At 64.8% G+C, this 50,052-nt stretch carries 41 protein-coding genes (1 of these 41 only partly in view); 23 read left to right on the forward strand and 18 right to left on the reverse strand.

Annotated features, from left to right (window positions below; all coding sequences use genetic code 11):
• From PSELUDRAFT_RS14865 to PSELUDRAFT_RS14885, 5 genes are all read right to left on the reverse strand, one after another.
• Window positions 1-1,053, reverse strand: partial view of a phosphatidylserine/phosphatidylglycerophosphate/cardiolipin synthase family protein gene (locus PSELUDRAFT_RS14865; protein WP_157725146.1) — the 5' portion only. 888 nt of this gene lie to the left of the window's left edge; only the first 1,053 of its 1,941 coding nucleotides appear in the window; it begins with the start codon at window positions 1,051-1,053; the stop codon falls past the left edge of the window.
• The gene (locus tag PSELUDRAFT_RS14870; protein WP_088967576.1) at window positions 1,050-4,013 is read right to left on the reverse strand and encodes a type VI secretion system Vgr family protein; all 2,964 of its coding nucleotides are present in this window, start codon (window positions 4,011-4,013) and stop codon (window positions 1,050-1,052) included. The genes PSELUDRAFT_RS14865 and PSELUDRAFT_RS14870 overlap by 4 nt, the downstream gene beginning before the upstream one ends.
• Before the next feature lie 424 nt (window positions 4,014-4,437).
• Window positions 4,438-7,035: a response regulator gene (locus PSELUDRAFT_RS14875; protein ID WP_088967577.1), complete on the reverse strand. Its 2,598-nt coding sequence runs from the start codon at window positions 7,033-7,035 to the stop codon at window positions 4,438-4,440.
• Between the two features lie 15 nt (window positions 7,036-7,050).
• The gene (locus PSELUDRAFT_RS14880; protein ID WP_088967578.1) at window positions 7,051-7,548 is read right to left on the reverse strand and encodes a molybdopterin-dependent oxidoreductase; all 498 of its coding nucleotides are present in this window, start codon (window positions 7,546-7,548) and stop codon (window positions 7,051-7,053) included.
• A 79-nt stretch (window positions 7,549-7,627) separates the two neighbouring features.
• The gene (locus PSELUDRAFT_RS14885) at window positions 7,628-8,500 is read right to left on the reverse strand and encodes a LysR family transcriptional regulator (RefSeq protein WP_231895231.1); all 873 of its coding nucleotides are present in this window, start codon (window positions 8,498-8,500) and stop codon (window positions 7,628-7,630) included.
• Window positions 8,501-8,637: 137 nt separating this feature from the next.
• On the opposite strand from PSELUDRAFT_RS14885, the gene PSELUDRAFT_RS14890 reads away from it, so the two are divergent.
• Both PSELUDRAFT_RS14890 and fghA read left to right on the forward strand, forming a co-directional pair.
• On the forward strand, window positions 8,638-9,762 hold the full coding sequence (locus PSELUDRAFT_RS14890; protein ID WP_088967580.1) for an S-(hydroxymethyl)glutathione dehydrogenase/class III alcohol dehydrogenase: 1,125 nt from the start codon (window positions 8,638-8,640) through the stop codon (window positions 9,760-9,762).
• A 7-nt stretch (window positions 9,763-9,769) separates the two neighbouring features.
• The gene (fghA, locus tag PSELUDRAFT_RS14895; protein ID WP_088967581.1) at window positions 9,770-10,618 is read left to right on the forward strand and encodes an S-formylglutathione hydrolase; all 849 of its coding nucleotides are present in this window, start codon (window positions 9,770-9,772) and stop codon (window positions 10,616-10,618) included.
• A gap of 525 nt (window positions 10,619-11,143) precedes the next feature.
• Here the strand turns inward: fghA and PSELUDRAFT_RS14900 are convergent.
• The 4 genes from PSELUDRAFT_RS14900 to PSELUDRAFT_RS14915 form a co-directional block, all read right to left on the reverse strand.
• Entirely contained in the window at window positions 11,144-12,010 is an 867-nt protein-coding gene (locus PSELUDRAFT_RS14900; protein ID WP_197693882.1) for a hypothetical protein, read from the reverse strand.
• A 1,088-nt stretch (window positions 12,011-13,098) separates the two neighbouring features.
• Entirely contained in the window at window positions 13,099-14,310 is a 1,212-nt protein-coding gene (locus PSELUDRAFT_RS14905) for a branched-chain amino acid ABC transporter substrate-binding protein (protein ID WP_088967582.1), read from the reverse strand.
• A 141-nt stretch (window positions 14,311-14,451) separates the two neighbouring features.
• Window positions 14,452-15,888, reverse strand: coding sequence for a pyridoxal-dependent decarboxylase (locus PSELUDRAFT_RS14910; RefSeq protein WP_088967583.1), 1,437 nt, complete (start codon window positions 15,886-15,888; stop codon window positions 14,452-14,454).
• Between the two features lie 114 nt (window positions 15,889-16,002).
• Window positions 16,003-16,938 carry a LysR family transcriptional regulator gene (locus PSELUDRAFT_RS14915; protein WP_088967584.1) on the reverse strand — a complete coding sequence of 312 codons (936 nt, stop codon included), beginning with the start codon at window positions 16,936-16,938 and terminating at the stop codon, window positions 16,003-16,005.
• A 289-nt stretch (window positions 16,939-17,227) separates the two neighbouring features.
• On the opposite strand from PSELUDRAFT_RS14915, the gene PSELUDRAFT_RS14920 reads away from it, so the two are divergent.
• A complete protein-coding gene (locus PSELUDRAFT_RS14920; protein WP_088967585.1) occupies window positions 17,228-17,383 on the forward strand; it encodes a DUF3330 domain-containing protein in 156 nt (51 codons plus the stop codon).
• Between the two features lie 63 nt (window positions 17,384-17,446).
• On the opposite strand, the gene PSELUDRAFT_RS14925 is transcribed toward PSELUDRAFT_RS14920, so the two are convergent.
• Both PSELUDRAFT_RS14925 and PSELUDRAFT_RS14930 read right to left on the reverse strand, forming a co-directional pair.
• On the reverse strand, window positions 17,447-18,121 hold the full coding sequence (locus PSELUDRAFT_RS14925; protein ID WP_088967586.1) for a hypothetical protein: 675 nt from the start codon (window positions 18,119-18,121) through the stop codon (window positions 17,447-17,449).
• Window positions 18,122-18,297: 176 nt separating this feature from the next.
• Entirely contained in the window at window positions 18,298-18,771 is a 474-nt protein-coding gene (locus PSELUDRAFT_RS14930) for a MarR family winged helix-turn-helix transcriptional regulator (protein ID WP_088967587.1), read from the reverse strand.
• Between the two features lie 121 nt (window positions 18,772-18,892).
• On the opposite strand from PSELUDRAFT_RS14930, the gene PSELUDRAFT_RS14935 reads away from it, so the two are divergent.
• Both PSELUDRAFT_RS14935 and PSELUDRAFT_RS14940 read left to right on the forward strand, forming a co-directional pair.
• Window positions 18,893-20,236 carry a ferric reductase-like transmembrane domain-containing protein gene (locus PSELUDRAFT_RS14935; protein WP_088967588.1) on the forward strand — a complete coding sequence of 448 codons (1,344 nt, stop codon included), beginning with the start codon at window positions 18,893-18,895 and terminating at the stop codon, window positions 20,234-20,236.
• A 36-nt stretch (window positions 20,237-20,272) separates the two neighbouring features.
• A complete protein-coding gene (locus tag PSELUDRAFT_RS14940) occupies window positions 20,273-20,572 on the forward strand; it encodes a DUF3861 domain-containing protein (protein ID WP_088967589.1) in 300 nt (99 codons plus the stop codon).
• 54 nt (window positions 20,573-20,626) lie between these two features.
• On the opposite strand, the gene nfsB is transcribed toward PSELUDRAFT_RS14940, so the two are convergent.
• Window positions 20,627-21,280: an oxygen-insensitive NAD(P)H nitroreductase gene (nfsB, locus tag PSELUDRAFT_RS14945; protein WP_088967590.1), complete on the reverse strand. Its 654-nt coding sequence runs from the start codon at window positions 21,278-21,280 to the stop codon at window positions 20,627-20,629.
• A 118-nt stretch (window positions 21,281-21,398) separates the two neighbouring features.
• Between nfsB and PSELUDRAFT_RS14950 the strand changes: the two genes are divergently transcribed.
• The 8 genes from PSELUDRAFT_RS14950 to PSELUDRAFT_RS14985 all read left to right on the forward strand — a co-directional run bounded on the left by PSELUDRAFT_RS14950 (window position 21,399) and on the right by PSELUDRAFT_RS14985 (window position 33,338).
• Window positions 21,399-22,298, forward strand: a complete 900-nt coding sequence (locus tag PSELUDRAFT_RS14950) for a LysR family transcriptional regulator (protein ID WP_179947550.1) — start codon at window positions 21,399-21,401, stop codon at window positions 22,296-22,298.
• Window positions 22,299-22,364: 66 nt separating this feature from the next.
• On the forward strand, window positions 22,365-23,594 hold the full coding sequence (gene sbcD, locus PSELUDRAFT_RS14955; protein WP_088967592.1) for an exonuclease subunit SbcD: 1,230 nt from the start codon (window positions 22,365-22,367) through the stop codon (window positions 23,592-23,594).
• A complete protein-coding gene (locus PSELUDRAFT_RS14960; RefSeq protein ID WP_088967593.1) occupies window positions 23,591-27,025 on the forward strand; it encodes an AAA family ATPase in 3,435 nt (1,144 codons plus the stop codon). Before sbcD ends, PSELUDRAFT_RS14960 begins: the two co-directional genes overlap by 4 nt.
• Window positions 27,026-27,223: 198 nt before the next feature.
• Entirely contained in the window at window positions 27,224-27,940 is a 717-nt protein-coding gene (locus PSELUDRAFT_RS14965; RefSeq protein ID WP_231895232.1) for a DUF5602 domain-containing protein, read from the forward strand.
• A gap of 197 nt (window positions 27,941-28,137) precedes the next feature.
• Window positions 28,138-28,410, forward strand: coding sequence for a DUF4242 domain-containing protein (locus PSELUDRAFT_RS14970; protein ID WP_088967595.1), 273 nt, complete (start codon window positions 28,138-28,140; stop codon window positions 28,408-28,410).
• 24 nt (window positions 28,411-28,434) lie between these two features.
• Window positions 28,435-29,148, forward strand: coding sequence for a gamma-glutamylcyclotransferase (locus PSELUDRAFT_RS14975; protein WP_088967596.1), 714 nt, complete (start codon window positions 28,435-28,437; stop codon window positions 29,146-29,148).
• A 120-nt stretch (window positions 29,149-29,268) separates the two neighbouring features.
• On the forward strand, window positions 29,269-32,304 hold the full coding sequence (locus PSELUDRAFT_RS14980) for a PAS domain S-box protein (protein WP_162291267.1): 3,036 nt from the start codon (window positions 29,269-29,271) through the stop codon (window positions 32,302-32,304).
• Window positions 32,301-33,338, forward strand: a complete 1,038-nt coding sequence (locus PSELUDRAFT_RS14985) for an HD domain-containing phosphohydrolase (RefSeq protein WP_088967598.1) — start codon at window positions 32,301-32,303, stop codon at window positions 33,336-33,338. The genes PSELUDRAFT_RS14980 and PSELUDRAFT_RS14985 overlap by 4 nt, the downstream gene beginning before the upstream one ends.
• A 29-nt stretch (window positions 33,339-33,367) precedes the next feature.
• On the opposite strand, the gene PSELUDRAFT_RS14990 is transcribed toward PSELUDRAFT_RS14985, so the two are convergent.
• Entirely contained in the window at window positions 33,368-34,231 is an 864-nt protein-coding gene (locus PSELUDRAFT_RS14990) for a LysR family transcriptional regulator (protein WP_088967599.1), read from the reverse strand.
• 248 nt (window positions 34,232-34,479) lie between these two features.
• On the opposite strand from PSELUDRAFT_RS14990, the gene PSELUDRAFT_RS14995 reads away from it, so the two are divergent.
• From PSELUDRAFT_RS14995 to PSELUDRAFT_RS15010, 4 genes are all read left to right on the forward strand, one after another.
• Entirely contained in the window at window positions 34,480-35,721 is a 1,242-nt protein-coding gene (locus PSELUDRAFT_RS14995; RefSeq protein WP_088967600.1) for a cyanate transporter, read from the forward strand.
• A 91-nt stretch (window positions 35,722-35,812) separates the two neighbouring features.
• On the forward strand, window positions 35,813-36,580 hold the full coding sequence (locus PSELUDRAFT_RS15000) for an ABC transporter substrate-binding protein (protein ID WP_088967601.1): 768 nt from the start codon (window positions 35,813-35,815) through the stop codon (window positions 36,578-36,580).
• A gap of 67 nt (window positions 36,581-36,647) precedes the next feature.
• Window positions 36,648-37,856: an amidohydrolase family protein gene (locus PSELUDRAFT_RS15005; protein ID WP_088967602.1), complete on the forward strand. Its 1,209-nt coding sequence runs from the start codon at window positions 36,648-36,650 to the stop codon at window positions 37,854-37,856.
• Between the two features lie 78 nt (window positions 37,857-37,934).
• Window positions 37,935-39,050 (forward strand): extracellular solute-binding protein, encoded by a 1,116-nt coding sequence (locus tag PSELUDRAFT_RS15010; protein WP_197693883.1) that lies wholly within the window; start codon window positions 37,935-37,937, stop codon window positions 39,048-39,050.
• A 78-nt stretch (window positions 39,051-39,128) separates the two neighbouring features.
• On the opposite strand, the gene PSELUDRAFT_RS15015 is transcribed toward PSELUDRAFT_RS15010, so the two are convergent.
• The gene (locus PSELUDRAFT_RS15015) at window positions 39,129-40,067 is read right to left on the reverse strand and encodes a LysR family transcriptional regulator (RefSeq protein ID WP_088967604.1); all 939 of its coding nucleotides are present in this window, start codon (window positions 40,065-40,067) and stop codon (window positions 39,129-39,131) included.
• Between the two features lie 221 nt (window positions 40,068-40,288).
• Between PSELUDRAFT_RS15015 and PSELUDRAFT_RS15020 the strand changes: the two genes are divergently transcribed.
• The 5 genes from PSELUDRAFT_RS15020 (at window position 40,289) to PSELUDRAFT_RS15040 (ending at window position 46,097) form a co-directional block, all read left to right on the forward strand.
• Window positions 40,289-41,368 (forward strand): C45 family peptidase, encoded by a 1,080-nt coding sequence (locus tag PSELUDRAFT_RS15020; protein ID WP_088967605.1) that lies wholly within the window; start codon window positions 40,289-40,291, stop codon window positions 41,366-41,368.
• A 149-nt stretch (window positions 41,369-41,517) separates the two neighbouring features.
• Entirely contained in the window at window positions 41,518-42,855 is a 1,338-nt protein-coding gene (locus tag PSELUDRAFT_RS15025; RefSeq protein ID WP_197693884.1) for an MFS transporter, read from the forward strand.
• 20 nt (window positions 42,856-42,875) lie between these two features.
• On the forward strand, window positions 42,876-43,982 hold the full coding sequence (locus PSELUDRAFT_RS15030; RefSeq protein WP_088967606.1) for a polyamine ABC transporter substrate-binding protein: 1,107 nt from the start codon (window positions 42,876-42,878) through the stop codon (window positions 43,980-43,982).
• Between the two features lie 53 nt (window positions 43,983-44,035).
• A complete protein-coding gene (locus tag PSELUDRAFT_RS15035; protein WP_088967607.1) occupies window positions 44,036-45,664 on the forward strand; it encodes an amidohydrolase in 1,629 nt (542 codons plus the stop codon).
• 235 nt (window positions 45,665-45,899) lie between these two features.
• On the forward strand, window positions 45,900-46,097 hold the full coding sequence (locus PSELUDRAFT_RS15040) for a hypothetical protein (RefSeq protein WP_157725147.1): 198 nt from the start codon (window positions 45,900-45,902) through the stop codon (window positions 46,095-46,097).
• A 143-nt stretch (window positions 46,098-46,240) separates the two neighbouring features.
• On the opposite strand, the gene PSELUDRAFT_RS15045 is transcribed toward PSELUDRAFT_RS15040, so the two are convergent.
• Window positions 46,241-46,702, reverse strand: a complete 462-nt coding sequence (locus tag PSELUDRAFT_RS15045) for an MEKHLA domain-containing protein (protein ID WP_088967609.1) — start codon at window positions 46,700-46,702, stop codon at window positions 46,241-46,243.
• Entirely contained in the window at window positions 46,699-47,754 is a 1,056-nt protein-coding gene (locus PSELUDRAFT_RS15050) for an RNA methyltransferase (RefSeq protein WP_088967610.1), read from the reverse strand. The genes PSELUDRAFT_RS15045 and PSELUDRAFT_RS15050 overlap by 4 nt, the downstream gene beginning before the upstream one ends.
• Window positions 47,755-48,011: 257 nt before the next feature.
• On the opposite strand from PSELUDRAFT_RS15050, the gene PSELUDRAFT_RS15055 reads away from it, so the two are divergent.
• Window positions 48,012-48,452, forward strand: a complete 441-nt coding sequence (locus tag PSELUDRAFT_RS15055; protein ID WP_088967611.1) for a DUF2846 domain-containing protein — start codon at window positions 48,012-48,014, stop codon at window positions 48,450-48,452.
• Between the two features lie 79 nt (window positions 48,453-48,531).
• Here PSELUDRAFT_RS15055 and PSELUDRAFT_RS15060 read toward each other — a convergent pair whose 3' ends face one another.
• Window positions 48,532-48,867: a hypothetical protein gene (locus PSELUDRAFT_RS15060; protein ID WP_088967612.1), complete on the reverse strand. Its 336-nt coding sequence runs from the start codon at window positions 48,865-48,867 to the stop codon at window positions 48,532-48,534.
• Window positions 48,868-49,003: 136 nt separating this feature from the next.
• Window positions 49,004-50,052 (reverse strand): sel1 repeat family protein (locus tag PSELUDRAFT_RS15065; RefSeq protein ID WP_162291268.1); only part of this gene is annotated, 1,049 nt, incomplete at its 5' end.

The raw sequence follows: 50,052 nt of genomic DNA on the forward strand, positions 1-50,052 counted from the left end.
CTGTTTCTGGTATTCCGGTTGCGTGCGCAGCAGCTGCACCATCGCGGCCTTGTTGGCCTTGCCATCTGTTCGTGGTTGGTAGGACGTAAAACCACAGGCAGGCAGTGGCAGATCTTCCTTGGTCTCATCACGCCAGGCACGGCGGAAGTTATGGAACATGTCGCCAACCATCGGGCCGGTCAGCAAGCTGGAGAAGTCCTCACGTGGGCCGACAGTGCCGTTTCGCCCCAGGTTGGGGGCTTTGCGCTTGGCGCTATGTTTGTTGGTATCCCAGTATTCGTCCAGCATGTTGTGGCCCATGACAAAGCCGACATGGCCCGCCGGGTCGTCATAGTCCACCAACACCATTTTCTGGTGGTGGCTGGGGCCTGCGGCCAACGTGGCTTTGGTCGTTGTGGCCAATCCTTTGTCTGTGTAGTCCTGGTTCAGGATCTGGCTGCGCGTGCGCGGACCAAAGCCACGGCTGCGGAAGTGCAAATTCTTACTGGGTATCTCGGGGTGTAACTGGTCACGGGTGGACTTCTCCGCCGAGCCGGCGGCAGGCTGATCCTCGTCAAAGTGCGCGTACCACTGTTTGTCGTAGCCGTATTGGGCATCGGTTTCGAAGTCCGGCCTATCCTTGACACCCACGCTCCAGCGTCCGGGGGTTTGCGATTCTTCCACCGTCGCGCCGGTGGAGTTGACATAGAGGTTGCCTGGCTTGGACGCGAAGCTCAGTACGCGCACCTGTACCCCCTGTTTTGCCTTGTACTCCAGTAGTTTGCCGATCTGCGCCGGTACTGCTTCGGCAATCTCGGCATACTTCACCTTGTCTGCGCCTTTTCGGACAAAGTACATGGAGGGCTGGAATCCCCAGCAGATGATGCAGACATTTTTTTTGGCTTTGGCAATAGCCAAGTGAACGGCGGCAAACGCATCCTCGCCATTGACCAGCACCTGGAAACTGGCGGGATGCGGATAGTATTCGCTTTTCTGCAGGAACCATGGCAGGGTCAGATGAGCCTTCATGCGATCCTGTGTAGAAACCGGGGAGACAATCGCTTTATCACTCATGATGGTGTTCCAGTGCCGGCTCCAGTAAACAGATTGTTGTAACGTGCTCGCGCATGATCGTCCGTCTCTACTCGGCCGTCTGCGGGTGCACCTCCCACATCCACTTTATGGAAGCCGGTATTGGCCAATTGCCCTTTTTCAGGGTCATGCATTTCACTGGCAACCGGGACATCGAATTTGATGCCATTAGCCAGCCGTACGGTGTACTTTTGTGTGGTTATCGCATGGTCGACATGTAGCGTCCCTGACTCGTCAATGATGCCCTTTGCCACCTCGCCACCATCGGCCAGCAAGGTGTAAGGCATGCCGGTCCAGCTATGGCTGCTACCTTTGGGTGCTTGATCCAGATGCAGCACCAACGGTACTTTGGGAATGCTTTGCGGGAAGGCCGGATGTGTCACGGCCATCTTGTCCGGCCCGCTCAACGCATGCTCCGCCCCCTTCACGCTCACCGTGGCGGGGCAGTGGATGTCGATATTGCCGCCGGACAGCTTGATGTAGCCGCCGCCGCTGGTGAGCAGAATGTCCTGTTTGGCGCTGATCACCACCTTGCCTTTGCAGGAGGTGATGGTGAGGTCCTTATCCGCCGTCAGCTCCATCGCATCGCTCTGCGCCTGCATTTGTACCTTGCCCTTGGCGGCGATCAGCTTGAGGCTCACCGCATCCTTTACCCCGGCCACGAACAGGCTGATGTGCTGACCGACGTTATGCAGCCAGCGCCGGCCGCTGGTCTGGTTGTGGTCACGCTGCGCCACCTGGTCGATATTGCTGCCTGCGGCCAACGTCAGGGCGTTGTCAGTCGTCGCGGCGAGGCCGGCCGGGGCGCTGAGGATCAGCAGCGGCTGCTGGCCGGCTTGTTCCTTTGCGCTCTTGCCGTCCTTATCAGTGTTGCTGCCGGCTTCCCAGGCCTTGAGGGCGGCGGCGTGGTGCTGCAGGTGGCCGTCGGTTTTCTTCGCCCCTTTGGCGTTGTCCGGCTTGACTTCCTCCGGCCCGGTTTCTAGGGTGTCGGCCAGTTGCGCCGTGGCGGTGTCGGCGAGGGATTGCGCCAGGCTGAGCGCGGCGTCGAGTTGCTGCTGGGCGCCGTCGCGCGCCAGTTGTTTGCCGCCGGCGCCGGCTTGCGCTTCGGTGCTGAGCAGCAGGCCGTGCGCGGCGCGGATCGCGCCGTGGCGGTCGGTGCGCAGCTCGAAGCCGTCGCCGCGCGATTGCGCTTTGCCATCACTACGCGGGTGGGTGAGGTAGCCTTGGTTGAGCTGGGTCGTGCCGTGTTCGGAGGACAACTTGGCCCGCACCTCGCCCGGGCTGTCATCGAACAGCAGCTCGTTGTACTGGCCGCCGTGGTGTTCCTTGGATTTGATGCCGGACAGCGTTTTGTTGCCCGGCAGGTTGCCGGCGCTACTGAACGCCGGTGGTGGGTGGCTGCCGTTGTACAGCACGCCGGTGATCACCGGCCGGTCGATATCGCCTTCGATGAAGTCGACCAGCACTTCCTGGCCGATGCGCGGGATGAACTGGTGGCCCCAGGCGGCGCCGGCACTGGGCATGGCGACGCGCAGCCAGCAGCTGGAACGGTCATCGAGGTTGGCGCCAATCTCCGGATGCTCGTCCGGGCGCTGCCAGTGGAACTGCACCTTGATGCGACCGTGGGCGTCGGTGTGCACTTCTTCATTGGCGGGGCCGACCACGGTGGGGGTCTGTGCGCCGCGGGCAGTGGGTTTGGCGTGGGCGCTGTCGGCGTAGGGCGGGGTGAGCGGCAGGCCGCGGCGCTGGGCGTCGAACTCGCTGCGGAACGGCGCGTCCTCGCCATCGCCGCTTGCGGCCAACGTTGGCCGCAAGGCGGTGGGTAGGCTGCGCGCCAGTTCGGCCGGCAGGTTGTTGCGTACGGTCAGCGTCTGGCGGGTGAGCACGAATTCGCGCTGCTCGGCACCATCACCGTCGTGTGCCGGGTGGCCATCGAGGCGGAACCACTGTCCGGCGCCGAGGCCGCGCACCGCGCCGCTGCCGCTGAAAGTCTTGGCCTGCGCATCGTGCGCCTGCTGCCGCAGCCGCGCGTAGTGACTGAGTTGCTCGGCATCGCTGGCGTAGTAGGCGCCGGGGGCGTCGTAATGGCTGAGGCTACTCTGCAAACGGCTGCCATCCAGGCCCTGATCCAGCGCCGATTCGTCGCCGCTGTGGCCGGTGGCCACCGGCTGGTAGTCGAACGTCGCCAGCGCCACGCTGCCGGGCACGATCTGCCGGGCGCTATCCCAGCGAGTCAAACCATCTTCTTCTTCCGTCGCATCGCTGCGGTGGAAGCGCACACGTTCGAGGTTGGCCGCCGGCAGCGAATACGGGTCGTCGAAGGCCACCAGCTTGACCTGCGGCGTGTCGCCGTCCAGATGCTCGTAGCGCCAGCTCAAGCCCTCTTCGCGCAGCAGGCGGTAGATGAAGTCGTGATCGGATTCGCGGTACTGCAGGCAGTAGCTGCGTGCCGGCAGCGCACCGGCCAACACGAACTCCAGCGCCTGGCCGGCGGCGAACACCGGGTTGGCCGCAGCGTGTTCGGCAAAGATCTGCCGCACGATGGCCTCCACCGACAAGTCCTGGAACACCCGCGAGGTCTGGCGCAGGCGCAGCAGCGCGAACGGCGGTTCGACGGTCAGCGCGTACCTGGCAAAGCCGCCATCGCTGCCCAGCGCCTCGGCGCTGCTGACCACGCCGCAGCGCAGCGTTTCGCTGCCGTCGGCACCGGCAATGCCCAAGCGCACCGGCAGGCCCAGCAGCGTCTTCAGTTCGATGCCGTCGTCCGGCGACAGACACTCGACGCGGAAGCGGTAGTCACCGGCCAACGCCTCCTCGCCGCTGAGTGTCAGCGGCAGCAGCGCCTGGCCCCAGCGCTGACCGTCGCCCAGCTGCAGGGTGAGCAGGCGCTGGTCCTGGTTGAAGGCGGACGCGAAGCTGGCGAGCAGGTCGGGGAGGTTCATGGCAACGGCGCAGTGGGGTAAATCGCGGAATTATGCCAAAGAGTTATCCATTTGTCCTTCGTGGTTGGAACAAAAACCTGAAGTATTCGTAATGAATCGCCCCTTGTTCATTAGATACATTTATGGCCGCTTCCAAATGGAAAGCGGCCATTTTTCATCTCATGCCCGGCCGTCCGCTTTGACCGAGGACTTGTCAATGAGCATTCCGACAGTACAGTTTCTGTACTTTGTTAACTGTTATTCAAGCTGCTCGGGTGCGAAGGCCTGCAACGGGTCGAGAGTGAGTATTCTTAAGCCAGAAAGCCGACCTTCGGCTTCAGTGCAGGTGCCTGCCCCAGCTCATACAAACGCGTCGTAAGAAGCTCGGGCCAAACCTATGCTAGACAAGGGTTTGATGCTGTTTACGACTTTAATAGGCAGGGCACTACTGGCTGGTTGCCGCCTGGTAAGGCTGGATGGCATCCAGCAGCGGCGGCAGGCCATTGCTGATGCGCACCAGTGCCATGTTGGCGCCGGCCATATCGCCGCTCTTGCCGGCGCGTTCCAGTTGTTGGCAGGCATTGACCAGTGCCGGCGCGGCAATGGATAGCGCCGAGCCGCGCAGGCTGTGCGCGGCGATGGTAGCGCGTGCCAGCTCGCCCTGTTGCAGCGCTTCGCGGACTTCCGCCAGCAGCTTGGGCGCGTCCTCGGCAAACGCCTGCAGCAGGCTGGGAACGAACACCAGGTCACCATCGCAGTTGCGCAGCAGCTGGTCGTAGTCGAACACCGCCTCGCCGCCGCTGCCGGCTGCCACGGGGGGCGCCGGCAGCCGGCCGCCCTGCACGCGGGCGATTTCCTCCAGCACCTTGGCTGCGCTGATCGGTTTGCTGATATAGCCGTCCATGCCGGCTTCCAGGCAGCGTTCGCGGTCGCCGTTCATTACATTGGCGGTCATGGCGACGATGGGCACGTGGCCGCCGCCCAGCGCTTCCTGCTCGCGGATATGGCGGGTGGCCTCCAGCCCGTCCATCACCGGCATCTGCATGTCCATCAGTACCAGGTCGAAATGCTGTGCGGCCAACATCTGCACGGCTTCCAGCCCGTTGATCGCCACCGTGACCTGGTAGCCGTGGCGCTCCAGCAGGGTGACGCCCAGTTTCTGGTTGGTGGGGTTGTCCTCCACCAGCAGCACGTGGTGGATGCTGGGCGGCATGCTGACCGTGTCCTGGGTGAGCAGCGGCAGGCTGTCATCGCTGACGCTGCGGCCCAGCAGCTGGCGCATCAGCTGCAGCAGGTATTCCTGGCGTATCGGCTTGGTGAGGTAGCCGCGGATGCCCAGTTCCTGGCAGCGGCGGGTATCGCCGCGCTCGTGCGAGGAAGTCAGCATGATTACCGTGGCGGAGCGGCGGCTGAGCTGCAGGTGTTCGGCAACGTCGAAACCGGACATGCCGGGCATGTGTGCATCCAGCAGCAGCAGCGGGTAGTCGCTGTGCTCCAGCGCCTGCAGGGCGGCAAAGCCGTCTTCCACCAGGGTTGGCCGCATGCCCCAGCCGTGCAGCAGCGAATTCAGCCAGCTGCGGTTGGTGGCGTTGTCGTCGGCCACCAGCACCGCGAGGCCGGACAGGTCGGTGGTGGCCGCCAGCGCCGGCGGCGGGTTGTCGGTAAAGCGTACCGGCAGGGTGAAGTAGAACACGCTGCCCTTGCTGGTGCTGCTCTGCACCCACAGCTTGCCGCCCAGCAGCTCCACCAGCTGGCGGGTGATGGCCAGCCCCAGCCCGGTGCCGCCGTAGCGGCGGGTGGTGGAGCTGTCGGCCTGCGAGAAGGGGGCAAAGATCATCTGCTGCTTGTCGGCGGCAATGCCGATGCCGGTGTCGCGTATCGCGAACTGCAGGATGGCGCCTTCCGTGGTGGCGGACAGCTGCGTGACGCTGATCTCGACCTCTCCGCGCTCGGTGAACTTTACCGCGTTGCCCACCAGGTTGTTGAGGATCTGCCGCAGCCGCGACGGGTCCGATACCAGGTGGTCGGGCAGGTCGGAGTCGACACGGTTGACCAGCTCCAGCCCCTTGGCGCCGGCGCTCAGCGCGAACGGGTGCAGGGTGTGTGCCAGCAGGTTGTGCAGCGAGAACGGCAGGTGCTCCATCTCCAGCTTGCCGGCCTCGATCTTGGAGAAATCCAGGATGTCGTTGATGATCACCAGCAGCGATTCGGCCGACGATTTGACCATGTCCAGGTAGTGGCGCTGCTCGGTGTCCAGCCGGGTGTCCAGCGCCAGGTCGGTCATGCCGATGATGCCGTTCATCGGCGTGCGGATTTCGTGGCTCATATTGGCCAGGAACACGCTCTTGGCGCGGCTGGCGTCCTCGGCCTCCACCCGCGCGCGCTCCAGCTTTTCGCTCAGTTGCTCGGCCTCACGGCGGCGGCGGTCGCTGGCGGCCAGGTTGCGGTAGGCAAGAAAGGCAATCGCCGCGGTAATCACGATCAGCAGCGTGGCCAGTGCCGCCACCAGGGTGTTGAGCCCCTGCAGCGCCTGGTTGCTCTCCCGTGTTACCTGGTTGAGGCGGGTGTTGGCGCCCAGCGTCAGCTCGCGCACCGGGTCGGTGACCTGTTCCAGCGCGGCGCTGAAGTCGCGCGCGCCGGCCTGGTCGAAGCCGCCGTTATGTGCGGCCAACCCTGCATCGACATGGCTGATCATGGCTTTGAGCGCATTCAGCTGTTTGACGTGCCATTGCGGGTCGTGAAAGTAGGGGGCGAAGCGGTATTCCGACAGTACCGTGATGCGCGATACCAGAATCTCGTAGCGCAGCTGCAGCTCGTCCAGGTCTGAGGTGGCGCCGGTGGCGGCGGCCAGGCGCGCGGCGCCCAGCGCACGGTGGTAGTCGATGCCGAGCTGGGTGTAGACCCAGACCACATTGTCCTCGCCCAGCACGGTAACGCGCTGCATCACGGTGCGCTGCTTGTAATACAGGCCGCCCACCGTCAGCAGGGCCACGGCCATCAGCAAGGCCAGCCACCACAACTGTTTTCTGGAACTGCTCAGCATCAATGGTGCCGCCCGTTATTCGACGCGAATGCGGTTGACCTGCCAGACGCAGCGGGAATAGATGTCCTTGGTCTGCAGCTCGGGGTGCTTGTCGAACGGATACATCACGAATAGCGGCCCCTTGTCGCGCACGTTCAGCACCTTGCCGTTCACTTTGCGCGCCAGGATCACGTCGTATTTGTTGAGGTCGCTGAGCGGGATTTCGGCGGCGTAGTCGTTCAGCGCCACCACGTACAGCCTCTTGCCGCTGGCGCCGGCGGCCTTGAGCACGTCACGGAACAGCGGGCCTTCGAAAGTCTGCGCCGTCTTGTACCACGGGGTGGCCACCGTCATCTTCACCTGCGGCAGGGCGTCGATCATCTGGCTGTCGAACTGTGTGTCGCTACCGGTATTTTTGGCCACCAGGCCGGACAGGGTAAGGATGGGGCGGCCCTGCGGCTTGTCCAGTGCCTGCACGCTGGCAGCGGCGGTAAACAGGATGGCAAGCAGCGATGCCTTCAGCAGTGTGTTCATGCGGATCTCCCGAGAATTCAAGTTCCATTTACGACAATTGTAATCGATGTCATCGGGATTGCTGCAGCATATCGTGCCTTCAGTGCTTGCTGCCCAGTGCCTGCGACAGATGCTCCAGCAGCGCGCTGAGCTTGGGCGGCAGGAAACGGCTGCGCGGATAGGCTGCCCAGATGCCGTCCTGCAGCGTGTAGGCATCCAGCACCGGCACCAGCCGGCCGCTGGCCAGATAGGGCGCCACGTAGTAATCCGGCAGCTGCACCAGGCCCAGGCCATGCAGCGCGGCGTCCAGCAAGGCGCCGCCGCTGTTGCAGCGCAGCCTGCCGCTTACCCGCACTTCGCGCAGTTTTGCGCCGTCGTTGAAGCGCCAGAAATCGATGGTGCCCACCAGGCACTGGTGCTGCGCCAGCTCCGCCAGCGTGTGCGGGCTGCCGTGGCGCGCCAGGTAGTCCGGCGCGGCGCAGACATGGTGCTGGCGCTGGCCCAGCTGGCGCAGCAGCAGCGACGATTCATCCATCGGCCCCAGGCGGATGCCCAGGTCGTAACCCTGCGCCACCAGGTCGATCTTGCGGTTGTCCAGGTTCAGCTCCGCGCTCACCTGCGGGTGCAGTTGCAAAAAGCGGCTGAGCAGCGGGGCGATGACGGTTTCACCGTAGTAGGTGGGAGCGGTGATACGCAGATGTCCTGACGGGGTGCCCAGCACCTGCGACAGCGCCTGCTCCGCCTGTTGCAGGCCGTCCAGCAGCGGGCGGCAGTGCTGGTAATACAGCTGGCCGGCCTCGGTCACGCTTACCCGCCGCGTGGTGCGGTACAGCAGGCGGGTGGCCAGCCTGGCTTCCAGCGCACCCACCTGGCGGCTGACCTGCGCCACCGACAGCCCCAGCCGCTGGGCGGCCTCGGTGAAACTTTGCGCTTCCACCACGGTGACGAATTCCACAACGCCTTGCCACTGCATGATTGTTACCTATTGGCAAAAATATGTTTCCATTTAACCGGATTATTTCTGCATTGCCTATTCCTACAATGACGTGGTCCGTGGCCCGGCACTTGCCGTTGGCCGCATTCATGCTTTGCCATTGAGAGGAGTACGTGATGCAGACCATCAAGACCCGTGCCGCCGTAGCCTGGGGCCCAAACCAGCCGCTGACCATCGAGGAAGTGGACCTGATGCCGCCGCAGAAGGGCGAGGTGCTGGTGCGCATCGTGGCCAGCGGCGTATGCCACACCGACGCCTATACCTTGTCCGGCAAGGATTCCGAAGGCGTGTTCCCGTGCATCCTGGGCCATGAGGGCGCCGGCATTGTGGAAGCGGTGGGCGAGGGCGTGACCAGCGTGGCGGTGGGCGACCACGTGATTCCGCTGTACACCCCGGAATGCGGCGAGTGCAAGTTCTGCAAGTCCGGCAAGACCAACCTGTGCCAGGCGATCCGCGCCACCCAGGGCAAGGGCCTGATGCCGGACGGCACCACCCGTTTCTCCAAGGACGGTCAGCCGATCTACCACTACATGGGCTGCTCCACCTTCTCCGAATACACCGTGCTGCCGGAAATCTCGCTGGCCAAGATCAGCAAGGAAGCGCCGCTGGAAGAAGTCTGCCTGCTGGGTTGTGGCGTCACCACCGGCATGGGCGCGGTGATGAACACCGCCAAGGTGAAGGCTGGCGATACCGTGGCCATCTTCGGCCTGGGCGGCATCGGCCTGTCGGCGGTGATCGGCGCGCGCATGGCCGGTGCCAGCCGCATCATCGGCATCGACATCAACACCGGCAAGTTCGAGCTGGCACGCAAGCTGGGTGCCACCGACCTGGTGAACCCGGCCGACTTCGACAAGCCTATCCAGGACGTGATCGTGGAAATGACCGACGGCGGCGTGGACTTCTCCTTCGAATGCATCGGCAACGTGAAAGTGATGCGCTCGGCACTGGAGTGCTGCCACAAGGGCTGGGGCGAGTCGGTGATCATTGGCGTGGCCGGTGCCGGCGAAGAAATCAGTACCCGTCCGTTCCAGCTGGTAACCGGCCGCGTGTGGCGCGGTTCGGCGTTTGGCGGCGTACGCGGCCGTTCCGAGCTGCCGGGTTACGTGGAGCGCTACATGAAGGGCGAGTTCCGTCTCGACGACTTCATCACCCACACCATGCCGCTGGACGACATCAACACTGCCTTCGACCTGATGCACGAGGGCAAGTCGATTCGCAGCGTGGTGCACTTTGACAAGTGAGGCCGGCATGAGCGCAACGCTAGAGCTGCTGTCCAGCCAGCGCGCCTTCGGCGGCTGGCACAAGCGCTACCGCCACCAGTCGGCCAGCACCGGCACGGCGATGACCTTTGCCATCTACCTGCCGCCGCAGACGGCGCAGGGCGAGCGGGTGCCGGTGCTGTACTGGCTGTCCGGGCTGACCTGCAACGACGAGAACTTCGCCACCAAGGCCGGCGCGCAGCGCGTGGCCGCCGAGCTGGGGCTGGCACTGGTAATGCCGGACACCAGCCCGCGCGGCGAAGGCGTGGCCGATGCCGAGCGCTACGACCTGGGGCAGGGCGCCGGCTTCTATGTCAACGCCACCCAGGCGCCATGGGCCGCGCACTACCGCATGTACGACTACGTGGTGGACGAGCTGCCGGCGCTGGTGGAAGCGAGCTTTCCGGTAAGCGGCCAGCGGGCGATCAGCGGTCATTCCATGGGCGGCCATGGCGCGCTGATGGTGGCGCTGCGCAACCCGGGGCGCTATGCCTCGGTGTCGGCGTTCTCGCCTATCGTCAACCCGGCTTCGGTGCCGTGGGGGCAGCTGGCGTTCAGCAGCTACCTGGGCGAGGACCGTGCGGCATGGGCGGCCTACGACAGCTGCCAGCTGCTGGCTGAAGCGCAGCCGCTGCCCACGCTGGTGGACCAGGGCGAACAGGACAGCTTCAAGCCGGAGCAGCTGCAACCGGAGGCGCTACAGTTGGCCGCAAGCAAGCGCGACTGGCCGCTGACGCTGCGGCTGCAGCCGGGCTATGACCACAGCTATTACTTCGTGGCCAGCTTCATCGAGGACCATCTGCGTTTTCATGCGGCCAACCTGGCGGCTGCCGGCTGACCCTGATCGGTGCAATACAAGGCCGGCACGGGGATTTTCTTTATGGAATAAAAGCTCACATATTTTCGTGTGAGCTGGTATCCGTAAGCCTTCATGATCGGTTAACAGTAATATTCATGCCTCGGCTTCGGCCGAGGCATTTTTATGTGGGCCATCGCAGGGCATTTGATCGGGAGCTCCCTGGCCGGACCTCGGCCGAAGCGGCCGGCCACCCACCTGCCCTGAGTGTCCGGTTAGGGCCACATACCGGCCACTTTCTAAATGGTGGGTTTTCTGACTTGGAAAACACTCACTTTCTACCCACTCCGACTCTTCAAGGTAGCGTTGGCTCTCCGGCAGGTATGCGAGTGGAGCGGTCGCCTGGTGTGGCTGCTCTTGGGGAGCAGTTCTCCTTTGACGTGATAGATGCCGGAGCACAGCTTGATCCATACGATCGTGCCGTTTGGGGCTTGCTGCCGGGCTTGTGCTTCAGCGGAGTAGGAGATGGGCTAAGACGTGCTGAGCGAGCAAGTGCCCGCTAGGTTCCTATGGCTTGGCCGCAGCCTTATGCTCACCAAAGCGGCCCTGCACTGCGGCAAGCTGATCGACGCTGGTGGCCACTAGCCAAGCGTGCGCCTGCTCGACCTGCAAGCGGTTATGCTCCTTCAACGGCCCCAGAGCGGTTGCCGCCTGCCACACCACCGGTGCCGTCTTGCTGGTGCGACCCGAGGTGGCGCCGACCAACAGGCAGTAGGGCCCGAGCGGAAGCGTGACATACGGTGTAGAAGGGCTGACGCGCACACTCCAGTCTATAAACGGCGTCTCGCAGATCATCAACGGGTGGGGCAGACCGTACAGCACCGAATAGTCGTAGAGGTGTAGTTGCTCACGCCGCTCCACGTACAGTGTGCGGATATCCGTGATCACTGCGGCCCGGATTTCGTCATCGAACATCGGCTCTTCGGAATAGCGGGCAAAAGCCCGCCGTGCTTCGAGCTGATAAGCACTGAATAGACCCAACTCGATGCAATCGTGTACCGCGCGCAGTACCTCGGCAGCAGAACCTGCTTCCGTCGGTTTGCCCATCTGCGCCGCGTGCAAAAAGCGGGCAAGCCCGGCCTCTTGCACCATCGGTCCCTCGCCCGCTGGCGGCGACATCTCTCTGGCAAGCGGCACGTAGAAATAGTCTTCATTGGCGAAGCGCGATTTCTTGCCTTCGTCAAACTTGATCTCGCCATCCTGGCAGTCGAGATAACGCGTGCCTACGCGGCCGTGCTCCCATACCCAGTTTTTGAGGAAGGGGCGCAATGGATGCAGCTTGTCTTGGCCAGTCATAAAAAACCCGCCTTCAAAATGGCAATATAGCATGCAGGCCGGATGCAGCTTGGCGAGCCAAGGGCGGGTTTGGTTCATCGACCCGTGCGGGTAGCCCAGCATGTATCGGATTGGATACGGTCGTAAAAATGGCAGTTCAGCGGGAGCGCCAGTTCGTGTATGGGGCAGATAGCCGACGTTGGTAGGGGGAGTGAAAAATCGCATGACCGCTGTTGGCGACATCGATCAAAGTGTGCTCCCGGCCAGGAGTAGTCGGCCACCATCTTCATAGACAGCCATTCGAGCGGCTACTTCACTCCGAAACTTGCCCGATACCCAATGCAAACAATTCGGCCAAAGCTGCCTGTCAGCAGTGCAGTGAGCAATGGCGGGTTTGCACAGAACTTCCTCCCTGATAATGCATCGATTTCGGCATGGTATGGTGCAGTAGCTGGTTCAATAGGCGCTGTTTTTGGCATGAATATCCTGCGTTGGATAGGGTAAAAGTTTAGTGGCAGCAGTGCAAATGCAACTATTTCAAATTTCCATATTTTATTTTAAAATAATCAAAACAGGACGAGAAAGGGCTGATGTGCAATGAGGATATTTTTAGTAGCAGCCATCCGAATGGGAGTGTTTTTTGCGCTTTGGCCAGTTGCTTGGTATGTGTCTCGGGCTATTGAGCCAAAAAGATTTCGCCATTTATTGATGGGGTTGTGTATTCCGCTATTTGGATACTTGTTAAACAATTTTAGCTATGAAATGGATGTTTATCTGTGTGTAAAGGTGGGTTGGTTGTTTTGCAACGACAACCCGCCTACTCGGCCAGAATTAATCGCATGGCGAAACATGTATGGGGTGCCGCTTTTTGTGGGGTTTTCGTTTATTATTGCCAATAAATTTATGTTATATTTAATAAAGGCAAATCGGCGCCTGAGGCCTGCTCTGCGAGCGACCGGGCCATCCATGGTGAAATCATGGAAACGTCGACTTTGGTGGCTTTGAAAGGCGGTGGTAATGAATTTATTTGCGTTGAATTTAATGTCGTGCAAAGTGTTTGAACTGCTCATTATTTACTAGTTATTTTTACGGCTGCTTTTAACATGAAAGCAATGACCATTCCACCCGCAATAAAAAAGCCAGCGCAATGCTGGCTCAAGTCACGAACAACAGCGGAAACACTTACATCACGGCGATACACCAGGCTGGTCACCACCAATAGTAGAAACCACGGTCCATTTCCCGTTCTTGACTTGATAGACGGTTACCGCGCCATTTCGGATGTCGCCTTTGGCATCAAAGGCAATCTTGCCCGTGACACCGGTGTAGCTTGTCTTGCCAACTTCGGGCAGGTATTTCTTCGGGTCAGCGGAGCCTGCGCGCTTCATCGCGTCAACCAGGACACGCACGGCATCGTATTCATACGGGGCATAGACCTGAACCTCGGCGTTGAACCTGGCTTTGAACTTCTTATCGAACGCGGCAAAGCCTGGCATCTTGTCGCGCGACACGCCGCAGCTGGATGCGTACTGCCCTTCAGAGGCATCGCCTGCCAATTTGATGAACTCCGGCGACTGCCAGCCATCACCACCCATCAGCTTTGCCTTTAGCCCCAGACGCTTCATCTGTTTGGCCAGCGGGCCGGCCTGGGCATCCATGCCGCCATAGAACACTACATCAGGCTGCGTGGCCTTGATGGAAGTGAGAATGGCATTGAAATCAGTGGCGGTATTGGTGGTGAACTCGCGCTTTACTACGCTGGCGCCTTTACCTTTAACCGCCTTTTCAAACTCATCGGCCAGGCCTTGGCCATAAGCCGTACGGTCGTCGATGATGGCAACCTTCCTCGCCTTCAGGCCATCCACCGCAAACTGTCCCAGCGCCGTACCTTGCTGCACATCATTGGCGATTACCCGGAACGTGGTCTTGAAACCCTGCTTGGTGTAGTCGGCATTGGTAGCCGATGGCGAAATCTGCGGCAAACCTGCATCCGCATAAATCTTGGATGCCGGAATCGTGGTGCCGGAGTTCAAGTGGCCAACAACACCGACCACGCCGGCATCGACCAGGCGTTGCGCAACTTGCGTACCGATTTTCGGGTCGCCCTGGTCATCTTCGGAAACCAGTTCGAACGTCACCTTCTTGCCCGCTATTTCAATGCTTTCCGCATTCAGGTCATCAATCGCCAGCTTGGCACCATATTCGTTGTCCTTGCCCAGGTGGGCGATCGGCCCCGTCATCGGCGAGACCTGGCCGATCTTGACCACGGTGCTTGCGGCGGCGGGGGCCGCAGCAGACATGTCGGCAGCTTTATCACCCTCCGCAGCCGGTTTAGCGCTACAGGCAACCAGTGCCAATGCCACCGCGGTGCAGGCGCTCAGCTTTACAAAGTTTTCCATCACTTTCTCCTCAGTAGAGTGGCTGTTTTTTGTGCTGTTACGGATTACTTGCGGCAAAGCTCTCCCTGCTGCTGGCCTGGTGGATCAAGCAGTTCAAGGAGCAAAACGTGGGAATCAGGCGGGGCAGCGCCCGCCTGCAGATCAGGATGCGAGCTGTGCCGGCAGGCACTCGGCAGAAACCTTTTGCATGTGTTGCCACAGCGCAGCCACATGTTCACGCTCGGTAGGGAGCGCACCGACCGATATCCGCACCATCCAGCGGCCGTCCAGTGTTGCGGGAGTCACATATGCCTGGCCGGATTGGTTGAGTGCATCTGCCCAGGCCAGGGTGTGGCGGTCCAGTGCTTCGCCAGACAAACCCGCCGGCGCATGCCGCAGGCACACCGTCTGCAGGTTGACCGGGGCCAGTACCTGCCAATCCGGCGCATCGTGCACCTGCTGTTCCAGCCACTTGGCATTGGCCAGGTCGCGACGCAGGCGCTGCTGCAAGCCTTTAACACCCTCGGCGCGGATCAGGCACCACAGCTTGAGTGCACGGAAGCGGCGCCCAAGCGGAATACCCCAGTCGCGCAGGTTTTTTACTTCGCTGTCGACCTTGGATTGCAAATAGCTAGGGTTGGTACTCATCACCCGGATCAGGTGTTCCTGGTCGCGCACGTAGTAGAGCGAACAATCGAATGCGACCCCAAGCCACTTGTGTGCGTTCAGTACCAGCGAATCAGCCTTCTCGATGCCATCCCACATCCAGCGACACTCCGGCAGAATCATTGCCGAGCCGGCCATGGCCGAATCGACATGGAACCAGAGGCCATACTGTTCGGCGATATCGCCGATTGCCGCCAGCGGGTCTGTGGCCGTGGTGGTAGTGGTGCCGGTGGTGGCGACAACGGCACATGGCTGCAAGCCATTAGCCAGGTCGGCCTGGATGGCTTGCGCCAGGGCCGACGGAATCAGTGCAAAGTCGGCATCGGTATCAACGTAGCGGATATTGTCCTTGCCGAAGCCGGCCAGTAGTGCCGCCTTGTCCACCGAGCTGTGCGCATGGCGCGACACATAGATGATCAGCGGCTTGTCCAGTGCCTGCATGCCGCCTTTTACCAACGCGTAGTCGGAGGTGCGTTCGCGTGCGCAAATCAGTGCCAGCAAGGTGGAGGTGGAGGCGGTGTCCTGAATCACGCCGCTCCATTGAGCTGACAAACCCACCATCTGGCGTACCCAGTCGGTAGTGGTTTCTTCCAGTTCGGTCAATGCCGGGCTGGACTGCCACGACAGACCAAGCACCCCCAGGCCGGTGCTCAGGTAATCCCCCAGCACCGAGGAGAGCGTGCCGTTGGAAGGGAAGTAGCCGAAGAAGTTCGGATGCTGCCAGTGCGACAGCCCAGGCATGATCAGCTGGTCGACATCCTCGAACAGCGATTCGAAGGGCTCGGGCTGTTGCGGTGGCACCTTGGGCAAGGTCGCCTTGATCTGGCCAGGTTCAACCTGTGCCATCACCGGCAAGTTGGCCACATTGCTGCGATAGTCGGCAATGCGATCAATCAGTTGATGGCCGTAGCGACGAAACTCGTCTGGGGTCATTGCATGCACTCCTTGAATTGACACATCCGTCTAGATGCTGGGGCAAGTCTAGGGGGCATGTGTGCAAGTCAAGAACACCGGGCGCCGCATAGTAGGCATGCAAAAACCGGATAGTTAATTGCCGCTGTGGTAGTTGCTGACACCAAAGCGTGAGTCTTGCCATAGCTCATGCACCTGGTTGCGGAACCATTGGTGAGCCGGGTCGTGATGGGTGCGGGTATGCCACAGTACCCAGTAACGGTGCGTGTGGGTAATGAAGCCCAGCGGCCGCCAGGTGATGGGGTAAACCTGTGCCAGGCTCGCGGCGATATGCTCCGGCAGGGTGACCAGCAGCCTGCTATCGCTTACCACGCGCAAGGCAGCGGTATAAAACGGCACTTCCAGTTGCAGGGTACGCCGCTGCCGCCGCTGGCTCAGGTAGTGGTCGATGAAGCTGTCCTTGTCGCCACCACCGGAAATCCGTACATGCGGCCAGGCCAGATAATCGGCTTCACTCAGGCTGCGACAGGCACTCAGCGGATGCTGCGCTTGCATCACGCACACCGGGCGGTCCTCGCCAAGCAATTTGCCATGCAACTCGTCCGGCACATCGTCCAGCATGGTGGTGATCAGGTCGAGGCCACCACTGGCCAGCAGATCAAACTGTCTGGCTTGCCAGGTGTGGTAGCGGATGGAGGCATGCGGAGCGCTGCTCGCCAGCCGCTGCATCAGCAAGGGCAGCATGTGGTCGGCGATGTAATCGGATGCGGCCAACTCGAAGCGACGATCACAGCGCTCGGGAGAAAACGAGGCAGGGCTAAGCAGCGCCTCCATCTCGGCCAGCAGGTGCTTGAGCGGCCCGATCAGCGCCTCAGCCCGCGGCGTGAGCACATACTCACGGCCATGCCGCACCAGCAACGGGTCGTCAAAGTCCTGTCGCAGCTGTGCCAGTTGGCGACTCAACACCGGCTGGCTGCTGTTGAGGCGCAGGGCTGCGTGGCTGAGGTTGCGTGTTTCCAGCAGCACATCAAGGGTGTGTAGCAGGGCAAAGCTGAGGTTTGAAAGCTGCATGGTTGGCTCGGGTAGTGCTTTCAAGATTCAGAAACTTAACATGTAAACTTAATGCTGCATATGCTCGAACTGCCTGGCTGGCCCGCTCCAACTTGAGTGCACGATGGGATAGGTCCGCTGAATTGCTGGTAGCTGCCAACGTGGCACTGTGAACTTGTCTGCCAGTTGCACGCAGATCACCCCTGCCGGCTTTTTTGATAGCCACGGACGATGGTGGATATAGCTACTATCGATTTCACCCTGCCGGGTGTGGCGGCTAGGCTGAAATATATCCACAAGGAGAGTCGCCATGGATACCCTGCTAGATTGCCGGGTCTGCCTGGAAGAAATTCCGGCTGATACCAATAGCGAAACCGAAGAATACGTCAGCTATTTCTGTGGGCTCGACTGTTACCAGCAGTGGCACCAACTGGCGCCGCAGGTGGAGGAGCAGCAAGCAGCCTGAGCGACTGGGCTGCGTTCCTGGCGCGGGCATGCCCCGCGCCTTTTTTGTGCGCTGGCGGTGCGCTCAGCCGGCAGCGGGCAGAGCGCCCGGGTCGACGTGCAGCCGCCCCATGTCACGGATGCGGCTCAGGCTGGCGTGGGCGGCATGCCATGGTAGCGATTCGATCAGCACGGGCTGGCGGCGCAGCAGCTGCAGTACCATCACCAGGCAGCCTACTGCCTGCTGCGCATCGCGATGTTCGGCGTCGGTAAGCTGGTTCTGGCGGGCAGGGCGCTCCCGGCGCCGCTCGCTGTAACCGAGCGGTGGCTGGCTCAGGCTGCTGGCCGGCTGCTGGTGGTACAGGCGGCACGGTAGCGGCCACTGGTCCACGGGCGGCATCTCGCGCCCGGTGAGTTCGCCTATGGTCTGCTCCAGTTCTCGCGCCAGCAGGGCGGTTTCGTCCAGCAACACGTGCCCCGGCGTGCCGCCCAGCATGGTCTTTTCGCGCAGCACCATGCAGCGGCGCAGCACGAAGCGCAGCTTGCCGTCGGCCAGGTCGCGCACTTCCTGCTCGCTGCCTTGCCGCGCGCGCTCATGCATGACATCAAGCCAGCGCGCCCAGGCCAGGTATTCCTCGGCAAGATTGGGGGTGTTGGCGGCAGGGGTCTTGGGCGGGGTAGGCGAGGGCTTGTGGCGCGGGTTGGGCGACGGGGAGAGGGTACCGAAACCTTCCAGCAGCTTTCGGCGTATCGGTTGCATGGCAGATCTCCTGCTGACGTGCTGACCGTTATATCGGCACTACACACTATTCACTTTAGAGCCGCGCCATGTCTGCGTCGCGTATTGCTGGCGAAAGTCGGTGAAAATTGTCGCTTTCCGGTGTTTTCGATAGATATTGCCTGCCGGTACTGCTTGCGGCCAACGTTACCGGCGGCTCACTCATCAACCAGTCTGCCCAGCAGTGCGGACAGCTGGCCGATTTCCGCCTCGCTCAGCCGCTGGTGCAGCCACTGCGCGGTGTTTGCCACTGCCTCGGCCATTGCCGTCTCGATCAGGGCCTGGCCGCTGTCGGCAAGGCACACCGGCTTGCTGCGCAAATCGTGCTGCAGCTGGCGGCGGGTCACCATCCCGCGCGCCTCCAGCTGCAGCAGCACCTTGGTGAGGCCGCCGGAGGTGATCACCACTTCTTCCTGAATCCTCGACGGCGTCATCTGGTGCGGTGGCGGCGAGTTGCGCAGCGTGGCCAGCACGTCGAACTCCACCAGGCTGACGGCGAATTTCTCCAGCACAGGTGTCAGCGTGCCCAGCGAGGCGCCTTGCGCCCATTGCAGGCGCAGGAACAGCGGCACGGTCAGGGCATTCAGCGAGCTGTCCCACTGGTGGTGCTGCATACGGTCTTGCTGGGGCATGGCTTGTTTCTGGGTGATTTTGTTAACGGCGGCGGCAAGATGTTAATGGATATGTAGTTATCTTGCTAGAAAGATAATCGGCCGATAGGCTGCAGCCATCCGATTTCGTAAGGTGAACGACATGCGCAAGATTGCAGCCTGCTACTGGGGCGCCCTGGCCCTACTGACATTGCTGTGGCTGGCCGCCAACCCGGTGCTGCCCAGCGGCTTCTTTGCCTGGCGCAGTGCCCTGAGCCAGTACAGCGGTGTGCTGGGCATGGCAGTGATGAGCGTGGCCATGCTGCTGGCGATGCGGCCAACCTGGCTGGAAGGCCGGCTGGGCGGGCTGGACAAGATGTACCGGCTGCACAAGTGGCTGGGCATCGCCGCGCTGGTGGTATCCATTGCCCACTGGGCGGTGTCGCAGGGGCCGAAATGGCTGCGCGCGCTGGGCCTGCTCAGTGGCGGGCGGCCGCGGCGCCCACCGATGCCGGCGCTGGATGCCGACAGCCTGCAGCAGCTGTTCCAGCAGTGGCGCCACAGCGCCCAGGGCCTGGGCGAGTGGGCGTTCTATGCCGCCGCCGCCCTGCTGGTGCTGGCCCTGCTGCGGCGCGTGCCATACCGCTACTTTGCCAAATTGCACCGTCTGCTGCCGCTGGCCTACCTGGTTCTGGTGTTCCACTCGGCGGTGCTGCTCGATTTCGGCAACTGGGCCACGCCGTCCGGCTGGCTGCTGGCTGCGCTGATGGCGGGTGGCAGCGTCAGCGCCGTGCTGTCGCTGTGCCGCCGGCATATCGGTCAGCCCAGGGTGGGCGGCCACATTACCGCGCTGGACTACCAGCCCCTGCTGCAGGTGCTGGCGGTGGACGTGCAGCTGGACGGCCGCTGGCCCGGCCACCAGGCCGGCCAGTTCGCCTTCATCCGTTTCGATGCCGACGAAGGCGCGCATCCGTTCACCCTGGCGTCGGCCTGGCAGGGCGACGGCCGGGTGCGCATCCTGATCAAGGCACTGGGCGACTACACCCGGCAGTTGCCGCAGCGGCTGGCAGTGGGTGGCACGGTGCAGCTGGAGGGGCCGTATGGCCGCTTTACCTTCGATACCGCAACCGGCGGCGGCGAGCGGCGCCAGATCTGGGTTGCCGGCGGCATCGGCATTACCCCGTTCCTGGCGCGCATGCAGGCACTGGCCGCCGCGCCGGCAGCGCAGCGCATCGACTTCTTCCATGCCAGCAGCGCCGACGATGCGCTGATCCGCCAGCAGCTGCAGCAGGATGCATCCGCCGCCGGTGTGGCCTTGCACCTGCTGTGGCAACGCAGCGACGGCCGGCTGGATGCCGAGCGCCTGGCGCGCACGGTGCCGGACTGGCGCAATGCCGACATCTGGTTCTGCGGCCCGGCGGGCATGGGGCAGCAGCTGCGCGACGGCCTGCTGGCCATGGGCCTGCCGGCGGGCCGCTTCCACCAGGAGCTGTTCCAGATGCGTTAAACCGGGCCACCCTGCAGCCCATCACAAGGAATCCCCATGAAGCAACATCACTACCGCATTACCGTGGAACATCTCGCCCAGCCGGACGGCGGCGCCTCGCCACATGCCGCGCCGCTGGTATTCGAAGCTGGCAACCATGACGACATTATCGACATTGCGCAGCGCCTGGCCGGCCGCAGCGACCTGGCCGCCATCAACACCGATGCGCTGGCCGTTGGCCTGAAACTGTTCGGCGAGGTAATGCTGGAGCATCGTGACCATCCGCTGTTTTCCAGCTTGCGCCCGCACTTTGCTCAGTTCATGAAAACCCTCAAGCAGGGGCCGGCCGCGGCATGAGAAAAGCGCTTGCGGCCAACCATGGCCGCAAGCGCCGTTCTGGCTGCCGTCAAGTTACAGCCGGGTGATCACCGCATCCGCCGGCAGCCGCGACTTGGGCAGCCGGGCGTTGAAGTCGTCGTCGCTGCGCTGGCCCAGCGCCACCAGCACCGCGCTGGTCAGGCCCTTGTCACGCAGGCCCAGCACCTCGTCCATTACCTTCTGATCGAAGCCCTCTATCGGGCAGGCGTCGATGCCCATCGCCGCCGCGCCCAGCAGCAGGGTGCCCACCGCCAGGTAGACCTGCTTTTCCATCCAGTGCTGCGCGTCGCGCAGTTCGAAACGGTGCATGTTCACGAAATGGCTGCGGCCGCGATGCTGGCCGGCGCGCGCGGCGTCGTCGGCAAAGCGGCCGTCGCGCTCTTCCTGCGCCAGCAGCGCACGCAGGTGATTGTCGTCGATGCTGGCGCGGGTGCAGAACAGCACCACGTGCGAAGCATTGCGCAGCTTGGCTTCGTTGAAGGCGTAGCCGCCGGCGGTAGCCCTGGCCAGCGTGTCCTTGCCCTGTTCGCTGCCAGCGATAAAGAAATGCCAGGGCTGCGAGTTGGTGGACGAGGGCGCGAAGCGCAGCAGGGTTTCGATCTGCTGCACCTGTTCCGCGCTCAGTGTGTGCTGCGGGTTGAAGGCTTTGGTGGTGTAACGGCGGGTGGCGATGGCGGCGATGTCCATGCTGGCTCCTGGGTGATGGGTAAAGGCCGGCGGGGCCGGGGCATGCTGCTATGATGAGTAACAAACATATTTTGAAAAAGTGGCTGCCATTTGCATCACTATCAAAACGGATTTGAAAATGCGATCACTGCAGGAACTGGAAATCTTTGTGCGCACCGCCGAAACCGGCAGCCTGTCCGCCACCGCGCGGCTGCTGGACCTCACCCCGGCCGCCGCCAGCGCCGCGCTGAAGCGGCTGGAGGCCGAGCTGCACGTGCCGCTGTTCGTGCGCTCCACCCGCAGCCTGCGGCTGACAGCGCAGGGCGAGCTGTACCTGGCGCACTGCCGCCAGGCGCTGGAGCTGCTGGCCAGTGGCCGCGATGCACTGCAAAGCGGTGGCAGCCAGCTGCGTGGCACGCTGCAGCTGTCAATGCCGTCCGACCTGGGGCGCAATGTGCTGCTGCCGTGGCTGGCGGCATTCCAGGCGCAGCACCCGCAACTATCGCTGCGGATGCAGGTGTCCGACCGTCTGGCCGATGTGTACCGCGAGCCGGTGGACCTGGCGCTGCGCTACGGCGAGCTGCCGGACTCCAGCCTGGTGGCGCTGCCGCTGGTGCCGGACAACCGCCGCGTGCTGTGTGCCGCGCCGGCCTACCTGCAGCAATATGGCGCGCCGCAGCAGCCGGACGATCTGCGCCGGCACAACTGCCTGTGCTACATGCTGGGCGATGCCATACACGACAGCTGGCGCTTTTTCCGCCACGGCAGCGCGCAGTTGGTGGCGGTGCGCGGCAGGCAGCAGCTGGATGACGGCGACGTGGTGCGCCGGCTGGCAGTGGCCGGGTACGGTATCGCCTACAAATCGGCGCTGGACGTGGCCGACGACCTACGTGCCGGCCGGCTGCAGGCGCTGTGCACCGACTGGCAGGGCGACCCGGCGCCGCTCAACCTGATGTGCGCCGACCGCCGCCAGCTCAGCCCGGCGGTGCAGGCACTGCGCGCCTTCCTGGCCGAAAGGTTGGCCGCACACGCTCTGTGAGCGCCGCCATGCCGGCAGCACGCCCGGCTTGCTAGAATGCCGGCCATTGCACTGTCACCTCCCGCTATGCGCATCCTTCATACCTCCGACTGGCACCTGGGCCAGCACTTCATGGGCAAGAGCCGCCAGGCCGAGCACCAGGCTTTCATCCACTGGCTGCTGCAGCAGGTTGCCGCGCAGCAGGTGGATGCGGTACTGATCGCCGGCGACGTGTTCGATACCGGCACGCCGCCCAGCTACGCCCGTGAACTCTACAGTCAGCTGGTGGTGGCGCTGCATGCGGCCAACGTTAGCCTGCTGGTGCTGGGCGGCAACCACGATTCGGCGGCCACGCTGGGCGAAAGCCGCGCGCTGCTGGCCTGCCTGGGCGCCAGCGTGGTGCCGGCGGTGGCGGCAGCACCGGCCGAGCAGGTGTTGCTGCTCAAGCGCCGCGACGGCACGCCGGGCGCCATCGTCTGCGCGATACCGTTCATCCGCCCGCGCGACGTGCTGCAAAGCCAGGCCGGGCAGAGCGCCGAGGACAAGCAGCTTGGCCTGCAGCAGGCGATCCAGCAGCACTACCAGGCGGTGTACCAGGCCGCCTGTGCGCAGCGCGAAGCCTTGCGCATGCCGCTGCCCATCATCGCCACCGGCCACCTCACCACCGTGGGCGCCAGCGCCAGCGAGTCGGTGCGCGAAATCTACGTTGGCGCGCTGGAAGCCTTCCCCACCAGCGCCTTTCCGCCGGCCGACTACATCGCACTGGGCCACATCCACCGCCCGCAGCTGGTGGGCGGGCTGGAGCACATCCGCTACAGCGGCTCGCCGATTCCATTGGGCTTCGACGAAGCCGGCCAGCAGAAGCAGGTGCTGCTGGTGGACGTGGACAGCCTGGGGTTGATGGCGGTAACGCCGTTGCCGGTGCCGTGCTTCCAGCCGCTGCGGACGCTGCGGACGCTGCGCGGCAACCTGGCGGAACTGGCCGGCGCCATTGCTGAGGCGGCCGGGCAGGGTACGGCGGAAAAGCCGGTGTGGCTGGACGTGCAGGTGCAGGGCGACGACTACCTGTCCGACCTGCAGCAGCGCATCCAGCAGCTGGTGGGCGAGCTGCCGCTGGAGGTGCTGCGCATCCGCCGCGAACGGGCCAATGCCGGTGCGGCGCTGGAAGCCACCGCACGTGAAACCCTGGCCGAGCTGACGCCGCAGGATGTATTCGAGCGCCGCCTGGCGCAGGAGACACTGGATGCGCCGCTGCTGGAACAGCTACAGGCGCGCTACCGCCAGCTGCTGGCCAGCCTGCAGGAGCAGGACGCATGAAGATACTCAGCCTGCGGTTAAAGAACCTCAACTCGCTGCAGGGCGAGTGGAAGATAGACTTCCGCCTGCCGCCGTTCAGCGACAACGGTCTGTTCGCCATTACCGGCCCCACCGGCGCCGGCAAATCCACGCTGCTGGATGCCATCTGCCTGGCGCTGTACCACGAAACGCCGCGGCTGAAGACCATCTCCGCCAGCAGCAACGAGATCATGAGCCGCCACAGCGCCGACTGCCTGGCCGAGGTGGAATTCGAAGTGAAGGGCCGGCTGTACCGCGCTTTCTGGAGCCAGCGCCGCGCCCGCGACAAGGCCGATGGCGCACTGCAGCCGCCGCGGGTGGAGCTGGCGGACGGCGACGGCAGCATCCTCACCAGCCACAGCAACGACAAGCTCAAGCGCATCGAGGCGATTACCGGCCTGGATTTCGCCCGCTTCACCAAGTCCATGCTGCTGGCGCAGGGCGGCTTTGCCGCGTTCCTCAATGCCAGTGCCAACGAGCGTGCCGAACTGCTGGAAGAGCTGACCGGCACCGACATCTACGGCTTGATCTCGCAACGGGTGTTCGAGCAGGCCCGCGATGCGCGCAGCGCGCTGGAGCAACTGCAGGCGCGCGCCGAAGGCGTGGAGCTGCTGCCGGAAGCCGAGCGCGGCGCCATGCAACAGCAGCTGGTGGCGGGCGATGCCGAGTTGGCCGCATGGCAGCAGCAACTGGCGCAACTGCAGCAGTGGCGGCAGTGGCGCCACGAACTGGAACAGGCGCAAAGCGCTGCCAGCCTGGCCGGGCAACAGCAACAGGCCGACAGCGACGCCTGGCAGCAGGCCGCGCCGCAGTTGCAGCCCTTGCAGGATGCCGCACCGGCCGAGGCGCTGCGGGTGCCGCACCAGGCCTGGCAGGGAGCGCTTGCCCGCAGCCGGCAGGCGCAGGCGGCGCGGGATGGCGTGCAGCAGCAACTGGCTGCCAGCCGGCAGCAGAGCGTGCTGCTGCACGGGCAGGCGTGCGTGTTGGCCGCAGAGCAGGCCGCAGGCGAGCAGCAGGCGCTGCATGCCGTGCAGCAACAGGCTGCCACGGTGGCGCAGTGGCTGCAGGCGCATGCACCGTTTGCCGTGCTGGGCGAGAAACTGAGCGGCTGGCACAGCCAGCAGCAGCAAGGTCGGCAGTTGCAGCAGCAACAGCAGCAGCTTGCCGGCCAGCAGGCCGCGGCAAGTCAGCAGCAGGCCGAACTGGAGGCGCAGCTGGCCGCCGCGCAGCTTGAGCGCCAGCAACTGGTTCAGCAGGCAGAACTCGGCCGCCAGGCCACCGCCAGCGCCGAGGCCGCGTTGCAGCAGCAGTTGAGCGGGCGCAGCCTGGCCGAGCTGCGTGGCGACTGGCAGCAGCAACAGCGCCAGCAGCAGGCATGGCGCGAACTGCAGCAGCAGGCACTGCGGCTGTCCGGGCAGCAAGCGCAGCAGGCACAGTGGCAGCAGGAGTTGGCCGCACGCGAGCAGCAACTGGCCAGCGAGCAGGCGGCACTGCAACAGCTGCGCCATGACTACGCCGGGGTAAAGGAACAGGTGGCCGACAAGCGCCGCCTGCTGCTGCAGGAGCAGCGAATTCACAGCCTGGAGGCGCAACGCCGCCAGTTGCAGCCGGGCGAGCCTTGCCCGCTGTGCGGCTCGCACGAGCACCCGGCGGTGCACGCCTACCAGGCGCTGGATGTCTCCGCCAGCGAGCAGGCGCTGCAGCAGAAGGAGGCCGAGCTGCAGCAGCTTACCGAGGCCGGCAGCGCCGCCGCCAGCCAGCTCAAGGCGCTGCAGCAGCGTCAGGCGGAGCAGGCCGAGGCGCTGCAGGCATTGCAAGCCGCGCTGCAGCAGGCCATTGCCGATTGGCGGGAGCAAGCGGCTGTCGCCGCATTGACTGTCGATTGGCCGCAGGGCACCGAACTGCAGCAGCAACTGGATGAGGCAGCGAACGCTGAAGCTATGTTGGCCGCAAGGCTGGCGGCAGCGGAAGCCGCACAGCAGGCATTGCAGGCCGCGCAACAGCAGGCCGGCGAGCTGGACAGCCAGTTGCAGGCGGCCGATGCCCGGCTGGCACTGCAGCAGCAGGCCTGGCAACACGCCGGGCAGAGCGTGGCCGAACTGGCCGCGCAGCATGCCGCGCTTGGCACGCAGAGGCAGGCGCTGCAGCAAGCACTGCAGCAGGATATCCAGGCGGCGGGGCTGCTGGCCGAGGCCGGCCAGGATGCCGCGCAGGAGGCTGATCTGGCGCCGTGGTTGGCCGCACGTCAGGCCGATTGGCAGCTATGGCAGCAGCAACAGCAGGCAGCACAGCAGTGGCAACTGGAACTGGAGCGGGCACAGCAGCGCAGCCAGCAGGCCGCACAGCAGGCGCAGCACTGGCAGCAGCGCTGGGATGCGCTGGCCGCCGGGGGGGCGCCCGCTACGCCGGCAGGCGGGCTGACACTGGCGGATTGCAGCCAGCAACTGACACAGCTGGAGCGCGAGCTGGCCAGCCTGCAAGGCCAGGCCAGCCAGCTGGCGCAAGACCTGCACTCTGCGCAGCAGCAGGCGGATGAGGCGGCGCAGCAGTGGCTGGCTGCGCTGCAGGCCAGCCCGTTTGCCGACGAGGCGGCCTTTCTTGCCGCACTGTTGCCGGAGGCGCAGCGGCAACAGCTGCATGCGCTGCAGCAGCAATTGCAAGCGGCGCTGCAGCGCAGCCAGGCACTGCTGCTGGCGGCCCGGCAGCGGCTGGATGCCTTGCAGGCGCAGGCGCTCACGGCATTGCCGCTGGCCGAGCTGGAGGCGCAACTGGCGGCACTGGATGGCCAGCGCCAGGCGCTATCCGCCGAGCTGGGCGCGCTGCAGGCGCGGCTGGTCGACGATGCCGCGCGCCGCGAACGGCAGCAGGGGCTGCTGCTGCAGATCGAGCGCCAGGCTGCCGATTGCGATATCTGGCAGCGGCTGAACAGCCTGATCGGCTCGAAAGAAGGCGACAAATACCGCAAGTTCGCCCAGGGCCTGACGCTGGACCACCTGGTGCACCTGGCCAACCGCCACCTGGCGCGCCTGCATGGCCGTTACCTGTTGCAACGCAAGGCCGGCGGCGAGCTGGAGCTGGAAATCGTGGACAGCTGGCAGGGCGATGTGGCGCGCGATACCCGCACCCTGTCCGGCGGCGAGAGCTTCCTGGTGAGCCTGGCGCTGGCGCTGGCCTTATCGGACCTGGCCAGCCACAAGACTTCCATCGATTCGCTGTTCCTCGATGAAGGCTTCGGCACCCTGGATGCCGACACGCTGGAAGTGGCGCTGGACGCACTGGATGCCATCAACGCCGGCGGCAAGTCGATAGGGGTGATCAGCCACGTGGCCGGCATGCAGGAACGCATTGCGGTGCAGATCGCCATTCGCAAGGGCAGCGGGCTGGGGGCCAGCACGCTGGAAATACGCGGCTGATAGCCTGCTGCGGGGCGCCGGGCCTCGGCGATGCCGGCCGGGGCGGCAAGCTGGAAAAGGCCGGATCTTTCACTAATATGCAAACACACTTATTGCCATGTATTTAGAGTGGCGATAGCCGGGTTCATATGAGGGAGATCACGCATGCTTACTCAGCAAGGATGCGGCCAACGGGCAAGCCTGTTTGCAGCCGCCGTCATGATGCTGGCCACGGGCCTGGCCCAGGCCGACACCAGTTACCAGGGCCCGCCGGTGCGCATCGGCAAGGGCAGTGCGCATACCGTGGTGCACGTGGACGACAGCGGCAAGGCCGTTGCCGTTGGCCTGGTGCTCAGCGCGGCGGCCTTGCAGGGGCTGCCTAAGCCGACCGGGGAACACACCGATTTCGCCTACCAGCTGCGCATGCCGGCCAAGGGGCCGAAAACGGTGGTGGACCACGTGGTGGTGAACTGGGAGTCCACCGGCCACCCGCCGCCCAAGGTGTACGACGTGCCTCACTTCGACTTCCACTTCTACCTGGTCAGCCGGCATGAGCAGATGCAGGTGAGCTTCAACAGCGAGGCGGAATCCGGCGACCCGGCGCAACAGCCGCCAGCCGAGCTGCTGCCTGCCGGCTACGTGGTGCCGCCGGGCACCGCGGTGCCACAGATGGGCGTGCATGCCATCAACCCGGCGGCCGGCGAGTTTCAGGGCCAGCCGTTCACCGCCACCTTCATCTACGGCTACCACCAGCAGCAGCTGACCTTCCTCGAACCGATGGCCTCGCTGGCCTTCCTGCAGTCGCAGCCGGATTTCAGCGCCGCGGTGCCGCGCCCGGCCAGCTACAGCAAGCCCGGCAGCTACCCTGCCAGCTATAGCGTGCGCTACCAGCGCGCCAGCAAAAGCTATGAAATCCTGCTGAGCGAGCTGCAGTGATGTAGCTCGTCTGCCTGGTGCGGCCGGCCTGGCAAAAACCCCGGCCGGCAGCGGGGGAGTGACTATTATTCCCGTACAGGTGCCGGCAATGCCGCCGGCAACATCGCCCGGCGGCCAGCGCGCTGGCGCGGGGCCGGTACACCCTGGCCGCAGGCCTGCGGCCAACCTTGCCCGATAGCCAACCCGAGGAGCAAACCATGCCCAAATACGTGATCGAACGGGAGATACCCGGAGCCGGCAAGCTGACGGCCGAAGAGCTGCACGGTATTTCCGCCAAGTCCTGCGGTGTGCTGCAGGAGCTGGGCCCCAGCGTGCAGTGGCTGGAAAGCTATGTAACGGACGACAAGATCTACTGCGTCTACATTGCGCCGAACGAGGACATGGTGCGCGAGCACGCGCGGCGCGGCGGCTTTCCCGCCAACAGCATCGCCGCGGTGCGCAGCGTCATCGACCCGACCACCGCCGAGTAGCCGGCCACCAAACAGGGCGCCGGCATGCGCAAGCAGCACAGCAAGGGGAGGCCGCTGCGGCTGACTGCCGAACTGGTCGCCCGGGTCGAGCGGCTGGAGCCGGACCCCGGGCCGGAGCCCGGCACCAGCGAGCATAGCGATGCCGAATTCACCGCCTGGGCGCAGGCGCTGCTGGACGAGCAGCCAGCAGGCGAGCTGTGGGTGTTCGCCTACGGCTCGCTGATCTGGAGCCCGGAGTTCGCGTTTGAGGAAAGCCGGCGCGCCATTGCCCATGGCTGGCACCGCGCCTTCTGCTTCCGGCTCACCCGCTGGCGCGGCACCCGGGAACTGCCGGCGCTGATGCTGGCGCTGGATCGCGGTGGCAGCTGCAGCGGCGTGGCCTACCGGCTGCCCGCCGGCGACCGGGCAGGGCAAGTGGCGCAGCTGCTGCGCCGCGAGGTGGATGCCAAGCCGGCCACCAATGTTCCGCGCTGGTTGCAGGTACGCACCAGCGCAGGGCTGGTGCGTGCGCTGGCCTTCGTGGCGGCGCCGTACGGGCTGGCCTATGCCGGCAGGCTGCCGCTACCCCAGGTGGCCCGCGTGCTGGCGCGCGCAGCCGGCCACTGGGGCTCGGCCGCGCAGTACCTGTTCAATACCGTTACCGCGCTGGAGCAGCACGGCATCCACGACCGGAATCTGCATGCCATCCAGCGCATGGTGGCGGCGGAAATCGCGGCCCTGCCTGCGCGGCACGATTGAGCGCGCCATCCACATGTTTTTATCAAATGCGGCAGGTTTAGCGCGCTGGCATCGCTGCACTATAGTTAAGCCCGGACATCAGCCCATGCCGTGAGGCAGCCGCCAGGGAAGGAGAGCCGATTGAAAGCCGCCACCCGTTCGATTGTCAGTGCCGTGGGGACCATCAGCATCGATGAGCAGGGCCAGATCCGCTCCTTCGATGCGGTGTCGGAGCGCATCTTCGGCTACAGCCAGCAGCAGGTACTGGGGCAGAACGTGGCGCTGCTGATGCCGCAGCCCTACTGCCGGGAGCACGACGGCTACCTGGCGCGCTACCTGCGCGAGGGCGGGCCGCGGGTGATAGGCCAGGGGCGGGAGGTGCTGGGCCGCCACCGCGACGGCCACGACTTTCCAATGTGGCTGGCGGTAAACGAGGTACGGCTGGGCAGCGAGCGGGTGTTCGTCGGCTGCATCGTGGAGCTTACCGAGCAGAAAAGCATCGAATCCGACCTGGCGCGCAGCCTGGAAACCACGCGCGCCATCCTGGATACCGCCATCAACCCCATCATCACCATTGATGCCCACGGCCGTATCGGCTCGTTCAACCCGGCGGCGGAGCGGCTGTTCGGCTACACCAGCAGCGAAGTGCTGGGGCAGAACGTGAAGATCATCATGCCGCAGCCCTATCACTCGGCGCACGACGGCTACCTGTCGCGCTACCTGCGCGAGGGCAACCCGCACATCATCGGCAAGGGCCGCGAGGTGATGGGGCGCAAGAAGGACGGCGCCACTTTTCCGATGCACCTGTCGGTGGGCGAGATGGACGTGGCCGGCGAGCCGATGTTCGTCGGCATCATCGTCGACATCACCGAGCGCAAGGCGGCGGAGCTGGAGCTGGCGCGCAGCCTGGAAACCACCCGCGCCATCCTGGCCACCGCCATCAGCCCCATCATCACCATCGACGCCGTCGGCCAGGTGTGCTCGTTCAACCCGGCGGCGGAAAAACTGTTCGGCTACGCCAGCAGCGAAGTGTTGGGGCAGAACGTGAAGATCATCATGCCGGAGCCCTACCGCAGCGAGCACGACGACTACCTGTCACGGTATCTGCGCGAGGCCAGCCCGCACATCATCGGCAAGGGCCGCGAGGTGGTTGGCCGCAAGAAGGACGGCTCCACCTTTCCGATGCACCTGTCGGTGGGGCAGATGGACGTGGCCGGCGAGCCGATGTTCGTCGGCATCATCGTGGACATTACCGAGCGCAAGGCGGCCGAGGCCGAGCTGCTGCAGCACCGCGACCGGCTGGCGGAGATGGTGGCCGGCGCCACCGCCGAACTCAAGCAGGCCAAGGAGGATGCCGAGGCCGGCGCGCGCGCCAAATCGGCGTTTCTTGCCAATATGAGCCACGAGATACGCACGCCGATGAACGCCATCATCGGTTTTGCCGAGGTTGTGCTGCAGGACGCCGCGCTGAGCGACGGCACCCGCGGCCACGTCGGCACCATCCTGCGCGCCTCGCGCTCGCTGCTGGGCATCATCAACGACGTGCTGGACATCTCCAAGCTGGAAAGCAACAAGTTCGAGCTGGAAGAAGTGCCGTTCCACCTGCCAAGGCTGCTGACCGACCTGCAGCAGATCGTGGAGCAGCAGGTGGCGGAGAAGGGGCTGCAGTTTCACTGCTACCTGGCCGACGAAGTGCCCAAGCGCGTGGTGGGCGACCCCACGCGGCTGCGCCAGGTGCTGCTCAACCTCATCGGCAATGCCATCAAGTTCACCGAGCGCGGCGAGGTGGTGCTGCGGGTGGTCTGCGACGAGCAGCCGGGCTTCCTGCACTTCGCCATCCGCGACACCGGCATAGGCATGACCGATCAGCAGCTGGCCAAGGTGTTCGAAGCCTTTACCCAGGCCGACATCAGCACCACCCGCCACTTCGGCGGCACCGGCCTTGGCACGGCCATCAGCAAGCAGCTGGTGGAGCAGATGCACGGCAGCATCTGGGCGCAAAGCGTGTGGAAGCAGGGTTCCACCTTCCACTTTACTGCCAGCCTGCCCTTGGCCGCACCGGAGCAGCGCTGCATCAATGAAAGCGAAACCCTGGTGGAGGACTACCGCTCGCCGCGCAGCTTCAACGTATTGCTGGCCGAGGACATCGATACCAATGCCTCGCTGGTGACGCTGCGGCTCACCCAGCAGGGCCACCACGTGGACTGGGCGCGCAATGGCCGCGAAGCGGTGCAGGCGGTGCTGCGAGGCGGCTACGACCTGGTGCTGATGGACGTGATGATGCCGGAGATGGACGGGCTGGAAGCCACGCGCCGCATCCGCGCACACGAGGCGCAGGCCGGCAGCCGCAGCAGGCTGCCCATCATCGCGCTGACCGCCAGCGTGATGCGCGAGGATCACAAGCGCTGCCTTGAAGCCGGCATGACGCGGGTGGAAAACAAGCCCATCGACTTCAACGCCATGCTGCGTGCCATGGAGCAGTCGGTGCCGAACAGCGCCGGCCAGTACCGCACGCCGCCGCAGGAGCAGCTGCTCACGCCCACCGCCGCCGGCCACGACCTGGCTGCGGTGGATCAGGTGGCGGACGTGCACAAGGCGCTATCCATCTGGCAGGACCGCCAGATCTACCGCGAGGCGCTGCAGCTGTTCGCCGCCGACCAGCCGCAGGACATGGCGCAGCTGCACGCCGCGCTCACCGCCGCGCCGCCGGATCTGCACGCGGCCTACCGCCTGCTGCATTCGCTCAAGGGCAGTGCCGGCAACCTGTACCTGAGCCGCGTCGCCCGCTTGGCGGTGGCGCTGGATGCCCAGGTCAAGACCATGCTGCAGGCCGGCGGCGGCGTCAGCGGTTTCGACCACGTGCTGCTGGCCGAACTGGATCTGGCAATGAAGCAGGCGCTGGCGGCCATAGCCAGCCTGAACACGCCGGCTGCCGTGGCGCCGCCGCCGCTGCCGGACAGTCTGGACATTGCGCACATCAGTCAGCTGCTGCTCGACCTGGAGCGGCAGCTGTCGCTGCTCAACCCGGACACGGTGGAGCCGGTGCTCAACAGCCTGGGCTGCCACCTGCCAGCCGAGCAGCTGGCGCCACTATGGCATTCACTGCAGGCATTCGATTTCGACGGCGTGCGCACGCAGATGCGGCGCCTGTGCAATGAGCTGGGGCTGTCGATATGAAAAAGATACTGGTTGTGGACGACGAGCCGAACAATCTGCAGCTGTTGCGCCAGGTGCTGCGCGAGCATTACCAGCTGTGCTTCGCCACCGACGGTGAAACGGCGCTGGCGGCGGCGGAACAGCAGCGCCCGGACATGGTGCTGCTGGACATCATGATGCCGGGCATGGACGGCTACGAGGTGTGCCGGCGGCTGAAGCGCAATGCCGCCATCGGCCACATCCCGGTGATCTTCATCACCGCCATGAGCGAAAGCGAGGACGAGGCGCGCGGTTTCGACGCCGGCGGTGTGGACTACATCCAGAAGCCGGTTTCCGCACCGGTGGTGCTACGCCGGGTGCAGACGCACCTGTCGCTGGTGCGCGCCCGCTCACTGGAAGACAGCCAGCGCGAAACCATCTACATGATGGGCATGGCCGGCCACTACAACGATATCGACACCGGCATGCACATCTGGCGCATGGCGGCCTACTGCAGCTACCTGGCACGGCTGGCCGGCTGGCCGGAGGACGAAGTGGAGCGCATCGAGCTGGCCGCGCCGATGCACGACACCGGCAAGATAGGCATACCGGACCGCATCCTAAAAGCGCCGCGCCAGCTGAACGATGCCGAGTGGCAAATCATGAAGACCCACTCCCGGATCGGCTACGACATCCTGTGCCGCGGCCATTCGCCGCTGTTCGCGCTGGCGGCACAGATCGCCCTCAGCCACCACGAGCGCTGGGACGGCAGCGGCTACCCGCAGGGGCTGGCCGGTGCGGCTATTCCCGAATGCGGCCGCATCGTGGCGCTGGCCGACGTGTTCGACGCGCTCACCACCAAACGGCCGTACAAGCAGCCGTGGAGCATAGAAACCGCCGCTGCCGAGATTGCCCTCGGCGATGGCCGCCACTTCGACCCGCAGCTGGTGGCGCTGTTCAGCGCCAATCTGGACGGCTTTGCCGCCATCAAGCACGACTGGGACATCAAGGAAGCCGAGTTGCAAGCGCCCGGCCTGAACATGCTGCGGCTGCACGAACAGCAGGCGATGGGCTAGGGCGCCGGCCTGGCTGCCGCATCAGCGCATCACCTCATTACCTCATCACACAGCGCCACCAGCCTTGCGGCCAACGCCTTCACCCGCTGGTGCGGCTCCGGCCGGCAGTGCAGTACCAGCTCCAGCGGCGGCAGCGCGGCAAAGCCTTGCGTCTCGTCCAGCCGCACGTGGCCGGCGCCGGCCAGGCGCGCCGGCAGCAGGCTCACCCCCAGGCCGCTGGCCACCGCCGAGCGCAGGCTGGCCAGGCTGGCGCTGCTGTAGCTGATGCGCCAGCGCCGGCCGCAGCTTTCCAGCGCATGGATCATTTCGTCGCGATACAGCCCCCCCACCGGAAACACTACCAGCGGCAGCGGGTCCTGCTGCCAGCAGGGGTGTGCCTGGCTGTCCAGCCAGGCCAGCGGCTCCGGCCAGGCGCCGGTGCCCAGGGTGTGGCCCTGGCGCTGCTTGATCAGCACCAGGTCGTAGCTGCCGGCGCAGAACTGCTGCCATAGCGTGTTGCTCAGCCCGCTGGCCACTTCCAGCCGCAGTGCCGGGTTGTCGCGGGCAAAGCCGGCCAGCAGCGGGGTGAGCAGGTCGGCGGCGAAGTCTTCCGGCACGCCGAGGTGGATTTCGCCTTGCGCCTGGTTGTCGCGCATGTCGGCTACCGCTTCCTCCATCAGCGTCAGCAGTTTGCGTGCGTGCACCAGCAGGCAGGCGCCGCTTTCCGTGGTCACCACGTAGCGGCCGCTGCGGTCCAGCAGCTCGCAGCCCAGGAGTTCTTCCAGCCGGCGCAGATGCTGGCTGACGGTGGACTGGCTCAGGTGTACGCGGTCGCCGGCACGGGTAAAGCTGCCGCTTTCCACCACCGCCACAAAGCTCTTCAGCAATACCGGGTCCAGCAGCAGGTTTGTCATTGCGTTTTCCACTAGTGGCTAGTTGAACATTTAATTTCTCAATTCTATATCCGCTCCCTAGACTGGGGAACAGATAAACGGGTGCCTCGAAAAGCACCGGTTTCCAAGCAAGACAAGGCGCGAATGAAAAACTCCGACGCCGCATAGGGTTGCTATGTCAGGAGGAGTTTTTCGTGAGCAACGCAGTATCACAACGAAAGCGGGCGTTTTTCGAGGTGCCCGAACAACACCGCACCCTGGAGCAGCAAATGACATCGAGCCCACGCCATCTGGCGCAACAAGCAGACGCAGCAAGCAGGAGCGGCAGTATCAGCCACAGCCGCGTGCCGCTGACGGAGGCCTTGCTGCTGCTGGCGCTGATCGCGCTCAATCTGCGCCCGTTCCTGACTTCGGTGGGGCCGGTGCTGGAGCTGCTGCGTGCCGATACCGGGCTTGGCTACCGCGCCGCCTCGGTGCTGACCGCCTTGCCCTTCGTGCTGATGGGCGTGCTGGCCTTTGCCGGTGCACGCCTGGCCGGTGGCATCGGCGAGCGCCGCACCATTGCCGTGGCGCTGCTGTTGCTGGCTGCCGGCTGCGCCGCGCGCTGGTGGGTGCAGGGCGGTAGCGGGCTGATTGCCAGTGCCGGGCTGGCCGGCGCCGGCGTGGCCGCCATCCAGGCGCTGATGCCCGGCGTGGCCAAGCGGCTGCTGCCGCAGCATGTCGGCCTGGCCATGGGGGTGTATTCCGCGGCGCTGGTGGGCGGTGGCGCGCTGGGCGCCATGGGCAGCCCTTGGCTGGCGCAGCAGGGCGGCTGGCGGCTGGCGCTGGCGGCATGGCTGCTGCCGGCATTGCTGGCGCTGCTGCTGTGGCTGCATCGCGCCGAGCAGGCGCCGCAGCAGCACAACTACTGGCAGGGCAGCCTGCTGCCCTTTGCGCGCAACCGCCGCGCCTGGCTGCTGGCGCTGTATTTCGGCTTCACCAACAGCGGCTATTCCAGCTTGGTGGCCTGGTTGCCATCGTTCTACCGCGAAGCCGGGCTGCCCACGCAGACTGCGGCCAACCTGCTGGCGGTGCTGGCAGTGTTGCAGGCGCTGGCGGCGCTGGCGTTCCCGCTGCTGTCGCGCCGCCATGGCGATCACCGTTACTGGCTGTGGCTGGCGCTGGCTTGCCAGGCGGCGGGGCTGGCCGGGCTGGCGTGGGCGCCGCTGGCGGCACCGTGGTGCTGGGTAATGCTGGCCGGCGTTGGGCTGGGTGGGTTCTTTTCGCTGTGCCTGCTGCTGGTGCTGGAGCATCTGCCGGATGCCGGCAGTGCCGGCCGGCTGGCCGCCTTCGTGCAGGGCTGCGGCTTTCTGCTTACCGCCGCCGGCCCCTGGCTGATGGGCTGGTGGAAGGAGCGCGGCGGCCAGTTCAGCGGCGGCTGGCAGTGGCAGCTGGGCATCGTGCTGGCGATGCTGCTGCTGACGGCAAGGTTTTCTCCGGCCAGCTACCCGCGAGCCATGCGCGGTCTGTAGGCCGGATTAAAGCGGCAGCCATGCTGCCGGGGACAGGTCGGCAATAACAGGACAAGCCGACCGCTACATAGTAGACAGAGGAGATTGCACCATGAAGAAACTCACCCTGGCCATCATGCTGGCCTGCGCCGCCGGTACGGTGGCAGCCAAGGACTGGAAAGTCATCCGCTTTGGCGTCAACGCCAGCTATGCGCCGTTCGAATCGCGCTCGCCCAGCGGGCAGCTGATCGGCTTCGACATCGACCTGGGCAATGCGCTGTGCGCAAAACTGAAGGCGCGCTGCGTGTGGGTGGAAAACGCCTGGGACGGCATCATCCCGGGGCTGCAGGCCAAGAAGTTCGACGCCATCCTGTCGTCGATGGCGGTAACCGACAAGCGCCTGCAGCAGATCTCGTTTACCGAGAAGATCTACAACGTGCCGCCGCGGCTGGTGGCCAAGAAGGGCAGCACCCTGCTGCCGACCATCGAACAGCTGCGCGGCAAGCGCATCGGCGTGGAGCAGGGCTCCACCTCCGAAGCCTACGCCAAGGCCTACTGGGAGCCGCAGGGCGTTACCGTCAGCTCCTACCAGACCCAGGACCAGGTGTACCAGGACCTGACCTCCGGCCGGGTGGATGCGGCGTTCCAGTCGTCGGTGCAGGCCGACATCGGCTTTCTCAAGACCGCTGCCGGGCGTGACTACGCCTTTGCCGGCGGCGGCGTGAGCGATGCCAAAATCCTGGGCGTGGGGGCCGCCATCGGCCTGCGCAAGGACGACGGCGACCTGGCGCAGCTGTTGAACCGCGCGCTGAACGAACTGCACAAGGACGGCACCTACCAGCGCATTTCCCAGAAATATTTCTCCTTCGACATCTACTAAGCTGCCACCGGCGGTGCGGCCAACCTTTTCCGCTTGCACCGCCGGCAACAACAGGAGCAACAGCGACATGCATCAATCCATCTGGCTGCGCAATGTGCGCCCCTACGGCGGCGCGGCCGAAGACATCGAAATCGTGAACGGCCGCATCGGCCAGCGGCGTGCCGCGCAGAACGGCCCGCTGGCCGGCGGCGACATCGACGGCGGCGGGCGGCTGCTCACCCTGCCGCTGGTGGACGCGCACACCCACCTCGACAAGACGCTGTGGAGCCTGCCCTGGCACTCGCACACTGCCGGCGACAGCCTGCAGTCGCTGATCGACAACGAGCGGCGCATCCTGCGCGAAACCAGCGTGCCGATCGCCGTGCGCGCCGGCGCGTTGCTGGAACACTGCATCGCCCGCGGCACCCAGTTGCTGCGCTGCCACGTGGATGCCGACCCGGCGCTGGGCTGGGAGCACATCGAGGCCACGCTGCAGCTGCGCGAGCGCTATGCCGACCTGATCGACATCGAATTCGTGACCTTCCCGCAGGGCGGGCTGACCATTCGCCCCGGCGCGCTGCAGCTGATGCGCCAGGCGGTGGAGGCCGGCATGGAGGTAGTGGGCGGGCTGGACCCATGCGGCATCGACAAGGACCCGATTGCCCACCTGACGCAGATTTTCGAGCTGGCGCGCGAGTACGGCCGCGGCGTGGACATCCACCTGCACGACGGCGGCGAGCTGGGGCTGTGGCAGGTGGCGCGCATCTGCGACTTCACCGAGCGCTACCAGCGCCAGGGCAAGGTAGTCATCAGTCACGGCTTCTGCCTGGGCATGCGCCCGTGGGACGAGGTGGCACCGTTGGCCGCACGGCTGGCGGCAAACGGCATCTCCATCGCCACCACCGCGCCGGGCGAAGTGGAAGCACCGCCGTTCGATGCGCTCAGCGCCGCCGGCGTCAACATCTGCCTGGGTAACGACGGCATCCGCGATGCCTGGTCGCCGCTGGGCAACGGCGACATGCTGGAGCGGGTGATGCTGCAGGCCTACCGCTTCTATGTGCGCACCGATGCCGGCCTGCAGGCCGCCTTCGATGCCGGCAGCGTCAACGGCGCCCGGGCGATGGGCCGCAGCGACTTCGGCCTGGAGGCGGGGCAGCGTGCCAGCTTCCTGCTGTTCGATGCCGAGACCCTGGGCGAGGCCATCGTGATGCGCCCGCCGGATCGCACGGTGATCCGCGACGGCAGGGTGATCGCCCGCGGCGGCAAGCTGCTGGAAAGCCGCCTGCCTGGCGCGTAACAACACCGATTTTCGTCGTAGCAGCAAGCAAACGGCCGGTGAGCCGTGCAGCAATTTTGTCGTCACATGGAGAAATACATGAAATCCGCATTACACAACAAGGGCGTCGCCACCCTGTTAGCGGCAGGCGCGCTGACACTGGCTACCGGACCGGCCCTGGCGGAAAGCCAGGTGGTCAACGTTTACAACTGGGCCAATTCGATAGGCAAGGACACCGTTGCCAACTTCGAAAAAACCACCGGCATCAAGGTGGAATACCAGACCTTCGATTCCAACGACACGGTGCAGGCCAAGCTGTTGACCGGCAGCGCGCAGTACGACGTGGTGGTGCCGTCCAACCTGTACTGGACGCGGCAGATTCCCACTGGCGTGTTCCAGCAGATGGATCTGAAGAAGATTCCGAACTACGGCAAGCTCGACCCCAAGATCATGAACATTCTCAAGTCGGCGGACCCGACGCAGCGCTACGGCCTGCCGTGGGCCTGGGGTACCGACGGCATGGGCATCAACGTGGAAAAGGTGCAGGCGGCGCTGGGCAAGAACGCGCCGCTGGACAGCCTGGCGCTGTTCTTCGACGTCAACAACCTGAAGAAGCTGAAGAGCTGCGGCGTGTCCATCGTGGATGAGCCGCTGGACGGCTTCGGCATTGCGCTGCTGGCGCTGCACAAGGACCCGAACACCACCAATCGCAAGGATTACGACGAAGCCTACAAGCTGCTGAAGACGCTGCGCCCCTATATCACCCAGTTCAATTCCAGCACCTATATCAACGATCTGGCCGGTGGTGACGTATGCCTGGCGCTGGGCTGGTCCGGCGATGTGAACGCAGCGCGGCGCGCGGCGCTGGCGGCCAAGAAGCCGTACCACATCCGCTACGTGATTCCCAAGGAAGGCGCCGCGGTATGGTTCAACATGATGTCGATTCCCAAGAACGCGCCGCACCCGGATGCCGCGCACAAGTTCATCAACTTCGTGCTGTCCGAGCGTGAAAGCGCCAACCTGACCAACGACACCAACTATCCGTCGGCGGTGCCTGGCGCCAACCCGCTGGTAAGCCCGGAAGCGCTGGCCGACCCGATGATCTACCCGACGCCGGAGGTGTTCCGCCGCCTGTATGTGGGCAAGCCGGTGGCGCCGGACCTGATGCGCTACCAGAACCGGCTGTGGACGCAGCTGAAGAGCGGCATCAACTAAGCCGCGCTGTTGCCGTCAACCCGCCCCGCCAGCTGCTGGCCGGGCGGGTTTTTCATGCGGCCAACGTTGGCCGCATGGCTAGGGATGCGGCAGGGATGGGGGCGGAATCAGCTCGCACTCCTGCAGGTAGCGCTTCAGGATATCGATGAACTCGCGCACCTTGCGGGTGCTGCGGCGGTGCGGCAGGTACAGCACATGCACCCAGGGGCCGAAGGCGCTTTGCAGCCGCCACTGGCCCACCATCACCTCCATCAGCTCGCCGCGCCGCAGGTAGGGCGCCGCGCTCCAGTTGGGAATGAACTGCAGGCCCTGGCCATCGAGCAGGCAGCCCAGCAGAAAGTCGTAGTTGTCACTTTCCAGCCGTGCCACCGGCTGGCGCAGGCGGATGTTCTCGCCGCCGTAGCTCACCCACCAGAAACTGCGGCTCACCAGCGGGTGGCGCAGGATCAGCCAATCGTGCCGGGTGTAGTTGTCCAGCGTTACTTCCCGCCCCTGGCGCGCCAGGTAGGCCGGGCTGGCGCATAGCAGCAGGCGGTTTTCCAGCAGCGGCTGCACGATCAGCCCCGGGTGCTCGGTGGGGTCGTCGCGCAGCGCCAGATCGTAGCCGCCGTCCAGCAGGTCGTCGTTATTGTCGTTCAGGTCCACCTCCAGCCGCACCTGCGGATGCGCCTGCATGAAGCGGCCGCATACGCGGCTCAGAAAGGCCGGGGCGAACGAGGGCGGGGCGGTGATGCGCAGGCTGCCGCGCAGCTCGTGCTGCAGCTGTTCGATCTCCTCGCCGGCCAGCTGCAGCTGCATCAGCGCCTGGCGGGCGCTGTCCAGGTAGATGCGTCCTGCCTCGGTCAGCGCCATGCGCCGGGTGGTGCGCTCGAACAACCGTGCGCCCAGCTCCGCTTCCAGCTGCGCCACCGCCTTGGTGACCGCCGACGGCGTCTTGCCCAGCTGGTCGGCCGCCAGACTGAAGCTGCCGTGTTCGGCGGCGGCCACGAACATGCCCAGCGCACTCATCTTGTCCATTACTTGTTCCCGATAGGCACAAAAGTTATGCAAGAACCGCGAATGATCTTGCCCTGCGTGCTGATTACCATGCCGCAATAACAGCGATAGTTCAAGCCGGCATCGTCAACCGGCACTGGCAGCAGTGGCGCAATTTATGCCTGTTAGGCAACTGTTCGGCCAGGCTTGCCAGCCGGCAACGCGCTATCGCCCCGCAGATCACAACAGCAGGAGACTTCCCGGTGAACGTCCATACCTTTTCCACCGACACCCCGGACGCATTCTTTCGCGGCCACCAGATCGGCAGCCGCTGGCAACAGCAGATCCAGCGCAGCGTGGCGCTGTACCTGGGCTTCTTCCCGCGCCTCGGCATTGCCAGCGAGCAGGTGCGCGCCATTGGTGACGCCAGCCTGAGCGCGCTGGAAGACTGGGCGCCGGAGCTGGCCGAAGAAATCAAGGGCGTGGCCGCCGGCGCGCAGCTGCCGCTGTGGCAGCTGGCCTGCCTGAACGCCCGTACCGAGGTGCTGGCCGCCGCGCCGGCCAGCAAGGAAGGCGAGTGCTCCACCACCGTGCATGCCCCGGCCGGCAGCCGCGCTCCGCGCACGCTGCAAACCTGGGACTGGCACGACAGCCTGGTGCCGGACGGCCTGATCATGCGGCTGAGCACCCACCAGGGCATGACGGTGAAGCTGTTCACCGAGTTCGGCATGCTGGGCAAGATCGGCGTCAACAGCGCCGGGCTGGGTCTGCATTTCAATATCCTGCACCACGCCAGCGACAACGCCCACGGCGGCGTGCCGGTGCATGCGGTGGCACGGCGGGTGCTGGAAGAAGCGCGCAGCGTGGCCGAAGCCATCGAGCTGGCGCGCTCGGCGCGGGTCAGCGCCTCCACCGTGCTGACGGTGTTCAGCTGCCAGGACGAAGCTCCGGCACGCGCCGCCAGCATCGAGCTGAGCCCGGCGCGCACCGGCCTGGTGTACCCGGACGCCGCCGGCTGGATCCTGCACACCAACCACTTCATCGAAACGGAACAGAGCCTGGGCGAGCGCACGCCGGACGTGTCCACCACCTATGCGCGCTACCAGCACCTGCAGGCCGTGCAGGGCGACATGGTGGCCGACGACATCCGCACCCGCGCCGCCGCCATGTGCGGCCCGGCCGGCGCCGACGCGCCGATCTGCTTCCACCCGGACATGTCCATGCCGGACACCGAGCGCTGGGAAACCCTGCTCACCATCGGCATCGACACCGAGCAATGCCGGCTGCTGTATGCGGCGGGCAACCCGACCACGTTGGCCGCAAACGGCTACCAGCAGTTCTGATCGCAGCCGCCGCGGCAGTGTCTTTTGATGGCTGCCAAAAGGCATTGCCGCGGCGCTGAACGCACGGCTGCCCGCATGGAGCGGCCGGCAACACAATACCCGCCCCTGTTACGGCAGGAGGCGGCACACAAGCACGCAACAGGAGAAACATGATGGTTGGAGACAAAACAGGGCAGGCTGTCGGGCGCGGCGCGCTGCGCACCTTCTGCGTGTCCGGCATGGGCACGGCGCTGGAATTCTACGATTTCGTGATCTACGGCTATGCGGCGGCACTGGTGTTCCCGCAAGTGTTCTTTCCGGGCATGGACAAGCTGGTGGCCACGCTGATCGCCTTTGCCGCCTTCGGCACCGGCTTCTTTGCCCGGCCGGTGGGTGGCATGGTGTTCGGCCACTTTGGCGACAAGTATGGCCGGCAGAAAGTGCTGGTGGCCACGCTGCTGCTGATGGGCGCCAGCACCTTCCTGATCGGCTGTCTGCCCGGCTACGGCAGCATCGGCGTTGCCGCACCGGCGCTGCTGGTGGTGCTGCGCCTGATCCAGGGCTTTGCCGCCGGCGGCGAGTGGGGCGGGGCGGCGCTGTTCGGCATCGAGCAGGCGCCGGAAGGGCGTCGCGGGCTGTGGGGCAGCTTCACCAGCATGGGTATCGGCATCGGCTTCCTGCTGGGCGCCGGGGTGTTCGCCATCATCAGCGAAGCCACCAACAACCAGCTGGCCGATTTTGCCTGGCGCATTCCGTTCTGGCTGGGTGGCCTGCTGGTGCTGGTAGGAATGTATGCCCGCATGCGCAACCTCGGCCAGCATGGCGACAGCCACGCCAAGGCGGGAAAACTGCCGCTGCTGGAAGTGTTGCGCCACCACCCGCGGGCGCTGCTGCTGAGCGCGGGCGTGGCCTTCGGCTACATCACCATTGCCTATATCGGCAGCACCTTCCTGGTGTCCTACGCCACCCAGCTGGGCTATAGCGATGCCCAGTCCCTGGTGTTCGACCTGATCAACTCCGCCACCATCATCGTGTCGGCACCGCTGTGCGGCCACCTGTCCGACAAGTACGGCCGCAAGCCGGTGATGATCTTCGGCGCCGTGGCCATGGCGGCGTGGTTCTTTGCCTTCTTCCCGCTGGTGCAGCTCAAGCAGTGGGAGCTGACGCTGTTTGCCTATGGCATGGTCGGCGTGCTGATGGGCGTGACCCAGGGGCCGATTCCCGCCTTCCTCGGCGAGCAGTTCCCCCGGCGTGTGCGCTACTCCGGCATCTCCTCTGCCTACCAGCTGGGCGCGGCACTGGGCGGCGGCACCGCCTCCAGCATTGCCACCGCCATCCTGATCCTCACCAACAAGAGCCCGCTGGGCGTGGCGCTGTACGGCGCGGCGGCGCTGGCGCTACTGGCACTGTGCAGCTACGGCCTGCGTGAAACCGCGCGGCTGAGCCTGCAGGACATCGACGAACAGCAGCCGGCCCGCCCGCGCGCTACCCGCCCGGCCTCGGCCTGAACCCGCAGCAAGGAACAACCATGTACAAGCATCGCGCAGCAAAACTGGCCCTGGGCATGGCACTGGCCGCCGCCAGCCTGACAACGTTGGCCGCAGCCAAGCCGGCCGCCGGTCTCAACGTCTTCAACTGGGGGGATTTCATTGCCAGGGACACGGTGGCCAATTTCGAGAAGCTGTTCGGCACCCATGCCGAGTACGACACCTACGACAGCGACGACGTGCTGCAGGCCAAGCTGCTGGTGGGCCACACCGGCTACGACATCGTGGTGCCCAGCTCCGGCTCGCTGGCCAAGCAGATCGAGATCGGCCTGTACCAGAAGCTGGACAAGCGCAAGATTCCCAACCTGGCCAACCTCGACCCCACGCTGATGAAAATGCTGTCCGCCGCCGACCCCGGCGGCCAGTACGGCGTGCCGTGGGCCTATGCCGCCACCGGCATCGGCTACAACGTGGCAGCGGCGAAAAAGGCATTCGGCGACAAGGTGCCGGATGGCTGGAGCCTGGTGTTCGACCCGGCGCAGCTGGGCAAGCTCAAGGGCTGTGGCGTGTCGTTCCTGGACAGCCCTGGCAGCATGTTCCCGGCGGTGCTGCAGTACCTGCACAAGGACCCGAACAGCACCAACCCCGCCGACTACCAGGCCGCGCTGGCGGTGCTGCAGAAAGTGCGCCCCTATGTGCGGCAGTTCAACTCCTCCAGCTATATCAACGACCTGGCCAATAACGACGTGTGCGTGGCAGTGGGCTGGTCCGGCGATGTGGGCATTGCCGGCCGCCGCGCCAGGGAAGCGGGGCGCCCGTACGACATCCGCTACCTCAACCCGAAAGAGGGCGGCTTCATGTGGTTCGACGTGATGGTGATCCCCAGGGACGCGCCGCACGCCGACATGGCGCACAAGTGGATCAACTACATCCTCGACCCCAAGGTCAGCGCCAGCATTACCAGCGAGGTGTACTACCCCACCGCCAACCGCCTGGCACGCCAGCACCTGCCGGTATCCATCATCAACGACCCGACGGTGTTCCCGCCGCAGGCCGAGCTGCTGAAGATGGCGGTAATGAAGCAGGTGCCGCCGGAAATCCAGCGCCTGCAAAGCCGGCTGTGGCAGAAGCTGAAATCCGGCAACTAAGCCGACCGGAGGGGCGCGCCAGGCTGCACGCCCCTCCGTACCAGGAGCGAGACATGGACAATATTGCCGATACCCTCTACCTCAACGGCAGCATCTACACCGGCGACGCCGCGCGCAACTTTGCCCAGGCGCTGGCGGTGCGCGATGGCAAGGTGCTGGCCACCGGCAGCAGCGCCGCCTTGCAGCAACACCACCGCGGCACGCACACCCGGGTGGTGGACCTGGCCGGCCGGCTGCTGCTGCCGGCCTTCATCGACGGCCACGTACACCCGATGCAGGGCCAGCAGATACTGGGCGAGTTCGACCTGTCCGGGCTGGATACGCCGGACGCTATCCTGGCGCGCATCCGCGCCTGCGCCGCGGCCACGCCGGATGCGCCCTGGGTATACCTGGGCGGCGCCAACCTGGCCGCCTTCGGTGCCTATCCCACCCGCCAGCAGCTGGATGCGGCAGTGCCGGACCGCCCGCTGCTGGTCACCGGTTTCGACGTGCACAGCGGCTGCATCAACAGCAAGGGCCTGGCGCTTGCCGGCATCACCGCTGCCACGCCTGACCCGCAGGGCGGCATCATCGAGCGCGACGCCGACGGCGCGCCCAGCGGCGTGCTGCACGAGGAAGCGCTGTACCTGGTGTTCCGCCAGATACCGCAGCTCAGTGCCGCCGGCTACCCGGCGGCACTGGCCAAGGCGCAGCGCATGGCTTACGGCTACGGCATTACCGGCTGGTTCGACGCCTGGCTGGATGAGCCGATGATCCAGGCCTACTGGCAGGCGCAGCAGCAGGGCGAGCTGAAGGTGTACATGAGCGCCGGCATGGTGGCGCAGCCGGGGCAGGATGCCGCCGAGCAGATCGAGCGTTTTGTCGGCTGGCAGCGTCGCTACCAGCACGACAACCTGCGGCTACACACGGTGAAGATCTTCATCGACGGCGTACCGGAATCGAAAACCGCCGCGCTGCTGGCGCCGTACCAGGGCACCGAAGAACTGGGCATGACGCTGTGGACGCAGCAGCAGCTGGACCACATTTCCCTGCTGGCCGACCGTGCCGGCTTCGACCTGCACTTTCACACCCTGGGCGACCGCGCGGTGCGCATGGCGCTGGATGCGCTGGAGCATGTGCAGCGCCACAACCCGGCGCGCGAACGCCGCGCGCAGCTGGCGCACGTACAGCTGATCGACCCGGCGGACTACGGCCGCTTCCACCAGCTGGGCGCCATTGCCAGCGTGCAGTGCCTGTGGACCGCCGCCACGCCGGCGCAGCTGCAGCAGTTCGGCGAGCTGTTCGGCGCCGAGCGGCTGGCGCGCAACTACCCGTTCCGCAGCCTGCGCAACGCCGGCGCCATGCTGGCCGGTGGCTCGGACTGGTCGGTGAGCAGCATGAACCCGCTAGAGATCATCGAAACCGGCGTTACCCACCTGCCGCCGGGTGCCAGCGACGGCGAGCCGTGGAACCCGCACGAGCGGCTGGACGTGCTCTCCCTGCTGGAAGCGCACACCGTCAACGCTGCCTGGGCACTGCGTTTCGACGACTGTGCCGGCTCGCTGCAGGCAGGCAAGGACGCCAGCTTCAGCATCCTGGACCGCAACCCGCTGCTGTGCCCGGTGGCGCAGTTCAGCCAGGCGCGGGTGGTGCAGACCTGCTTCCGTGGCGAGGTGGTGTACCAGCTGGCCGAGCAGGCATAGGGCGGCGGCACGGCCAGCCGGGCGTTCCACCATGACGCATCAAGCGTTCCGCCCGCGCTGCCGCATGGTTGGCCGCATGCCGGCGTGCCGATGTTTTGTGTCTGTGCACTCGCTTCACCCCGGGTGGCCGGGGTATTTTTACCTGCGGCCAACCCTGGCGCAAATCAGTAACAGACAGGCATGCAAACAGGAATTTTGTGAGCTATGGTGAACTATCGGATGGCTGGAGGAACGCATGGCATCTGGAGTGAATAGCATCGGTTCCCAAAATCCTTACCAGCAGCTGGCCAGTATCAATCGCAACAGCCAGCCGCAGAAAGCTGCCGGCACCGATGCCGACGGCGACAAGGACGGCAGCACGGCTGCAAAGGCGGCATCGAAGCCGCAGAACACGTCGCTCACCATCGGTACCCGCATCGACACCACTGCGTAGGCCGGAGGTATGTCACGCAGTAGTTAAAGCCCGCCGCAATGGCGGGCTTTTCATTGCTAGGCAATCCGCTGCCTTGCGGCCAACCCTTGTGCGGTGGGCGTTTTTGCAATGGGGTGGAATGCCGCTGGCCGGGCGGTACGGGCTCAGGCGTCCTGCCAGCTGCGGTAGGTAGCGGCCTGGCCGTGGTAGACGCCGGCATCGTCCAGCAGATTCCACACTGTCACGTTTTCGATCCAGAAACGGCGGCCGTCGGCGGCGATGCGCAGGCCGCGGTAGCCGCTGGCGTAGCCGTCGCGCTGTACCGCCTGCAGCAGGCGGTCGCGCTCCTCGCGGTTTGGCGCCTCGGCCGACAGCCGTGATTCCAGCTGCGTGAACGCGTCCCAGCTGTAGCCGAAGCAGCGCTGCGCGGTGCGGTTGGCGTACACGAACACCGGGCTGGCGGCGGTGTTGTGCGACAACACGCAGAACGGCGCCTGCTCGTACAGCCAGTGCATCGCCTCGGCCTGCGGCAGCGCCGGGTCCACCAGCGGCACGCCCAGCAGGCGCTGGTAGCTGCTGGTGAGCAGCTGGAAAAAGTCGGGGTCGCGGTAACGGGGCAGGCTCATGCTTGTTGCACCTTGCCGGCGCGGCGCAGCAGGCGGCTGTGGTCGATGATGTCGGCGGCGCGGGCGCGCAGTTGGCCGCAGCCGCCATCCACGTCCTGGCCGGCGGAATCGCGCACCTTGGTCAGCACGCCGTTGTCGTGCAGGTAGTGCTTCATGTAGCGGATGTGCTCGGCGCTCGGGCGCTGGTAGCTGTCGCCCTCCACACTGTTGTACGGAATGATGTTCAGCACACCGTACTTGCCCTTGAGCAGCTGCACCGCGGCATCCATCTCAGCCTGCGTATCGTTGATGCCGGCCAGCAGCGTCCACTGGTACTGGATGGGGTAGCCAACGCGGCGCGCGTAGTCCTCGCCCAGCGCCACCAGCTCGGCCGGGTCATAGCGCGGCGCGCGCGGCAGCAGCCGTGCCCGCAGCTCGGCATTGGTAGTGTGCAGCGACAGCGCCAGCGCCGGTTTTACCTGCTGCTGCGGCAGGCGCTCGAACACCCGTGGGTCGCCCACGGTGGAGAACACCAGGTTCTTGTGGCCGATATTGCCGTCGGTGCCCAGCAGCTGGATGGCGTCCAGCACGTTGTCGAGGTTGTGCGCCGGCTCGCCCATACCCATGAACACCACCTTCTTTACCGGGCGGATGCGCCGCGCCTGCACCACCTGCGCCACAATCTCGGCGCTGCCCAGCTGACGCAGCAGGCCGCTCTTGCCGGTCATGCAGAAGGTGCAGCCCACCGCGCAGCCTACCTGGCTGGATACGCACAGCCCGTCACGCGGCAGCAGCACGCTTTCCACCATCTGGCCATCGGCCAGCGCTACCAGCAGGCGCAGCGAGCCATCCTCGCCGCCATGCTGCGAATGGATGCGCGCCAGACCATCGAGCCGCGCGGTCAGTGCCGGCAGGCCGTTGCGCAGCGCCAGCGGAAAGTAGTTTTCGCTTTTCTGGTGGCGGGTGCCGGTATCCAGCGGCAGGCCTTGCAGCCAGGCGCGGTTGATGCGGCCAACGTGGCAGGGGCGGGCGCCGAGATCGGCCAGCGACTGGTGGAATTCCTGGATATTCATGAGTGGTTCTGAACGGTTTGCACGGCGCTTGCGCCGCTGCTTGAATCAAGCCGCGTAGGGTAGCGCAAGACGTGCCGTCAGGGGAGGGTTTGTGCACCGGGAAAAGACGGTGTGGCAAGCTTTCGGTATCGGGTATTCGATATGTCAATATCGTAAATATGCCCGCCTTATGCTATATGTCATTTTTTCCGCGCGTAACGATGGCAAACGGCTCGACGAGCGGAGAACTTCACCTTCAACACATGAAAAGAGCAAACATGAAGACTTCCCTGCTGGCCACGCTGTTGGCCGCCACGCTGCTGTTTACCGGCTGTGCTTCGGTACCGTTGGGCGACCCGAAGGTGGACGCGCAACTCAAGACATTTGCGTCACCGCCTGCAGATAAATCCGGCATCTACATCTATCGCAACAGTTTCGTTGGCCAGGCGTTGAAGAAGGATCTGCATCTCAATGGCGAGCGCGTGGGCGAGACGGCAAACAAGGTGTATTTCTATCGCCAGGTTAATCCGGGCAAACAGACACTCAGCACGGAATCTGAATTCAGCGACAACAGCATCGAGCTGATTACCTCCGGCGGCAAAAACTACTTTGTCGAGCAGTACATCCGCATGGGCGTGTTCGTCGGTGGCGCCAACCTGAAGCAGGTGGACGACGAGGAAGGCAAGAAGAACGTGCTGGAAAGCAAGCTGGCCCAATAAGTCGGCAAGTAACCCGTCACGCAACAAGGGCCCGCACGCGGGCCCTTGTTTTCTTTGTGCGGCCAACTGCCGGCAGACACTACTGCGCGGCTGCCACCTTGTCGCTGGTGCATGCCAGCCCCTTGCCGGCAAAACCGCCGTACAGCGTTAGCAGGGTCGGATCCTTGCGCGATAGCGCAAAGGTGTCGGGCAGGGTGTGGTCGTTCTCGTTCTTCGGCCATACCAGCTGCCGCTTCTCGTCCATGATGCCCAGGTAGCTGTTGCCACCACGGTGCAGCTCTACCGTCTGTGCCTGGCGGTTGTAGCTGAACTGCGTCTGCTCCGGGCAGTGAAAACTGCCGTGCAGCGGCGGTTGCTGGCAAGCGCTCAACAGCAGTGGTGCCAGCAGCAGGGCCAGGCGGGGTAGGGCATTCATCGGGCAAATCACGGGTGGCGGAAAGGGCCGCCACTATAGCACGGCGAGGCTGGGGCGGGCTTGGCTGGCACCCCACCGCCATAGGCGGCCAGGGTTGGCCGCAGCGGCAGGCTCCGGTGACAGGGATGGCGCAAACTCATGGCTGCCCCGTGGTAGCGGGCATGCCGGTGGCCGGGTTCAAGCCCTTGGCCTTGGCCATCTCGGCAATGCGCGCTTCGCTGGGCAGTGGCGGCGGCACATTGCTTTCCCATTCCTTCAACCACTTGATCTTGCCATCCCACGGCGGCAGCTTTGCCGGTGGCAAGGGCACGATGTCGTCGATGTCATTTACCGTAGGTTTGAGGTAGGAATAACGCCCCAGGATGTCAGACAGGATTTTGTAGCGACGGGAGCGCTCCTCATCTTTTTCTAGAGCGAGATAATCCAGGCCGTCGCTGGGTGGGGGAGCTAGAAATACCTTCCCTAGCTTGAAGGCAGCTGTTTCATCACCAGCTTTCACTGCTAGCTGGTAGTACTTGAGTGCTTCGGAATAGTTTTTTGAGTTTTTCATATCTACAGCATATTCAAAGGCCGCTTCGCTATGACCTTGCTCAGCGGCACACTTGGTCATCTGTAGTCCAATACTGAATGGTGCAGGGTAGTCGATGCCGAGGCTGAATAGCTGGTCTCCCACATAATATTGCGCGTCCGGGTTGCCCAGGTCGGCTGCATGGCGCAGGTATTGCAAGGCCGAGGCATTGCTTTCTGCCACGCCGTAGCCCTTGGTAAGTAGTGCCCCCATATCGTAGTAGCCCTGCGGGATGCCGCGCTGGATAAGGTCTTGCGCCAGGGTTACCGGCAGGCTGATGACATCGTCGGCATCGCTATGGCCCCGGATCAGCAGCAGCGCCAGATTGTGGTTGGCCTTGTCGTGGCCCCAGGCCGCGGCAATGCGGTACAGCCGCTCGATAGCCGGGTATTTGGCCGGGTCGTCCTTGAGCAGATTCTGCTTTTGCAGCCAGCGCGCATGTTTGAATAGCTGTTCGGCATCCGGGTTTGGCTTGGGGATGCGGGCTTGTTCGTGGCTGCAAGTAAAAGCTGGCTGCCGTTCTAGACTGTCGGGGATGGCGGTCAGTGGGCTGGCGGCGGGTGGAGAAGCTGGCGCCTTGCCGCAGGCTGCCAACAGCAGGCAGGCTGCGGCCAACG

It is taken from the genome of Vogesella sp. LIG4 (assembly GCF_900090205.1).
In the GTDB taxonomy this organism is placed as follows: Bacteria; Pseudomonadota; Gammaproteobacteria; order Burkholderiales; family Chromobacteriaceae; genus Vogesella.

Coding starts and splice junctions, on each gene's coding strand:
- PSELUDRAFT_RS14870 (WP_088967576.1), bottom strand. CDS start 4,013: ATGAACCTCCCCGACCTGCTCGCCAGCTTCGCGTCCGCCTTCAACCAG.
- PSELUDRAFT_RS14875 (WP_088967577.1), bottom strand. CDS start 7,035: ATGCTGAGCAGTTCCAGAAAACAGTTGTGGTGGCTGGCCTTGCTGATG.
- PSELUDRAFT_RS14880 (WP_088967578.1), bottom strand. CDS start 7,548: ATGAACACACTGCTGAAGGCATCGCTGCTTGCCATCCTGTTTACCGCC.
- PSELUDRAFT_RS14885 (WP_231895231.1), bottom strand. CDS start 8,500: ATGCAGTGGCAAGGCGTTGTGGAATTCGTCACCGTGGTGGAAGCGCAA.
- PSELUDRAFT_RS14890 (WP_088967580.1), top strand. CDS start 8,638: ATGCAGACCATCAAGACCCGTGCCGCCGTAGCCTGGGGCCCAAACCAG.
- fghA (WP_088967581.1), top strand. CDS start 9,770: ATGAGCGCAACGCTAGAGCTGCTGTCCAGCCAGCGCGCCTTCGGCGGC.
- PSELUDRAFT_RS14900 (WP_197693882.1), bottom strand. CDS start 12,010: ATGAACCAAACCCGCCCTTGGCTCGCCAAGCTGCATCCGGCCTGCATG.
- PSELUDRAFT_RS14905 (WP_088967582.1), bottom strand. CDS start 14,310: ATGGAAAACTTTGTAAAGCTGAGCGCCTGCACCGCGGTGGCATTGGCA.
- PSELUDRAFT_RS14910 (WP_088967583.1), bottom strand. CDS start 15,888: ATGACCCCAGACGAGTTTCGTCGCTACGGCCATCAACTGATTGATCGC.
- PSELUDRAFT_RS14915 (WP_088967584.1), bottom strand. CDS start 16,938: ATGCAGCTTTCAAACCTCAGCTTTGCCCTGCTACACACCCTTGATGTG.
- PSELUDRAFT_RS14920 (WP_088967585.1), top strand. CDS start 17,228: ATGGATACCCTGCTAGATTGCCGGGTCTGCCTGGAAGAAATTCCGGCT.
- PSELUDRAFT_RS14925 (WP_088967586.1), bottom strand. CDS start 18,121: ATGCAACCGATACGCCGAAAGCTGCTGGAAGGTTTCGGTACCCTCTCC.
- PSELUDRAFT_RS14930 (WP_088967587.1), bottom strand. CDS start 18,771: ATGCCCCAGCAAGACCGTATGCAGCACCACCAGTGGGACAGCTCGCTG.
- PSELUDRAFT_RS14935 (WP_088967588.1), top strand. CDS start 18,893: ATGCGCAAGATTGCAGCCTGCTACTGGGGCGCCCTGGCCCTACTGACA.
- PSELUDRAFT_RS14940 (WP_088967589.1), top strand. CDS start 20,273: ATGAAGCAACATCACTACCGCATTACCGTGGAACATCTCGCCCAGCCG.
- nfsB (WP_088967590.1), bottom strand. CDS start 21,280: ATGGACATCGCCGCCATCGCCACCCGCCGTTACACCACCAAAGCCTTC.
- PSELUDRAFT_RS14950 (WP_179947550.1), top strand. CDS start 21,399: ATGCGATCACTGCAGGAACTGGAAATCTTTGTGCGCACCGCCGAAACC.
- sbcD (WP_088967592.1), top strand. CDS start 22,365: ATGCGCATCCTTCATACCTCCGACTGGCACCTGGGCCAGCACTTCATG.
- PSELUDRAFT_RS14960 (WP_088967593.1), top strand. CDS start 23,591: ATGAAGATACTCAGCCTGCGGTTAAAGAACCTCAACTCGCTGCAGGGC.
- PSELUDRAFT_RS14965 (WP_231895232.1), top strand. CDS start 27,224: ATGATGCTGGCCACGGGCCTGGCCCAGGCCGACACCAGTTACCAGGGC.
- PSELUDRAFT_RS14970 (WP_088967595.1), top strand. CDS start 28,138: ATGCCCAAATACGTGATCGAACGGGAGATACCCGGAGCCGGCAAGCTG.
- PSELUDRAFT_RS14975 (WP_088967596.1), top strand. CDS start 28,435: ATGCGCAAGCAGCACAGCAAGGGGAGGCCGCTGCGGCTGACTGCCGAA.
- PSELUDRAFT_RS14985 (WP_088967598.1), top strand. CDS start 32,301: ATGAAAAAGATACTGGTTGTGGACGACGAGCCGAACAATCTGCAGCTG.
- PSELUDRAFT_RS14990 (WP_088967599.1), bottom strand. CDS start 34,231: ATGACAAACCTGCTGCTGGACCCGGTATTGCTGAAGAGCTTTGTGGCG.
- PSELUDRAFT_RS14995 (WP_088967600.1), top strand. CDS start 34,480: ATGACATCGAGCCCACGCCATCTGGCGCAACAAGCAGACGCAGCAAGC.
- PSELUDRAFT_RS15000 (WP_088967601.1), top strand. CDS start 35,813: ATGAAGAAACTCACCCTGGCCATCATGCTGGCCTGCGCCGCCGGTACG.
- PSELUDRAFT_RS15005 (WP_088967602.1), top strand. CDS start 36,648: ATGCATCAATCCATCTGGCTGCGCAATGTGCGCCCCTACGGCGGCGCG.
- PSELUDRAFT_RS15010 (WP_197693883.1), top strand. CDS start 37,935: ATGAAATCCGCATTACACAACAAGGGCGTCGCCACCCTGTTAGCGGCA.
- PSELUDRAFT_RS15015 (WP_088967604.1), bottom strand. CDS start 40,067: ATGGACAAGATGAGTGCGCTGGGCATGTTCGTGGCCGCCGCCGAACAC.
- PSELUDRAFT_RS15025 (WP_197693884.1), top strand. CDS start 41,518: ATGATGGTTGGAGACAAAACAGGGCAGGCTGTCGGGCGCGGCGCGCTG.
- PSELUDRAFT_RS15030 (WP_088967606.1), top strand. CDS start 42,876: ATGTACAAGCATCGCGCAGCAAAACTGGCCCTGGGCATGGCACTGGCC.
- PSELUDRAFT_RS15035 (WP_088967607.1), top strand. CDS start 44,036: ATGGACAATATTGCCGATACCCTCTACCTCAACGGCAGCATCTACACC.
- PSELUDRAFT_RS15040 (WP_157725147.1), top strand. CDS start 45,900: ATGGCATCTGGAGTGAATAGCATCGGTTCCCAAAATCCTTACCAGCAG.
- PSELUDRAFT_RS15045 (WP_088967609.1), bottom strand. CDS start 46,702: ATGAGCCTGCCCCGTTACCGCGACCCCGACTTTTTCCAGCTGCTCACC.
- PSELUDRAFT_RS15050 (WP_088967610.1), bottom strand. CDS start 47,754: ATGAATATCCAGGAATTCCACCAGTCGCTGGCCGATCTCGGCGCCCGC.
- PSELUDRAFT_RS15055 (WP_088967611.1), top strand. CDS start 48,012: ATGAAGACTTCCCTGCTGGCCACGCTGTTGGCCGCCACGCTGCTGTTT.
- PSELUDRAFT_RS15060 (WP_088967612.1), bottom strand. CDS start 48,867: ATGAATGCCCTACCCCGCCTGGCCCTGCTGCTGGCACCACTGCTGTTG.